Source organism: Thiohalomonas denitrificans, assembly GCF_900102855.1.
GTDB classification, from domain to species: Bacteria; Pseudomonadota; Gammaproteobacteria; order Thiohalomonadales; family Thiohalomonadaceae; genus Thiohalomonas; species Thiohalomonas denitrificans.
In genome coordinates, this window is record NZ_FMWD01000005.1 from 45,203 (window position 1) to 102,873 (window position 57,671).

Consider the following 57,671-nt stretch of genomic DNA (forward strand, 5'->3'; position numbering starts at 1 on the left):
CCCGGCATGGGCATGGGTCCCGGCATGGGCATGGGCCCCGGCATGGGCATGGGCCCCGGTATGATGGGCCCGGGCTACGGCGGACAGATGGGCCCAGGTTACGGCGGGCAGATGGGCCCGGGTTACGGCGGACAGATGGGCCCAGGTTACGGCGGGCAGATGGGACCGGGCTACGGCGGGCAGATGGGTCCCGGTATGATGGGTCCCGGTATGATGGGTCCCGGTATGATGGGTCCCGGTATGATGGGTCCCGGTATGATGGGTCCCGGTATGATGGGTCCCGGCATGATGGGGCCCGGCATGATGGGGCCCGGCATGATGGGGCCCGGCATGATGGGGCCCGGCATGATGGGCCCGGGCTACGGTCGGCAGATGGGTCCCGGTATGATGGGCCCGGGCTACGGCGGACAGATGGGCCCGGGTTACGGCGGACAGATGGGCCCGGGTTACGGCGGACAGATGGGCCCGGGCTACGGTCGGCAGATGGGTCCCGGCATGATGGGGCCGGGTATGGCCCCGGAAACGGCAGCACCAAGCGAGGAAGATACGGGCACTACAGATAACCGCATGAAGAGTCCCGGCATGAAGGGGCCGGGTATGGCCCCGGAAACGACAGCGCCAAGCGAGGAAGACACGGGCACTACAGATAACCGGTAGTGTCTCTAGACATCCCGGTAGGCCGGTCCCTTGGGGGCCGGCCTACTGCAAGCGTCGGGAGAGGAGAAGGCATGTGGTGGGATAATATGCACGGTTACGGCGGCGGTTTCTGGCCGGGCTGGCTTTTGATGGTGCTGTTCTGGATCTTGGTGATCCTCGGCATTGTCGCCGTCATCAAATTTCTGTTGGCGGGGACCAGTCGTAACGCCGCCATCGACATCCTCAAAGAGCGCTACGCACGCGGAGAGATCAGCAAGGACGACTTCGAAAAGATGAGACGTGAACTGGAGTAGGTCGCCTGCCGAACGGGCAGCCACGCGCATAGCTCGAAAAATTTTTCGATCCGTACTGGCATTTCCGGGAATGGCTGCTATTTTTAATAGTGCCTAACCATCAAAGCTGGACCTTGCCGGGTGGTCTCCCCAGACCACCCTTTTTTTTCTATGCGACGGGGCTTTCCTGTCGGACTATCTTCCGGAATCGCTTTTTAAATCTGAAGTACCTGCGAGCCGCTGATCGGGATCGCATGACTGAGGCACTAAAGCGCTTGGTCAGCCCCCGGTGCAAAAATGGTGGGACGCAAAAAAGTCATTTGCCAGGCAATCAGAAGCCGTTGCGACCTGAAGAAAAGAGAAAGCCTGGCAGCTCCGCTGCCTTAGGAAGTTAGTCCCGGAAGGACGCATCCCTTAGGCCGGTGGCTTTGCGCCCTTGCCTTTCGACAAGGTTGCTTTTAACAGGCTTACCGTGAGGATAGGCGGCATTTCAGCAGCCACCATCCGTGGGAATACGGAAATGCCGTTTCCGTGCTAACGAGCTTCAAAGTATTGCCCTGAATCGAGCTTCAAGGCCGACCGTTCGGCAAAGGGAGTGGTTAGCAGCCTGTCGGACTTAGGATGTTCTTACTCGGCAACTGCTCCCTGCGTTGCTCTACCTCCTGCATCCATGCAGTCGTGCGCCGGTGGGAGAGCGGCCCAAATTTCCCCGATTTCTCGTTGCGTAGACCCACTCGGCTTTGGCTCCTCGAGAATAGGTTCCAGACATTCTCTAATGCCGCCGTCCATGGCGGCATGCGTCGCTCTATCGAGTGCATCCCTGCACTCGTATGCGCCTCGAAATCATGAAAATTTGGTCTCACTCTCCCACCTTGCTCGCTACGGGCACCTAAGTCCGACAGGCTGGGGAACCTCTGAAAATTCTTTTTTTTCGTCACTCCCGCGAAAGCGGGAGCCCAGTATAAACAACAGCTGGATTCCCGCTTTTGCGGGAATGACGAATTTATAGAAGTGCCCGCTATACTTCACGGGCAGGAGACGGAAAAGGAAGTACCATGCCACTCAGGCGTCGCGATTTCCTCACAGTCGCAACACTGGCTGCTGCATTACCGGAACTTGGCGGTTACCGCAGGGCGACAGGGGCTGAAATAGTGGATGGCGACTGGGAGACCATCCGGGCCCAGTTCCGGCTTGATCCGACTTACGTCAATATGGCTGGCCTGCTTTTGACATCCCACCCGGAGCCTGTTCATAACGCCATCCGCGAATATCGAATCGCTCTGGACGAAAGTCCCGCCCTCTATGCCATGGAAAACCGCTGGGATCTGGAGCGCAGGGCGCGCCGGGCCGCTGCACGTTTCATCGGTGCCCGGTACCAGGAGGTGGCGCTGACGGACAGCACCACGATGGGACTATCCCAAATCTACAACGGTATTCGGGTTCGTTCCGATCAGGAGCTGCTCACCACCGAAGAAGACTACTACGCGACCCAGCAGGCCCTGCGATATACAAGCCGCCGCACAGGTGCATCCCTTCGCATCGTGCCGATGCCGTCCGCGGAAGCCTCCGCAGTGAGCACAGAACGCATCGTCGACAGACTGATTGCTGAAGTGCGTCCCGAAACACGGGTGCTCGGTCTGACCTGGGTGCACTCGAAGACAGGACTGAAACTGCCGGTTCGGCAAATTGCCGAAGAGTTGGCAGTCATCAATCGTCGTCGGGATGAGACCGACCGGGTCTTGTTGGTTCTTGACGGTGTGCACGGTTTCGGTGTGGAGGATTTCCAGGTGAGCGACCTCGGCTGTGATTTTTTCGCCGCAGGCGCCCACAAATGGCTGTTCGGACCCAGGGGTACGGGAATCATCTGGGGCCGGCCGGAGCGAACCGCAGAGGTGGACATCACCATTCCGACGTTTACCCCTGACGGAACCTGGGGCGGTCACATGACCCCCGGCGGGTTCAAACCCTTCGAGCACCAATGGGCACTGCCGGCCGCATTCCGATTCCAGGAGAACATTGGTCGCGATGCCATCGCTGCACGCATCCACGAACTCAACCGTCAAATGCGGGAAGGCCTGTCAACGATCCCGCAGGTCCGACTGCACACCCCAATGAAGCCTGATCTTGCATCCGGCATCACCTGTTTCGATATCGAAGGCATGAGACCGGAACAGGTAGTCGAAGCGTTGCTGGAGCGGAATTTCGTGACCAGTGAAACGCCCTATAAGCCGTCCTCGGCACGGGTGACTCCGGGACTGTTCAACACCCCCGAAGAGGTGGACCGGACGTTGGCCGCCATTGATGCGATAGCAAAACGAGCCTGAGCAAGTCCACGCCCCATAAGCTGCCGCATCTCGCTTTCATGGATCGGCCGCCGCATGTTAGTTGACTAATTAGTCATTTGGTAGCAATATTTCTGATAAATCCTCTACCAATTGATTAAATAGTCATGCCACGTCGCTCATTCGCCGAACCCGAAACCTTCCAGCGCGTCCTGCGCCAGATACTCCAGGCGGCAGCCAAGCGCGGGATCGACGAGAGCGAGCTGGCGGTACGGGCCGGTGCGGCGCCGGAGACCCTTTCACGCATGAAAACTCGCGGCAATGGTGACTTCGGCCTGGTAACCAGGCTTGCCCAGGTTGCCGGGCTGCGCATCACTGCCGTTCCGGACAACGATGCACTCGAGTCGCTGCAGCGAGGGGACTTCTTCTGATGGATTATCACGCCGTCATCTGGACGCGCCGACCGGAAGGTCCGGTCAAGATGGGAGACCTGGTGGTGACGCCTCGGGAGACCCGATTCAGCTATACCGAGGAGTATCTCGAGCTCGGGCCTGCTGCAGCCGGCCTGGCGCTCCTTTCCTCGCAGCGCCTCTACGGCCGCAACCCCGTCATATTCCAGGCCCGGGACGCCATGCCGCTCCATCCCCGCCTCATGGCGCTGATTCCCGGAGAAGGGCGGCGCAATATCCAGCGCCGTATCTACTCACGCATCCTGGAGAAACGACCCAATCCACCGGCCACCGGGTTCGAGATGGATTGGGAGTTGTTGCTACTCACAGGCCACGACGGTATCGGCCATCTCGACCTGTTCCGGGATGACCGTGCAGCCGAAGCCTCCTACACCCGCGCTGCGACCATGGCGCCGACGCCCGGGAATCGCTCCAGGTTCTGGAAGACCATTCGGGACGATGTCGCCCTCGATGTGGAACTCATGGATGCCGAGGCTGTGGCCGAACTGCTGGGGCCCACGCCGTCCGCCGGCGGCATGATCCCCAAGCTGCTGGTTGCCATACCGGACGCGCCGGAATGGGATGGCACATTCGCCCGACCCGGTACTCCGGAAGTGGAGGGGCGGCGCTTCGTCGAGGTGGTGCTCAAGATCGAGCCCTCGGAGTACCGGGGCGTCGCCGAACTCGAAGCCGAGTGCCTCGAACTCCACCGGGAGGCGGGATTCGAGGTACCGAGGTCGTGGCGGGCCACACTGGATGGCCTGGAATTACTCGCCGTCGAACGCCTCGATTTCACTGCCGAAGGGCTCCCGATCCCCATGGAGAGTCTGTTTTCGGTGTTCGCCACCGGGCGTAGGGATTTCAACTCCAATCAGGATACCGACCTGGCCGAGGTCGGTTCATGGCTCGAGAAACTCGCCTCCGTGGTAAACATGGACGTGCGAGCGGTGCAACGGGAGATGTATCGACGCTTGTGTATGGCGGTGTGTACCGGCAACGGCGACATGCACCTGCAAAACCTCTCGTTTCTGGGTGGGCCGGAAGAGGTCCGCCTCTCGCCGATCTATGACCCGGCGCCCATGCGGGCTTGGCCACAACATGATGTCCGACTCGCGGTACCTCTCGATTTCGACGACACAATCGGGGGCTTCGGCGAGAACCTGATCGAGCTGGGAACGAAATACGGGCTGACGCGAAAGCAGGCCGGCGAGATGCTCAGGTGGTCGCTTGAGGTGACCGATGATTATGCAGAGCGGGTGCAAAGTCTGAGTGCCGTACCGGAAGAGCGCCGCCACCGACTGGCCGCCACGGTTCAGCGGGAACGGGAGCACCTGCGGATCGCATTGGATGGTGCTTGATCCCTCCATACTACGTGACTTTACATAATATACATTATGCGAATTGCTTATTGGAGTAACAGCCGGAAATCGTAGCCCCTTGAGGGCCTCAGGCTTCCGCCGCATGGGGTTCCGGGTAGTCAAGCCCCTGCGGTATTTCTTCAGTCACCAGGTTGTTGGTTCTGGCGAAATCCAGCAGAAACTTCAGCAGCATCGGCTCTTGCTGTTCCAGACTGGTATCCACCAGCACGCAGTTGGCACCGTCGATGGTGATCACGCGAACTTTGGGATGGAACCGGATACGGCCTCCCGAACCGGTTCGGCCTGCGACCGATGCAAGGCGCTGCGCCCAATCGCCAGGTCGGAATCGCTGCCCGTCCTTGGTGAAGTTCCTGATAATGATCTGCACTGAAAGACTCATAGGTTCCTGGATGTGATTGCAAAAACAGAATGGTCTTGTTTGAGACCAAGCTAATTCTATATACTTATAACATATACTAATGGACACCAACAATTATGCCCGAATCCCTACTGCGTCACCTGAAGCCCAGCGGTGCCTATGAACTGCTCCAAAGCGAACCAAGGGCCGTACTCATCGACATTCGATCCGGTATGGAGTTTCTCTTTGTCGGCCATCCGGTCGGTGCCATTCACATTCCCTGGATCGACGAACCAGACTGGGATATCAACCCCAACTTCGTCAAACAGGTAAAGGCCCTGATGCTAGGAGGGGTAATCTGTGAAGCGGACAGTATGTGCGCCCCCGTGATTCTCATCTGCCGAAGTGGCAAACGTTCGCTCGAGGCAGGCAAGGCGCTGGTCCAGGCGGGGCTCCCTCAGGTCTACAACGTGCTGGACGGTTTTGAAGGGGAACTCGATGAGCACCATCACCGGAGCAGTCTGGGTGGCTGGCGTTTTGAGAACCTGCCGTGGGAGCAGTGTTAACTCTCCCGGCAGCCTTGAACAGCTAAAGGCCCGCCCGCTTTGCCTGGGCGGGCCTTTAGTGCCTTACGGGGTCAATGCTTCCGCTGAAACTCGTCGGCTTTCTTCTCGGCATCATCCCTGGCAATGCCATAGCGCTCCTGAAGATAGCCGACCAGACGGTCACGTTTACCTTCGATGCGATCGAGATCGTCGTCGGTCAGCTTGCCCCACTGCTCCTTTGCGCGACCTTTCCATTGTTTCCAGTTGCCCTCGATCTGGTTCCAGTCCATGGCTGCCTCCATTGGTATTTCCTTCTTGAGTTCTAGACCCCAACCCCTGGTATCGGCCATCCGTTCAATTACGCAATACTCGGGACGTGCCCCGCTAATGGGCCACGACAAAGCGCGCTGCGATGCTTGGGAATCGTGCGCCGGCCCGGGCCGGATGCCTGTAGGTTGGCCTTCACGCCGTCATCGGTTCGCGACGGGCTAAAGCCCGACCTACATCGCGGCGCAGGATTGGTCCATTAGCGGGGCTCCCTTCGGGCCGGTTCACAAGCCTCCTCGGCTGCGTTGCAGTCGCTTGAATTGGCTTACGGCCAGTCCTGCGCTCCTGCGCCTTGCCAAGGGCGCTTGTGAGAACGGCTGAGCGTTACACTATTTTCCACATGGACCACTAGACTCGTTTAAGCAGGCTTCGGGCACACACCCGCCCGGTCAACAAAAGGGAGTTGGGGCGATATGACGGACGTTGTCTGGCTGGCGGCCATCGTGATTGCTGCCATTGGCCCGATGGTGCAGTCCACCTTTTCACGTAATCCGGCCATGAGTCCGGTCAAATACGTGGCATTTACCTTTGTATGGCCCTTCGTGGTCTTGAGCAGCCTGCCACTGCTCTGGAGTGACGAGTTGTCCCCGGCGATCCTGGCAGTTACTGCCTTGGTGTTCATTTCGATGGTGATTTGTACCGGCGTATTCATCCTACGCCGGAGGTGAACCGTGCCTCTAGGAGCCTGTCGGACTTAACGCTGATCTACTGCGGAAAAGCCGGATTTGGCCAGATTTTCCGATCTTTCTCGTTAAATAGACCCACTATTCGCCTCGAAAGATCGAAAAATCTGTCTCAAACCGGCTTTCCCTCGCTAAGATCGGTCAAGTCCGACAGGGCTCCTGGGCGAACCGTTCAGGTGTCGCGATCAATAGTCGTTTTCAAAAAGTGGGTCGAACAGGAGATGCAGGGATCGTAATTTCTGACCCCCGCCTCCAGATGCGACTGCAATGCGCCATCATCGAGTGCCAGGGATTCCAGCACACTCTGACGCAGATCGTCTTCCATGTGCGCCTGATTCTGGCTGGTGGGTGGCGTAATCACCGCCTTGACCACCTTGCCTTCCGCATTGAACCGGTATCGGTGCCAGAGGATCCCCCGCGGCGCTTCCGTACAACCAGCCCCCTCCCCCTCTCTCGGTACGATATCCACATAGGGCTTTGGCAGGGGTTGGCTGAGGTAGGCCTCGAGAATGCGGGTGGCCTCTTCGATGGCGACATGAATCTCCACCGACCTCGCCACGGCACTGTGGAACGGATTGTTGCTCGGAAAACGGATGCCGGTCTTCTCCAGAAGGCGGGCGGTTGCATCCGGCAGTCTGTCCAGGTTGTTGTTGAGTCGCGGCAACGGTCCGACCCAATAGGGTTTGCCGTCCAGATGAGCGTGAAGTGCCGTAGAGTGCGGGACCTGAAATTCACGGTAGTGTTGCTCGAAGTCTGCGACCTCGATTTCCAGCCCTGTACTGGCGAAAATATTACCCTGCGCCATGGGGTATTCGCTGCTGTGGCGGAGACTGACCCAGGGTGCATCCCGGTGAATATCGGGATAGTCGAACGTGGCAGTCCATTTAATCAGTTCGGCAGCATCATCCCGAGCGGCACGGAAACGCTCCAGCATGGCGCGTGCTTCCGAGTGCGAGGGCGCCCGATAGAAACCGCCCGGCCGTGCACCCACCGGGTTGACGGCCCGGCCACCGAACATCTTCACCAGATCATTGCCAAGGCCCTGGAGATGCAAACCACGGCGGACCTCGGCCGGATAAGACTTGGCCAGCGACATGGCATCCGGGAATCCGAAAAAATCGGGTGCCGCCAACAAATGAATGTGCAGCGCATGGCTCTCGATCCACTCACCACAGTAGTAGAGACGGCGAAGGGCATGGATCTCCGGGGTCAACACTGCGCCAAAGGCAGCTTCAATGGCCTGAGAGGCGCTGAGCTGATAGGCCACCGGACAGATACCACAAATGCGTGCGGTGATGTCCGGGATTTCCCGCCAGTCCCGCTGCTGCAGAAAGGTCTCGAAAAAGCGCGGCGGCTCGAAGATACGCAGCCTCAGATCCTCGACTTGACCGTCACGGATTTTGACGTGGAGCGCTCCCTCCCCCTCGACCCTCGACAGAACGGGGACTTCGATCTTCCGTTCACTCACGACCGCATCCCTCCATGTTTATGGGGTTGCGGTGGCAGCGGTGCATCCGGAGCCCCTTTTTCCCATCTCAAGGAAGCCCCGCGGAAGGGTTCGGCCCAGCTGTAGATCAGCCGTAACCGGCTCACCACATCGGCCGGTGTGAGCCCGGCGCCATTGAAGCGGCGGCCGAGGGCGTCGATATTGCCACCGCCCTGAGGTCCGAAGCAGCCATAGCAGTCCCGCTCCTGATGGGGACAGAGAGCACCGCAGCCGGTACGCGTAATCGGCCCCATGCAGGGCTGATCCTGCGAGACCAGCACGCAGACATTACCGTCGCGTTTGCATTGCAGGCACACCGCCTCGCTGGGCAGGTTCGGTTTGACCCCCGACAGCACGCTGTTGATCACATATTTGAGTTGCCCCTGGTCCGGGGGACAGCCGGGCACCTCCCAGTCCACCACGATATGCTCATGAAACGCCGTGGACTGCGGCAACGCATCGATGTGCTCGGGCTCGGTATAGAAGTCATTGAGGTAGTACGTCAGATCCCCCCAGTTTCGCAGTGCCTGGAGTCCACCGGACTGCCCACAGGCGCCGATGGAAACCACAAGGTCGCTGATGTCGCGAATATGTTTGATTCGCTCTATCTCATGCGGAGTGGAAACCGAACCTTCGACGAAAGAGACGGCATAGGGGCCCGGGTCCATACGGCTGGTAGCCTCGGCAAAGAACGCAATGTCCACCCGGTCGGCCAGCTGCAGCAGCTCCTCCTCGAGACTCAGTATCTGCACCTGACAACCGTCACAGGAAGAGAACTTGTGAACGGATATCTTCGGTTTGTCCATGATTCAGTATCCCTTGACCTTCATCAGTTCACGGACCCGGCTATACGGAAAAACGGGACCATCCTTACAGATGAAATCGGGGCCGTACTGGCAATGCCCGCAGTGTCCCAGACCGCACTGCATACTCCGCTCCATCGACAGATAAATATCATCGATGGGCCGCCCCCGCCTCAACAACTCCTCGGCCACGGCACGCATCATCGGTTCAGGGCCGCACATCATGACCATTCCCTCGATGGCCTCAGGCTCGACCTGGTCGAGCAGTTCGGTGACCAGTCCGAGGTGCCATTTCCAGTTCGGGCCCGACTCCTGGGAAGCGAACAGGCACTGCGTGTCTTTCGCATCGCACCAGGCATCGAATCGATTGCCGTAGATCAGATCCCGTGGCTGGCGAACACCATGCATTACCGTGACCTTTCCGTACTGGTCACGGCGTTCATGGGCATAGCCCACCACCGAGGCTGTCGGAGCACAGCCGATACCGCCGGTAACCACCAGCAGATTCCGGTCTTTCGCCTTTTGCATCGGCCAGCCGGTACCGAAAGGACCGCGCAACCCTACCTTGTCGCCCTTGCCAAGCCGGACCAGGCCCTCGGTCACACGCCCAACTGCGCGAATGGTGTGGTCGATGAGCTCCGGTTCGGCAGGATCCGATGAAATAGAAATGGGGACCTCCCCTACCCGTCCCAAATACAGCATGTTGAACTGGCCAGGCTCAAAGCGATAGGCATCCCGCTCATGCGGCTCCGTCAGGCGCAGGCGCAATGTGACGATATCGGGTGCCTCCTCCATCTGATCCACCACCTCGGCGACCATCGGCAAATAGGGATTATTGCTCAGTAGTGCACTCACGATGCCTTCTCCCCCGGTTGCGCCCTGATGGCGGCGATCTCTTCGGTCAGATCAATCCCGGTGGGACACCAGGTGATGCAGCGGCCGCAACCGACACATCCCGAGGTTTCGAACTGTTCCCACCACGCCCCCACCTTGTGCGTGAGCCACTGCCGGTAACGTTGACGTACCTCGGGCCGAAGGTGTCTGCCGTGAGTACTTCCGTGTTCGAGGGTAAAACAGGCATCCCACTGGCGAACGTGATCGCTGCCGGTACCGTCCATAGAGGGCACTTCCACTTCACGGTGGCAAAAACAGGTGGGACACACCATCACGCAATTGGCACAGGAGAGGCAGCGCTCGGCGACATCATCCCAGCGTGGATGCTCGAGATTACTGAAAAGGAGTTGATAGATTCCATCGTTGTCGATGTAGCGGACCTGGGATTGGGCACACGCCTCGATGGCCTCTTCGGCGCGCTCCTTGGCACCCTTGGGTGGTACCAGGTCCAGCTTGGCGGCGATGGCCTCACCGGCCGCACTGCCGATCTCCACGACAAACCCCTCGTCCAGCTCTGTCAATGAGAGGTCGAAACCATCCGCAGCCTTGGGGCCGGCGTTTTGGGAGCTGCAGAAGCAGGTGGCGACGCAGCGGGTGCAGTTGACTGCCACCACGAACAGGTTTTCCCGTCGGTCGGCGTAGTATGGGTCCGTATGGGGCGAGTGTTTCCCTTTTAGAAAAGTCCGGTCCTGGACCTTCATCCCCGCGATGTCACAGGCCCTTGCCCCGATAACTGCGGTTCTGGGGGATTCGGACAGACCGGACTGGAAGGTCCCATCGGCAGAAAAGGACCACAGTTTTTCCTGCGCAGCGAAGGTGAAACGCTTGAGCGATTCATGGCCGTTGACGAAGTCGAAGAACCGGACGTTGCCGCTCTCTTCCAACCGGTACCGTCCCGGCTCCTGGACGCTCGCCAGTCCCACCGGCAGCTGTGCCGCAGAATCGACCCGATCGAACACCACTGCCCCGGCCCGCACAGTCGGCCCAAAAACCCGATAGCCCGAGTCAGCAAGCTGGCTGATCAGCTCATCCAGGCCTTCCTTCGACATGAATGCCACATCCATAGGCTCTCCAACTCGTTAGGTAAACGCGGGAAGTTATGCAAGCTCCCCTAAGCAAAGCAGCAGCACAGCGAATTTCAACTGGTCCCGCTATAGTGCAGAATGCCAATATTGTCCGAGCTTGAGAACCAGATTACACCGCACAATGGCGACCGGACCGAAGACTGCCAGGACAGATATCTCTTCGACAGGATGGCAAACATGATCGAACCGGAGTTTTCCCTCGAGAAGGGCCTCATTCATCTCAATCACGCCGCCGTTTCACCCTGGCCCCGACGTACCGTCGAGGCAGTGAAGGCGTTCGCCGAGGAAAATGGAATCCGGGGTTCACTCGGCTATCCGCGTTGGCTGAAAACCGAAGAGCAACTGCGGGAGCAACTGCGCAAGCTGATCCATGCACCGGCCATCGAGGACATCGCGCTGGTTAAAAACACCTCCGAAGCCCTTTCCTTTGTGGCTTATGGTCTCGACTGGCAGGCCGGAGACTCCGTCGTTATCACCGATCAGGAATTCCCCTCCAATCGTGTAGTTTGGGAATCACTGCAGGACCAGGGTGTTTCCGTTCGAAAGGCCAGGCTCAACCAGCACGTCTCTCCCGAAGAGGCGATCATGGCCGAAACGGACGACTCCACCCGGCTGGTGGCGATCAGTTCCGTCCAGTACGCCAGCGGACTCAAGATGGATCTGGCCCGAATCGGCCGCTTCTGCCGGAAGCGGAAAATCCTGTTCTGTGTCGACGCAATTCAGAGCGTCGGCGCGCTGCCGATGGATGTTCAGGCGATCCATGCCGATTTTCTGGCCGCGGATGGGCACAAGTGGATGCTGGGCCCCGAAGGGCTCGGGGTATTCTATTGCCGTTCGGAAATTCGACCCTGCCTGAAGCTGACGCAATATGGCTGGCACATGCTCGAAGCTCTTGGCGAATTTGATCGCCAGGAGTGGAAAGCCGCGGAAAGTGCCCGCCGTTTCGAATGCGGCAGTCCCAACATGCTCGGTGTTCACGGTCTGCACGCCAGCCTTTCACTGCTCCTCGATATCGGTATCCCGGTCGTGGAAGAGGCCATTCGCCAACGTGTGGATAGGCTGGTGACCGGTCTTCAGGCGATACCGGATATCGAAATCCTATCGGACCTCCGCCCGGATCGACGTTCCGGCATCCTCACCTTCCACCACCATCGGTTGTCCGATGCAACCGTTCACGAGGCCCTGAGCCGGCGAGGCGTCTTTTGTGCGCGGCGCGGTGGGGGCATACGTCTTTCCCCGCATTTTTATACGCCTCTGGAGGCCATCGACCGGACTTTGAAATGGGTCACCGAATGCTGATGGCCGCGGCCTCTTCGCCCCTGCGCCATTGTGAGCTTCCGTAGCAGGTGTTAGCATCAGCCCATCCAGCATTCCGGCTTCCCAATCCTTGCCGGCCCCCTTGACCACCCGATTTCTTCAGAGATGAGCAAGAGCATACAGCACGTCAATGCCCAGGAATTGAGGCGCTTCATTCCCCTTACGGAACTGACGCATGAAAACCTCATCGACGTGTCGAAGAAAGCCGTTATCGAGAAGCTTTCCAAGGGGCGAGCCCTTTTCAAGGCAGGTGATACGATAAACCAGTCGTTCTACCTGCTATCGGGAGAGGTAAAGATCGTCAGCGCCGGATCCGAAAAGGTGGTAGCGGCGAATACACCCCAGGCGCGCTATCCACTGGACCACCACAACCCTCGTTTGGCCACGGTAACCGCCCGCACCGACGTCCACTTCTGCCGGATAGACAACGACCTCCTGGATATTCTGCTCACGTGGGATCAGAATGCCGGATATATGGTCAACGAGATCGATGCCGAACAAAGCGCTGAGAAAGGCGTCTCTGCCGATAAGGATGATCGTGACTGGATGACTCAGATGTTGCGTTCCAGCATCTTCCATCGCATTCCACCATCCAATATCCAGGCCATATTCATGCACATGGAGCCGATGCCCGTCCGTGCAGGTGAGGTAATTATCCAGCAGGGTGATGAGGGGGATTATTATTACCACCTCACGTCCGGCCGCGCCGTGGTTACCCACACGGGAAAAAGCGGCAAGGTCATCAAGCTGGCGAACCTGGGGCCGGGCCAGGGATTCGGGGAAGAGGCGCTGATCTCCAACTCAAGGCGCAACGCCAATATCACGATGTTGACCGACGGCTCGCTGATGCGGCTGGCCAAGGAGCACTTTGAAAAGCTGCTCAAATCACCGGTCCTGCAGACGGTCGACTACCAGAAGGCCCGGGCCATGGTGAAGGACGGCGCACTGTTGCTGGACGTCCGTCTCGACAGCGAGCACCGGAACGCGAGCATTCGGAACAGCCTCAATATCCCTCTCTATCTGCTACGCATCAAGGCGAAGAGCCTCGACCCGGACAAAACCTACATCGTCTATTGTGATACCGGCCGGCGCAGTTCCTCCGCCGCCTATCTTCTCAGTGAAAGAGGCTTCGATGCCTACGTGCTGGACGGTGGTCTGATGGCCATAAAACAGCAGGCCTGAACCACGCTAACCGGCGCTGGGAAACAGGCGGTGGTAGTTTTCCGTGGTCTGGCGTGCCAGGGTCTCCAAATCCACACCACGCTCCTGGGCGATCCGCTCGGCGACGTGCAGCACGTACGCGGGATAGTTCGGCTTCCCGCGCTTCGGTACCGGGGCCAGATAAGGCGAATCGGTTTCGATCAGCAGTCGGTTATCCGGCACCTGCTTCGCTACCTCCCTTAGTTCCCGTGCACTGTTGAAGGTGATGATGCCGGAAAAGGAGATGTGGAAACCGAGCTCGATGGCCCGCCGGGCCGTTTCCCAATCCTCCACAAAGCAGTGCATGATGCCACCCACTTCGTCGGCCTTCTCCTCTTCCATGATCCTAAGAGTGTCTTCGCGCGCCTCGCGGGAGTGGATAATGAGCGGTTTGCCTGCACGACGTGCCGCACGAATGTGGGTACGGAAGCGGTTTCGTTGCCACTCCAGATCACCTTCACTGCGAAAATAATCCAGCCCGGTCTCCCCGATAGCCACCACTTCCGGGTCGTCGGACAGCCTCAGCAGCTCATCCTCGTCCGGTGCATCCTCCTCTTCATTGGGGTGCACACCCACCGACGCCGAGACATTCGAATAACGACGGGCGATCTCGAGGACATCGGGAAGGCTCTCCCGGTTGATAGCGACGCACAGGAGGGAGGCGACGCCATTTTCCGCCGCTGCTTCGAGGACCCCATCCATGCTGCCACCGAAGGGTTCGAGGTCAAGACGATCAAGATGACAGTGAGAATCGACGAGTTTTGCTTGCATAGAATTCGTTGGGATTTTTTCTGCACCGCAATTATGGATGAGCCCGGACGAGGCTGCGGAAAAGCCCGGGTGGGCTTTTCATTACGGATTAGCTTGGGTGCAAAACCAAAATGATTCCTTCGCCACGGGTACAACAGCCGGAGTGGTTACATGGTATGGGTCTGGCGTTCCGATTTCAGGGCACCTGCAAGGTAGGTTTCGACCTTGCTGCGCACCGTGCCCTTGTCCTGTTCACTGAACTGCACGCCAATGCCGGTGGTACGGTTGCCTTGGGAACCCTTCGGCGTGACCCAGACAATCCTGCCGGCGATAGGCAGTTTTTCCGCCTCGTCCATCAGGGTCAGGAGCATAAATACCTCGTCCCCGAGCTGATAATCCTTGTCAGTAGGGACAAACAGGCCACCGTTTTTCACAAACGGCATATAAGCGGCATACAGCGCACTTTTATCTTTGATGGCCAGCGAAAGAATGCCTTGTCGGCCTGCGCCAGGGATCATGTCCGCCTCTTCTCGACAGCAACTGAATGGTTTGTTCTACCGGCACAAGGCACGGAAATAGCGTGCCCAGGTTATCACGATCTCTTCCAGCACCAGCTGCGCGTTCACCTGATGCTGAACTTGCCGCACTCCCTGCTGGGTGCGATCCAGCAGCCGGTAGAGTGCTCCTAAGTCTACCTGCTCAGCGAGGGGTTGCAAACGCCCACGCAGGTCGGGATTGGAGAGCCGGGCGGAGTGCGGAGCCGACCGCAACCGGATCAGGTCGGTCAGACAGCTCGATAGCCAGCGAAGCACCGGTTCCGCGCCCCCCTTGAACCACTGCTCTGCTACGGCAAGGGGCAGTTCCCGTTGTTCACTGAGGGCCTGCAAGGCCTCGATGACGGACTCGCGTACCATCAACTGCTCGCCGCTGGCCAATTCCAGCGCCGCCAGAGGCGCCCCTCCGCTCATTGCCAGCAAGTCCGCGGCGGCGCCCGGCTCCTCCACGCGGTTCTGGAGCCATTCACCGGCCTGCTCAGGTGTTGCCGGCGGCAGCGGGACCTGTTGGCACCGGCTGCGAATCGTGGGCAAGAGGGCCGACGGTCTGGAACTGCAGAGCAGCAGGAGCATATCCGCAGTGGGCTCCTCCAGGGTTTTCAGCAAGGCGTTGGCGGCATTGACGTTGAGTCTATCCGCCGGGGATACAATGGCCACTCGCCGGTTGCCGTACTGCCCCTTCAAACCCTGAAACGCCACGACCCCCCGGACCCGATCCACGGTTATGGACTTGCCCTCCTCCAGCGGCTCCAGCATCAGGAAGTCCGGATGGCTGCCCGCCGCATAAAGAGTACAGCCGCGGCACCGGCCGCAAGCCGTGCCCTCCTCTTCGGGCTGTTCGCACAGCAGGGCCTGGGCCAGTGCGGCGGCCAGCGAACGCTTGCCGATTCCCTGCGGTCCAGTCAGCAACAGGGCATGTGGCAGACGATCAGCACGGTGGCGCCGCACCAGTTCGTGCCAGATAGCCGCCTGCCACGGGTAGGGTTTCAGGGGTTCATCACTCACGCAGCGAACCCTGCCAGGTAGTCGCCGAGAATGGTATCGATTCCCTTCTGGACCTCATCGAGCGTACCGGAGGCATCAATGATCCGGAACCGTTCAGGATCAGCCGAGGCACGGTGCCGATAGCCCTCGCGCACCCGTTCGAAAAAGGCAACCGCTTCACGTTCGAAACGATCGGGCTCACTCCGGGCACCGGCACGCGCCAGGCCGACCTCGACCGGCACGTCGAGGTAGAGGGTCAGATCGGGCTGAAGTCCCGCCTGGACAAAGGCTTCCAGTGTGGCGATGCGCTCTTCGGGAACCCCGCGACCGGCACCCTGATAGGCATAGGTGGCATCGGTAAAGCGATCGCAGAGCACCCAGCGTCCCGCATCAAGTGCGGGAAGGATCCGTTCATGCAGGTGCTGGGCCCGGGCAGCGAACATCAGCAGTAATTCGGTGTCGGTACCCATGTCGGAATTACGGTGATCGAGCAACAGATCACGGATGGACTCCCCAAGAGGCGTGCCGCCGGGCTCACGGGTCACTACCACGTCGACACCGGACTCCTCCAGCCGCTGACGGATATAGGCCAGATTGGTACTCTTGCCGCTGCCTTCGGAACCTTCCAGGGTAATGAAACGGCCTCGCATCGGGTGCCCTCATGAAATCATCCGGGGATGGTACCGGGCACCACCGAACGCGGCAAATTCAGTGAGGCTACGAGATTCGAAGTTTCGGGACGCGAGTCCTCGTTCCTCGAATCTTGTACCTCGTCCCTTAGCCGCCGAACGGCCCCTCGAAGGCCGTACGCAACCTTTTCAGCGCAGCGGGGGTCTCTACTTCCATCACCTGCTCCTGGACCCATTTGTTATCGGCACCCATTACGGACTCGACGTAGCTTCCAAACAGGCGCAGAAGTGGATAGCTCGGCTCGCCATCGATGACCTTGTATTGGGAGTAGTCGGCCAGGCGCGCATTGAGCCTCCCAACGAATTCTTCCCGATAGTCCGCCGGGCCGAGCTCCTCGACCCGGTTTTCATTCATGGTATCGACTAGCTTCAGTGCCAGGGCATTTGTGAAGCGCTGACGCTCGGCATCATCAGAAACGCGTTCGGCGACCCAGTGATCGGTGATGACGATGAAAAAGGCGAGAAACTCGCCGATGGTATCCAGAAGCTGTTCATTGGAACGGAAGTTGAAACCGTCGCTGTACATCTTGTTGACGCTGTCCTGGGCGATTCGCCAGCCGTTGAATGCGACCACGCCGGCAATCTCCTCAATGGACTTCTCACGCTTTTTGTTGTGCCATTTGCTCTTGACGCGCACGGGGAATCTCCTGGTTGGTGGCCGCACACAGGCAGCCGGAATGCAAAAGCTAGCGCTACCGCCATCGATAGTTTAGTATTTTACTCAACATTTATCTGGAGGCAACCTCTCCAGGCGATATGGAGTCCATCATGGTAACCGCCAGCGACGAGATGCTGCACGCCCTTGTAGCGACCGTGCAGCACAATTGTGACATCTCCGATGCCCTCTATGCCCGTGAATACACGATCTGCATCTACTTGCTGAAAATGCGCGAGCTATTCCGCTGGGAGCAGGCCTATGGTTACGCGGATCCCCTTCCCAAAGAGGAGTTGGGCGCCTGGGTAATGGCCCGGGAAGCCCACTGGGAGACCCTCGAAGGCCAGGAGTACGCGCCTGTATCGATAGACGGGGAGGAGTTTGACCCCTTTGCGGACCAAGAGATCAACAACAGGCTTTCCGAACTCGGCATGGTCTATTCCGGCGGCATCGGCACCTGGCGGAAACCGCACTTTTTTCTCGCCGACCTGGAGCGCCGCGAGACCCTCGACGAACGCACGATTTACATCGCCGGTCGTGAACGGGCCAGAGACATCACCGCGCCGCCGGCCATGACCCGGGAAGGCAGCGTTTTCGTCCGCCGGGAGTCACTGCGGCGCACGATTTGGGAAAAAGTCGAGGAGTGGCAGTGGCGCAAGGACTATGAGCACCCGATGGCGCATCTGATTCAGGCCTATCGACTGGACGATAATGTCGAAAAGGGACTAGATCGACTCACGGATGATGAAATCGAAACGCTGATTCTCCACGAGCTTGGCGAAATCGAAGCCGGGAAACGCCTGGGGAGGGAATGGGAGGAGATGCTGGCCGAAAGCGGCCGCACCCGCTTCGAACTGATTGCCCGGTCGGTGCGGGACCACCTGGCGGATACCCTGGTCACCCTTCCCCGTCTGCTGGAGCGGGACAACCCCGCCGCCCTGCACTTTTACATGGCCAATCTGTCCGGCATCCGCCGTGAACTTTTCCCCTCTCTGCGCAATGCCAATGCCACCTGGTTGAACAAGGGGCGCATCGAACCGCTTCTGGATGTGATCGAAAAGGGCCAGTCCCACTGGGAAGCCGTGGCGCGCCAGCTTCTCGCGAACTACCGGAAGCAGCCGGAGCCGGAGGCCATGGCCATCGAAGAGGTCGCGTTGTAAGTTTCACCACGGGGAACACGGGGAAGACAATCCACGAAGGCGAGCCCACGGGCCATGACGGCTTCGCCGTGTTTGGCCACGGGGTGGCCTCCTACCGGCGTAGAACCTTCGCCGGTGCAGGAAGCCGGCCCTCCGGCCGAAAATGGCCTGCAGGCCATCCCTGTGTTCCCGGCAGGACCAAGACGCCTCCAGACCGGGAACGCTTCCCGGTGCCTGTCCAATAAATCCCCCGTGTTCCCCGTGGTCAATCCTTCTTTCGCGCCTTACGATCCAGCTCCGCCAGATGGGCCAGTTTCTCGCCGATCTTGATCTCCAGACCGCGGGGCGCTGGCTGGTAATAGTGCCGCTCGGGAAGTTCCTCGGGAAAGTAGTGCTCGCCTGCAGCATAGGCGTCCGGCTCATCATGGGCATAGCGGTATTTACGTCCGTAGCCCAGTTCCTTCATGAGCTTGGTGGGGGCGTTGCGCAGATGGATCGGCACCTCCAGCGAGCCGTGCTGCTTCACATCTTCCATAGCCGTGTTGAAGGCCTTGTAGACCGCATTGCTCTTGGGGGCGGCGGCCAGATACAGGATGGCCTGGGCGATCGCCAGTTCCCCTTCCGGGCTGCCCAGACGCTCCTGAACGTCCCAGGCATTCAGGGCAATCTCCATGGCGCGGGGATCGGCGTTGCCGATCTCCTCCGAGGCCATCCGCACCACGCGACGGGCGATATAGAGCGGGTCACAGCCCCCATCCAGCATGCGCGCAAACCAGTACAGCGCCCCGTCAGGCGATGAACCACGAACCGACTTGTGCAGGGCGGAAATCTGGTCGTAAAACGCCTCGCCGCCCTTGTCGAAACGGCGCACACCACCGGCCAACACCTCCTTGAGGACCGCTTCGCTGATGACTTCCCGGCCGGCCTCCGGCTCGGCGAGATCCGCGGCGATCTCCAGCAGATTCAACGCCCGCCGGGCATCGCCGTCCGCCACTTCCGCCAGATAGTCCCGGAGCGCCGGCTCCAGAGCGAGGTGGCGCGCTCCGAGTCCCCTTTCGGGCTCATCCAGGGCACGGTCGACAATCGTCCGAATTTCCGCCGTCCCGAGCGCCTTCAGCACATAGACACGGGCCCGGGAGAGGAGCGCGTTGTTGAGTTCGAACGAGGGGTTTTCGGTAGTGGCGCCGATAAAGGTGACGGTACCATCCTCGACGTAGGGCAGAAAGGCATCCTGCTGGGCCTTGTTGAAGCGGTGCACCTCGTCAACGAACAGCACGGCTCCCCTTCCCTCCTTTGCCTGGAACTCCCGGGCCTTCTCTACCGCAGCACGAATGTCCTTGACCCCGGAGAGCACGGCCGAGAGCGAGAGGAAAAGTGCCCGGGCGCGGCCGGCCGCCATGCGCGCCAGGGTGGTCTTACCGGTTCCCGGCGGCCCCCAGAGGATCATGGAGTGCAGATTGCCCGATTCGATGGCGGTACGCAGCGGCTTGCCCGGCCCAAGCAGATGAGCCTGCCCAAAGAACTCATCGGGGCTACGCGGGCGCATCCGATCCGCCAGCGGTCTCAGCGGTTCCGTTTCGGGACCGCTTGCATGTTCGTGGAATAGATCATTCATTGGCTAGCCGACTTTTTTAACCACAGAGGGCACAGAGAGCACAGAGAATTGAATTTCATTGAAAAAGAACTGAGAACCTGGCTAAGGCCGATAACAGTTGTTTCTCTGTGACCTCGGTGTTCTCTGTGGTTAGTAGCCCTCGCCGACGACGTCGACGCCCTCCGGCGGCTGGAAATCGAAAGCGGCGGGCTTGATGCCCGGATTGCGTTCCACGGTGTTGAAGTAGAGCCGGGTGATCTGGCCGAGTCCGTCGACCATTTCCATGGCCCGCAGCAGCTCAGGCTCCAGGGCGAGACGGATCGACTCGAAGGTGGCATCGCCGCCCTTGGGGCGCAGTTCCAGCCAGGTGAATCCCTCGTGATTTCCCAGTTCCTTGATCTCGAAGCCTTCGTCCAGTGGCCGGGTCCCAGACAGCAGCATCGCCGGGGTATCGCCCAGGGTGTCGCCCTGCTCGCGCACGGAGACCTGTTCCAGGTCGTGATCATACATCCAGAACCGTTCGCCATCGGCCACATAGGTCTGCCGGTAGGGCTTCAGGTATTCCAGTCGGAAGCGGCCCGGCCGCTTTATCAACATCTCCCCCTGGCTCTCTTCGATAATGCTGCCGTCGGCCTCCACCAGGGTCTGGACAAACTCCGCCCGCATGGTGTCGAGGCCGCTCAGAAAGGATTCCAGATTTTGCTGTCCCTGTCCGGCCTGGGCCAGGGCGGCAAAGCTCAGCAGGGGTATCGCAAGCAAGAGCTTCATTGAGCGTCGCATGGTTTATGTCTCTGGGTTAAAGGACCAAGGGCTATTTGTCAGGCGGGGGTGGCGCGAGCACCTCACGGGAGCCATTGGACTGCAATGGCCCGACGATGCCCGCCCGCTCCATATCCTCTACCATCCGGGCAGCACGGTTGTACCCGATCTTCAGCCGCCGCTGAACACCGGATATCGAGGCACGACGGGTCTCGGCAACGATCTGAACCGCCTCGTCATAGAGCGGGTCGGCTTCATCGTCACCGCCGCCACTACTCTTTTCACCCGGAAGCAGCATGTCGGCGCTGCCGCTGTTACCTTCAAGGATCTCATCCAGGTAATTCGGCTCGCCTCGCTTTTTCAGGTCCTCGACCACATTGTGGACCTCGTGATCATCGACGAAGGCCCCGTGCACGCGCGTCGGCACCGCCTGCCCCGGTGGCAGATAGAGCATATCACCGTGTCCCAGCAGGGCCTCAGCGCCCATCTGGTCCAGAATGGTCCGCGAATCGATGCGCGACGAAACCTGGAACGCGATGCGCGTGGGGATATTGGCCTTGATAAGACCGGTCAAGACATCCACCGATGGCCGCTGGGTTGCCAGTATCAGGTGGATCCCGGCGGCCCGGGCCTTCTGGGCCAGGCGGGCGATCAACTCCTCCACCTTCTTACCTACGACCATCATCATGTCGGCCAGTTCGTCGACCACGACGACGATGTACGGCAGAGGTTCAAGGTCGGGACGCTGCTCCTCCAGTTCCGGCGCATCCGGCACCAGGGGCTGCCAGATCGGATCCTTGATGGGCTGTCTGGCCTCTATCGCCTCACGGACTTTGCGGTTGTAGCCGTTGATATTCCGCACCCCGAGGGACGCCATCAATTTGTAGCGACGCTCCATCTCCGCCACACACCAGCGCAGTGCGTTGGAGGCATCCTTCATGTCGGTGACCACCGGGGCCAGCAGATGCGGGATCCCCTCGTACACCGAAAGCTCCAGCATCTTCGGGTCGACCATAATCATTCGTACGTCGCGCGGACTCGCGTTGTAGAGCAGCGAGAGGATCATGGCATTAATCGCCACTGATTTACCCGAGCCGGTAGTGCCTGCCACCAGCAGATGGGGCATCTTGGCCAGATCGGCCACCGCCACCTGGCCGTTGATATCCTTGCCCAAGGCGAGGGTCAGGGGCGAACCGGGCTTGTCATAATTAGGAGACTTGAAGCATTCGGCGAGCTGAACGATTTCCCGGTTTTCGTTGGGGATCTCCAGGCCGACCGTGGTTTTGCCCGGAATCACCTCAACCACGCGCACGCTGATGGCGGAGAGCGAACGCGCCAGATCCTTGGAAAGGTTGCTGATCTGACTGACTTTTACGCCCGGTGCGGGCTGCAACTCGAAGCGGGTAATCACCGGACCGGGGTGGACAGCCTCCACCACCACTTCGATACCGAAATCCTGCAACTTCATCTCCACCAGCCGCGACATCGCCTCAAGCGATTCCCTGGAGATGCTGTGCTTGGGGCCGGTCACCTCATCCAACAGCGCCAGTGACGGCAGCGCTGCATTGGCATTCGGCTCGAACAGCGGAACCTGCCGCTCCTTCTGTTCCCGCTCGCTCGGTTTCGGTTTCGGTTTCGGGAGCGAACCGATGGTGGGGGCAATGCGTTCCGATTGGCGTTTCTGAGCCGTTTCGCGGACCTGTTCGCGTTCACGGCGCGCCTTTCGGGCGGCGATGCGATCGGGAATCGAGGCCACCTGCTCAACGATCCGGTTGACGATCCGAAGCGTCAATGCACCGGTCGCATCCATCACCCTGAGCCAGGAGATACCGGTAAAAAGGGTTGCCCCGCTGAGAAACAGAGCCAGCAGAAACAGCGTGGCCCCCAGAAAACTGACGACACCGGCCAATCCCCGGCCGACCACATCGCCCAGCACTCCGCCCGCCGTCAAAGGTACCGAAGCCGGATCAAATTCAAAATGCAGAAATGCCAGCCCGGCTCCCGATGCCAGGCTGACGACGAATCCAAGCCCCCGCAGCCCGAGTTGCGCGGCTGAAGCCTGTTCCTTGATTCCGTTCCCGCCACGTAACAGCAGCCATCCCGCATAACCCACCATGATCGGGAACAGAAAGGCCATGTAGCCGAACAGATAAAGGAAGACATCAGCGATCCAGGCACCGGCCTGCCCGCCCCAGTTCGCGACCGGTCCCTCTCCCCCACTATGCGACCAACCGGGGTCCGTCGGGTGATAACTGCTCAGCGAAATCAGCAGATACGCCGCCAGCGCAGTCGTCAGATACAGCGCACCCTCACGCAGTCCGCGGTGCAGGTGGGTTCCGAGACCGAAGCCGCTTTCGTTTTTTGAGGTTGCCTGAGCCAAGAATTAATCTCTAACTTTAATTTAGTATTGCAAGTTATTGTAAACCCGTACTAAACACAAACCAAGAACACGCAAACGGTGGTCTGTAACGCTTCAGCTTATCAGGTCGTAACGACGTCGCCCGGAACCTCGTTTCACTAACAGGAATTATTCACCGCAGATGCCGGCAAAGATCCGTTGTTGCGTCTTTACGGCAATTCGCAGTATTGGCCGAGCGGCCCCGGGTTCCTACCACATCAGGTCTTCAGCGCCGGATGGATCACCTCGCCATCGTGCAGATTAATGCCGGCCGCGAGTGATGGGTCATCCTCCCAGCCGGGCCGGACGAGCCGCTCAGCAAACGGGAGCAATGCTGCAGAAAGCGCTTGTGAAGCGGAGCGCGGCACAGCGCCGGGCATGTTGGTCACACCAAAGTGCACGACCCCTTCCCAGATGAAGGTAGGGTCGGCATAGGTGGTGGGACGTGTGGTTTCGATACATCCGCCCTGATCGACCGAGATGTCGATGACGGCGCTACCTGTCGCCATCTGCCGAACGACCTCCCCGGAGACCAGATGCGGCGCCCGGGCACCGGGGATCAATACCGCCCCGATCAGCAGGTCCGCCGCTACCACTGCGCTTTCCAGTTCATGCTCGTACGGATAAAGGGCCGTAACATTCGGCCCCAGGTTGCGCATGGCCTCCAGCTTTTCGCGTTTCTTGTCGAACACGGTCACCTCGGCGCCCAGTGCGGCGGCAACCCGTGCAGCACTACCTCCGGCAACCCCGGCCCCGAGCACCACGACCCGCCCCCGCTCCGCGGCAGGCAATCCACCGAGCAGCAGGCCTTTACCGCCCTGGGGCGCATGCAACAGGTGAGCACCGATCTGCGAAGCGACCCGCCCTGCGATGTCGCTCATGGGCGCCAGCAAGGGTAGACCACCTTCAGCCTCGACCGTCTCGAAGCCGATGGCCGTCAGTCCGATATCGAGTAGATCGGCCATGAGTTTCGGCTCGGCGGCAAGGTGCAGGTAACAGAACAGTAGATGATCCCGGCGCAGCAGCTTCAGCTCCTCCTGCTGGGGCTCCTTGACCTTGATGATCATCTCCGCCCGCCGGTAGACGGCAGCAGCGTCGGGCAACAGGCCCACACCGGCGGCACGGTACTGTTCGTCGTCGTAACCACTGGCGGTGCCCGCCCCCATCTGGATGAAAACCTCGTTTCCGCGGCGCACCAGTTCCGCTGCGGCGGCGGGTACCAGGCCGACACGACCCTCCAGTGTCTTCACTTCCGTGGGGATACCGATGCGCATAGCGTCTCCTTTACCCTGTGTACCACTTTTCGTACCATAGCCTGCCTTCGCACCTGCTTTTTTGCACCAGCTGACCCCATCGTCCTTCAGTCAGAAATGCAGGTTTAAAAAAGTGCACGGAGCACCCACATAGTTCACACCCATGAAACGGGTGCGGTCACGCCAGAGCCTGTTCCGGGCTGTTCGGCCAGGCGTCATGACCGGGCGCTAGCAGTCGGTACCCGTTTGCGAATGGCAACTATAAATATGATCGAATTGCGTTCGGAGTCTAACACATGAGTGAAGTCAAGCACTGTCGCCTTCTCATCCTCGGTTCCGGCCCAGCTGGCTATACCGCCGCCGTTTACGCCGCCCGTGCCAACCTCAATCCAGTGCTGATTACCGGCATGCAGCAGGGCGGTCAATTGATGACGACAACCGAAGTCGACAACTGGCCGGGCGACAATGAGGGCGTGCAGGGTCCGGCTCTCATGGACCGCATGCGACAGCACGCCGAACGATTCGGTACCGAGCTGCTCTTCGACCACATCAACGAAGTGGATATCACCAACCGCCCCTTCCGCTTGAAGGGCGACGCTGCCGAATACACCTGCGATGCGCTGATTATCGCCACGGGGGCATCGGCGCAATATCTCGGCCTGGAGTCCGAAGAGGCCTTCAAAGGTCGCGGGGTCTCGGCCTGTGCCACCTGCGATGGCTTTTTCTACAAAAACCAGGATGTGGTCGTTGTCGGCGGGGGCAATTCGGCCGTGGAAGAGGCGCTATATCTTTCCAACATCGCCAACCATGTCACCGTGGTGCATCGGCGCGACAAGTTCCGCTCCGAGAAGATCCTCTCGGACCAACTGCTCGAAAAGGCGAAAAGCGGCAATGTCACCATCGAGTGGAATCACGCCATTCAGGAAGTCCTCGGAGACAATAGCGGCGTCACCGGCGTTCGCATCAAAAACACCGGGACCGGAGCCATCAAGGACCTCAAGGCCCACGGTATGTTCGTCGCCATCGGTCACAAGCCCAATACCGCGATGTTCGAGGGGCAGCTCGAGATGGATTATGGCTACATCAAGGTGAAAGGCAGCACGGAAGGGAATGCCACTGCCACCAGCATCCCGGGTGTATTCGCTGCCGGCGACGTAGCCGACCACATCTACCGTCAGGCCATCACCTCCGCCGGCACCGGTTGCATGGCGGCACTGGATGCCGAGCGGTATCTGGAAGGGCTCGAATAGGCGGTCGTGTCCGGTAGCTGCGAACATCACCTGCAGCTTCCCACCTTGAGAAATCGTTCCAGTCAGGCTGGTTCACCGCTCCTGCGCCACACCGGCAGGAGCGGCGGAAGCCGGGCAAATCACCTCAGCACCTGGGGTTACTGGTGCCTGGTACATCGCGGCACTACACTGCCTGGGTAGACCTCCTACCGGGACCATTGATGCAGGTTTCTGTCGTCACCAGCCTGTCCGGGATCGAAGGCGAGGCATGGGATCGCCTCGCGGAGCCGACAGGCAACCCGTTTCTCCGTTATGCATTCCTTGAGGGGCTGGAACGATTCGACTGCCTCGGTGAACGCTGGGGCTGGCTGCCCCACCACCTGCTTGTTCATGAACAAGGAGAGTTGATCGGTGCAGCTCCCCTTTACCTCAAAACCAACTCCTACGGTGAATTCGTCTTCGACTGGTCATGGGCCGACGCATGGGAGCGGGCCGGAGGGCGGTATTATCCGAAACTGGTTTCCGGCATTCCCTATACTCCGGTGACCGGTCCCCGACTCCTGACCGCCGCAGGGGCCGATACCGCAGCTGTTCGTCAGACCCTCGCCACAGGCGGACTGGAGGTGGCGAGAAAGCTGGGGGTCTCCTCGCTGCACTGGCTTTTCCCGACAGAGGAAGAGCTCGATAGCCTCGTCGGTGGAGAAGTGATGCGCCGCCTCGGCACCCAGTTCCACTGGTTCAACCGCGGCTACCGCGACTTCGAAGACTTCCTCGATCGGTTCACCGCACAAAAACGCAAAAAGATAAAACGGGAACGAAAACGAGTCGTAGAGGCCGGAATCGAGCTTGAGGTGCTCTCGGGGCATGAGGCAACGGGTGAACACTGGCGCGCCTTTCACCGCTTTTATCGCACCACGTTTGAGCGACACAGCGGCTATCCGACCCTCACCGAGGCCTTTTTTCGTCATCTGAGCGAGTCCATGCCCGATGCGATCCTCCTCGTGCTCGCCCGCAAAGGTGGTGAATACGTGGCTGGCGCCTTCAACCTGCGCGGCCGCGACGCTTTGTTCGGCCGCCACTGGGGCTGTGCAGAAGCGTTTCACAGTCTTCATTTCGAGGCCTGCTACTATACCGGCATCGAGTACTGCATACGGGAGGGGTTGGCACGATTCGAGCCGGGTGCCCAGGGCGAACACAAGGTCTCCCGCGGCTTCGAACCCGTGCCGACCTGGTCCACCCACTGGCTGGCCGATGCCGGGTTCAGCGCTGCCGTTCGCCGTTATGTAGAGAATGAAGAGGGAGTGATGCGCGACTATATGGACGAACTTGCGGGGCACTTGCCGTTCAAACAGAAGACGGCAGCGAAATGAGAGAGACCGGCGCCCCGTTTCTGCTGGAGCCGGGGCGACCCGGATTTCCCGATCCGGAGCTGGCCCTGGAGGATCCCGATGGTCTTCTTGCCATCGGAGGCGATCTCTCACCGCAGCGTCTGCTGGCCGGCTATCGGATGGGTATCTTCCCCTGGTACAGCGAGGAGCAGCCGATTCTGTGGTGGACCCCCGACCCGCGAGCGGTGCTGTTCCCCACGGACCTCAAGGTCTCCCGCAGCCTTCGCAAGGCGCTGCGCAAGCGCCCCTTCGAGGTAACCCTGGATCGTGCCTTTGGAGCCGTCATCGAGGGCTGTGCAGCCCCGCGTGGCGACGGCATGGGTACCTGGATCACCCCCGAAATGGATGCCGCCTACTATCGCCTGCATAAAATGGGCTTCGCCCATTCGGTGGAGAGCTGGGAGGCGGATGAGCTGGTCGGAGGGCTTTACGGCATTGCCATCGGACGGGTATTTTTTGGCGAATCAATGTTCACCCGTCGCACCAATGCGTCAAAGATCGCCTTCGTGCACCTGGTCCGTCAATTACAGGCCTGGGGGTTCGGATTGATCGATTGTCAGGTGGCTTCGGAACACCTGGCCAGCCTGGGTGCGGTCGATATCCCGCGCCGGGAGTTTATGAGGCTGCTGGATGATTATTGTGAGCGTCCCGGGGTTCCTTCCCCCTGGCACTTCGATACGGACCCAATGGAGATCCTCTGGTGATGAATGATCTGATGCACTTCATTCCGCCGGATATGGCCTTCTATGCCACGCCGCCGCATGAGTGCAGCTATTTCCCCGAACGGCGAGCGATCACCCTGTTCGCCGATCCACACGTGCCCATGAGCAACCAGCTCTACGGCGTTCTGGCCCCGCTCGGCTTTCGCCGCAGCGGAGAGTATGTCTACCGTCCACGCTGCTCCCACTGCGACGCCTGCCAACCGGCACGCATCCCGGTTGCGGATGCCCGGCTCAACCGCAGTCAGCGGCGTACCTGGAAAAGCAACCAGGATCTCCGGGTCACACGCCGTCCCGCCGGATACCACGAAGAGCACTACCGGCTCTATCGGGACTACATCCACGCCCGACACACCGAAGGCGGCATGGACGTGGACAGCGTCGAACAGTACATGGCCTTTCTCACCAGTAGCTGGGCTAACACCGATTTCGTGGAGTTCCGCAGTCTTGACCGTCTGCTCGCGATTGCGGTCGTGGACCAATTCGACGCAGGGCTGTCGGCGGTCTACACCTTCTTCGACCCCCGGGAGCACAAGCGGGGACTCGGTACCTTTGCCGTACTCTGGCAGATCGAAGAGGCACGGCGAATCGGGCTCGACTATGTTTATCTAGGCTACTACATCGCCGAATCACCCAAGATGGCTTACAAGCGCAATTATCGCCCCCTCGAGATTTTAGTGAACGGTGACTGGAAGCCGATAGAAGCCTGAGGGATCCTTATAGGGCACTTCTATTAATCCAATACGGTTCTGCTCGCGGCCGTTTTGTCCGCTGGCAAGGCGCAGCGAGTGATGTGTGGTTGTTCCACATGAACGAGTTGCAACGCAGTCCAGCGGGCAAAATGGTCCCGAGCCCGAAGGGTTGGGCCCAAAATCGCCGATCCCGGCGTTGCGGACTCGATCCATGGCGCCCGCCCTTCGGGCCGGCCTGCGGCCGTCCAAATCCGCTCCCGGCGATTTTGGACCCAACAGAATCCGCGTTGGATTAAGAGAAGTGCCCTATACTTGCTCTTTGATTCCTGCGGCGAGATCGGGCACTATAAGCCGCCTTTGAAACGTAGGCTTAAACGCCTACCTCATTTCCAACTAAAAACGAAGACTGCATGGCGAAAGAAGAGAGCATCGAGATGGAAGGGGTGGTCATCGAGACCCTTCCGAACACCATGTTCCGCGTCGAACTGGAGAATGGTCACGTGGTCACGGCCCATATCTCCGGCAAAATGCGTAAGCACTACATCCGCATCCTGACCGGCGACAAGGTCACGGTTCAGGTGACCCCCTACGATCTGTCGAAGGGGCGTATCACTTTCCGCACCCGTTAAGAAATTAGGCCCGGCATAGCGCCGTTGAAGGAAAAAGTGCCCGACCGGGTGACCGGCCGGCGCTTTCGCGTGCGCACCTGTCCCGTAAGTGAATAGGCAGTATTTCCCCGCGCGCCCGCCGCTACCTGAAACGAAAAACGCCCAACCGGCATTCCGGTCAGGCGTTTCGTGTGCTGTACTGGGGGATGGCGTTAATGCACCACCGCCTCCTCCTTACCTTCAAACTCGAAAGTAAGCTCGTCATCCTGCTCGGTGACCGTGACGTGACCGCCCCCCTCCAGTCGCCCGAACAGTAACTCCTCCGCCAGAGACTTCTTGATGTGCTCCTTGATGATCCGGGCCATCGGCCGGGCTCCCATGGTCGGGTCGTAGCCCCGCTTGGCCAGCCAGGCCTTTGCCCTCTCGTCGACATCGAGGGTGACGCCCTTCTCTTCCAGCTGCGCCTCCAGCTCCATGATGAATTTCTCCACCACGTGCTTGATGGTATCCGCCTCCAGAGACTTGAACTGGATGATGCCATCGAGCCGGTTACGGAACTCCGGCGAAAACATCTTTTTCACTGTCTCCATGCTGTCCGAGGAATGGTCCTGGGGTGCAAAACCAATCGAGGGCTTCGCCAGTTGCTCGGCGCCGGCGTTGGTGGTCATAACGATGATCACATTGCGGAAGTCGGCCTTGCGGCCATTGTTGTCGGTCAGGGTGCCGTGGTCCATCACCTGCAGCAGCAGATTGAACACCTCTGGATGTGCCTTCTCGATCTCGTCAAGCAGCAGCACCGCATGCGGATGCTTGGTGACCGCTTCGGTCAACAGCCCGCCCTGGTCGAAGCCGACGTATCCCGGCGGCGCACCGATAAGGCGCGATACCGTATGCCGCTCCATGTATTCCGACATGTCGAAGCGAATCAGTTCGATGCCGAGCACCCGTGCCAACTGACGTGTCACCTCGGTCTTGCCCACCCCGGTCGGTCCTGCAAACAGGAACGAGCCAATCGGCCGCTGATCCTGACCCAATCCCGAGCGCGCCATCTTGATGGCCGTCGACAGCGTGCTGATCGCCTCGTCCTGACCGTAGATCATCAGCTTCAGATCCCGTTCCAGGGTACGCAGGCTCTCCTTGTCCGAGCTGGAGACCGTCTTCGGCGGGATGCGGGCCATCTTTGCGATCACCCCCTCGATATCCTTCACGCCCACCGTTTTCTTGCGTTTCGACACCGGCAGCAACCGCTGCTGGGCGCCGGCCTCGTCGATGACGTCGATGGCCTTGTCGGGGAGATGACGCTCCTGGATGTAGCGGGCCGAGAGGTCCGCAGCTGTCTTCAGTGCCTGCTTTGTGTAACGCACACTGTGGTGTGACTCAAAGCGCGTTTTCAGTCCCTCCAGGATCTGGAAGGTCTCCTCCGCGGTCGGCTCCGGCACATCGATTTTCTGGAAGCGACGAGCCAGGGCGTGATCCTTTTCAAAAATGCCGCGGTACTCCTGATAGGTGGTAGAGCCGATGCACTTGAGCTCACCGGAGGCCAGCACCGGCTTGATCAGATTGGAGGCATCCATCGCCCCTCCCGAAGCCGCACCGGCACCGATAATGGTATGGATCTCGTCGATGAACAGAATCGCGCCCTTTTCCCGCTTGAGCTGCGCGAGCACCGCCTTCAGGCGTTTCTCGAAATCACCCCGGTATTTGGTACCGGCGAGGAGCGCTCCCATATCCAGGGAGTGAACAATGGCGTCTTTCAGCACCTCAGGAACTTCACCGTCCACCACCCGTTTTGCCAGCCCTTCCGCCAGCGCGGTCTTCCCCACGCCGGCTTCACCGACAAACAGGGGATTGTTCTTCCGGCGCCGGCAAAGTACCTGCATGGTCCGCTCCAGCTCGTGCTTGCGACCGATAAGCGGATCGATGCGTCCCTTGCGCGCCATTTCGTTCAGATTGGTGGCGTAGGATTCGAGGGGGCTGCGAGAGGACTCCTGTTCCGCCTCGGCCGCACCCAGCTCGTCCTCGTCCGGCTCCTCTTCCCCCGGATTCTTGGCGATACCGTGGGAAATGTAATCGACGATATCCAGGCGCGTAATCTGCTGTTTATTAAGGAAAAATACAGCCTGGGATTCCTTTTCACTGAAAATGGCGGCCAGTACGTTGGCGCCTGTGGCCTCCTTCTTTTCGGAGGACTGGACCTGGAAAACCGCCCGCTGGAGAACGCGCTGGAATCCCAGCGTGGGCTGGGTTTCACGGTCACTATTCTCGGGCAGCAATGGGACCGTCTCGTCCAGAAAGGCGGAGAGCTCGCGGCGCAGCGTGTCCATGTCGGAACCACAAGCCCGGAGCACCTCTACGGCTGACGGGTTGTCCAGCAATGCAAGCAGCAGGTGCTCCACCGTCATATATTCGTGACGTTTGGCCCGCGCTTCCTTGAAAGCCAGATTCAGGGTGAACTCGAGCTCTTTACTTAGCATGATTACCTCGTGGGCTAGGCAGCTTCCATTGTGCAAAGGAGCGGATGCTCGTGCTTGCGTGCATGTTCGCAGACCTGAACCACTTTCGTTTCGGCGACGTCCCGAGCGAAAGTCCCGCAAACCGCTTTACCTTCAGTATGTACCGCAAGCATCACCCGCGTCGCTTTATGGCGATCCATGCCGAAAAACTGTTCCAGTACATGGATGACGAAGTCCATTGGAGTATAGTCATCGTTCAGTAAAATGACTTTGTACATGGGTGGCCGTCTTAGTTCCGGCTTACTCTCTTCGACCGCCAGACTTTCATCGTGTTCGTGTTGGGTCTTGTCCTTTTTCGACATGACCTGTACCCCAAAAGCTTTGCAAGAATTTGTTGGTCAACCCAAGACATCGGCCCTGGAACCCCTTTCCAACGCCCGGTTGGACAAACGCTCAAAAATGTTAGAGATTTCACGCATCTTCAAGGTTCCCCTGAACCATGCAGTTGCCCGAAGCTCTTGGGCATAAGTGTACTATGCCCAGCCACGGGTAAAACCATGAATTTCATGCGTGATGGATGGGGCCGGTCTGCCGATTACCCGTCGGAAACAGAAAAGGGGGCGAAAACCCTCGCCCCCCTGATCTCCGGCGGCTCAGTCCGGCTCACATATTGTCGATAATGGCGTCGCCAAATCCCGAACAGCTCAACAGCGTCGCGCCCTCCATCAGCCGTTCGAAGTCGTAGGTCACGGTCTTGGCGGCGATGGCACCTGCCATACCCTTGACGATGAGATCGGCGGCTTCACTCCAGCCCAGATGGCGCAGCATCATTTCGGCTGAAAGGATCAGGGAGCCCGGGTTCACCTGATCCTTGCCGGCATACTTGGGGGCGGTACCGTGGGTCGCCTCGAACATCGCCACGCTATCGGAAAGGTTGGCCCCCGGGGCGATACCGATACCACCCACCTGTGCCGCCAGTGCGTCGGAGACGTAGTCTCCGTTGAGGTTCAGGGTGGCAATCACATCGTATTCGGCCGGGCGCAGGAGGATTTGCTGCAGGAATGCATCGGCAATGGCATCCTTGATGACGATCGCTTTCCCGCTTCTGGGGTTTTTCAGGGTCATCCAGGGACCGCCATCCAGCAGCTCGGCGCCGAACTCGTCGGCTGCCAATTCATAGCCCCAGTTTTTGAAGGCGCCCTCGGTAAACTTCATGATATTGCCCTTGTGCACCAGCGTTACCGAGTCGCGATCGTTGTCAATGGCATACTGAATGGCCTTGCGTACCAGGCGCCTGGTACCCTCTTCCGAGACTGGCTTGACCCCAATCCCCGAACTCTCCGGGAAGCGGATTTTGGTTACGCCCATTTCGTTCCGGAAGAAGTCGATCACCTTCCTGACTTCGGGGGTACCGGCAGCCCATTCGATACCGGCGTAGATGTCTTCGGAATTCTCGCGGAAGATGACCATGTCGGTCTTCTCCGGCTCCTTGAGGGGACTGGGGGTGCCGTCGTAATAACGCACCGGGCGCAGGCACACATAGAGGTCCAGGTCCTGACGCAGGGTGACGTTCAGGGAGCGAATACCGCCACCGACCGGTGTGGTCAGCGGACCCTTGATGGCCACGGAAAAATCCTTGATCGCCTGCAGCGTCTCGGCGGGAAGCCAGGTGTTCTCGCCGTAGCGTTCGTTGGCCTTCTCGCCGGCATAGATTTCCATCCAGGCAATGGAGCGTTCACCACCGAAGGCTTTATCCACGGCAGCATCCACCACCTTACGCATTACCGGCGTGATATCGACTCCGGTGCCGTCGCCTTCAATAAAGGGCACAATGGGGTGCTTGGAAACGTTCAGCGAAAAATCGGTGTTAACGGTGATTTTCTCGCCGTTCTCGGGCACCTGGATTTGATCGTAGGCCATGCTCACTCCACTTCCGGAAGCCAAAAAGAAGTCGCGGATTCTAGCATTCCGCCCGCTATTTTCGGTAGTTTCCCGAATACAGCGCCGCATACCGGCCCCGGAAAAGTGAATAATTAACTTTAAATAAGAATTTCAAGATATTGAATTAATTAATATTTTATACATATCGTTGGCCCGTAGAAACACCACGCGGTCTGAAGGCCGACAACAACGCATGGCCCACTAGCCCGACCTGTCACGGTATTCGATTTCCATGACGAAACTCATCCTGTTCAACAAACCCTATGGCGTCCTCACCCAGTTTCGGGATCGTGAGGGCCGCGCCACCCTGGCAGACTACATTTCGATCAAGGGCGTCTATCCGGCCGGACGGCTGGATCGGGACAGCGAGGGTCTGCTGCTGCTGACCGATTCCGGTTCCCTGCAGCACCGGATTGCCGATCCGCGTCATAAACTTTCCAAGACCTATTGGGTCCAGGTGGAAAAGGAACCCGGCAAGGAGGTGTTGCAGCAGCTGGCCACAGGGGTAGAGTTGAAGGATGGCCGAACCCGGCCGGCGAAGGTGGAGCGAATGGCCGAACCGGAGCTCTGGCCGCGGGATCCACCGGTGCGTGAGCGCAAGTCGATACCCACCGCCTGGCTGCAGCTGACCCTGACCGAGGGCCGGAATCGACAGGTCCGGCGCATGACCGCCGCGGTGGGTCACCCGACTCTGCGTCTGGTCCGTGTAGCCATCGGCCCGTTTGGACTGGAAGGGCTTGCGCCCGGCGAGTGGCGCGAGGTTGACCCCGAACAGTATCGGGGTATAGTTCCGCGGAAACCGACCCAGCGGCCGGTTCCTCGACACCGACGAGGAGACAGCCATGAGCACCGAAAACCCGCACGTCACCGTCGCCGCGATCATTGAACACGATGATCGGTTTTTGCTCGTGGAGGAGCAGCCTGCAGAGACGGTGGTGCTGAACCAGCCTGCCGGGCACGTGGAGCCGGGAGAGTCGATTCTCGACGCCGTCATCCGCGAAACCTTCGAAGAGACGGGGCGTCACTTCACGCCCGATGCCCTGGTCGGCATCTATACATGGACGAATCCGCGTACGGGTGCCTGCTTTGTCCGCTTCGCCATCCACGGACGCGCCTCGGATGCCGACGAGTCCCGGGAACTGGATAAAGATATTATCGATACACTCTGGCTCAATCGGGTCGAGGTCTGGTCTCAACGCCACAAATTGCGCAGCCCCATGGTGCTGCGGGTCATCGACGATTATCTTGCCGGTCACCGCCATCCGTTAAGCATATTGACCGATATCACCTAACCAATGCCCCATCCCAAACACGTCATCGTCGGCCTCTCCGGCGGGGTAGACTCCTCTGTTGCCGCACTTCTTCTCCAGAAACAGGGCTACCGGGTGGAGGGCCTGTTCATGAAAAACTGGGAGGAGGACGACACCTCCGATCACTGTACAGCGGCAGAAGACCTCGCCGATGCCCAGGCGGTGGCCGATGCCCTCGGTATTCGCTTGCACGCCATCAATTTTTCTGCCGAGTACTGGGACCGCGTTTTCACCCATTTCCTCGACGAATTCCGCGCCGGGCGAACGCCCAATCCCGACGTCCTCTGCAATACCGAGATCAAATTCAAGGCGTTCCTCGAACACGCCATCGATCTGGGTGCCGATGCCATCGCCACTGGACACTATGCGCGGGTACGCGAGCGAAACGGAAGTTTCCAGCTTCTCAAGGGACTGGATGCGGACAAAGACCAGAGCTATTTCCTGCACGGCCTTAATCAGTACCAGCTCTCGCGGGCGCTCTTTCCGCTGGGTGAACTCGACAAGGGCGAGGTACGGAAGATCGCGCAAGCAGCCGGACTGGTTACCTTCGCCAAACGCGACAGCACCGGTATCTGTTTCATCGGGGAGCGTGATTTTCGCACCTTTCTGAAGCGTTACCTGCCCGCCCAGCCCGGCGACATGCGGACCCCCGAGGGGGAGACGATCGGACGCCACGAGGGGCTCATGTACTATACGCTGGGACAGCGGCAGGGACTCGGCATCGGCGGCGTGCCCGGCTATCCGGAGGCGCCCTGGTTCGTCGTCGACAAGGACCTGGAGAACAACATCCTTGTGGTCGCCCAGGGACATAATCACCCGCGGCTGCTCAGCAGCGCACTGATCACCGGACCGGTCCACTGGATCAGCGGCGAGACGCCAGTCATGCCGCTGCCCTGCTCTGCCAGAGTCCGCTACCGGCAGTCCGATCAGTCCTGTATGGTGGAGAGCCATTCCGGGAATAGCGTCCGCGCCAGCTTCGATGTCCCCCAGCGGGCGGTAACCCCCGGTCAGTCGGTGGTATTCTATGCGGGCGAAATCTGCCTGGGCGGCGCAGTGATCGAGACAGCGTTCACCGAATCCAGACCCCGGGATTGAGTCGGGCCCTCGCCACCCTTATCTTCCTATCGGACTCGTCCGCGGAACTTTCATGAACAAAAGCGTTACCGACAAAACCCTGGCGCTCGCCGGCATCTTTCAGGCGGTCTACCTGGTCGATCAGGTGGCCCGGCGCGGATCCGCTGATCCGGCTGCATTCGAGACCTCCATCCGTAGCCTGTTCGCGACCACGCCAAAAAGTGCCGAGGATGTATACGGCAGCAGCCGCCAGCTACAAACCGGGCTGGAATGCCTGCAGTCTCAACTCGGTTCCGGAGATACGCCGAGAAACCTGGAATTGACCCGCTACGCCATCGGGATTCTTCACCTCGAACGGAAACTCAGCAAGAAACCGCGAAACCTCGACAATATCGGCAAAGGGATTGATCGCGCCCGACGACAGGCAGAGCACTTCTCCCTCACTCACGAGAACGTCGTCGCGAGTCTGGCCGATACCTACGTGAACAGCGTCAGTATCCTCACGCCGCGAATCATGGTGGCCGGTGAACATGGACATCTGAACCAGAGCGCCAATGCCAACCGAGTGCGCGCCCTGCTGCTCTCGGCTATCCGTTCAGCCGTGCTCTGGAAGCAGAGCGGTGGTGGCCGCCTTCAACTGCTGTTCCGTCGCAAGGCGTTTCTCGATGAGGCGCAGCGACTGCTCGGATAGGCGATAGTCCTGCTGCGATTGGCACCACGGAGTATCGCGGCCGGGAGCGGCCCTCCTACCGAGAGCAGCGGAGCCAATCCCCGGGTAGAAGGCGCGCCCTCGCGGCGATTGGTGTCACGGACCTCCCGCCGGGGCGGCCTCCTACGCCCGGGCCCAGAACAGGGCCGCACATCCGACGATTTCGATGCCGCTGTGTGGAAACCGCTCCTCAAGGATTGCCTTCAACTGCTCCAGATCATCATCGCGATTGCTGAAGATGCGCTTGCGGTTATAGAGATTCATCAGACGTCGGGCCACCGGAGTACGCGTAACACCCGTGTGCAGGAGGGTCGAACCAAACAGGGTACCGCCCGGATTGAGGTGCTTCCGCAGGTGATCGAACACCACCGCTTTCTCCTGCATCGTCCCCGGAAGACAGTGGAGAACATAATTCAGGCTGATGGAATCATAGCGATCTCCGTTCAGCTCGATGGGTTCGAGGGCGTTGCGCCAAAAAACCTCGGGCTTGTAGCGGGCGATGCGCTGAGAGGTACGGGCGAGGCTACAAGGGTTGAGATCGAGCAGTCCGATGCGCGGTGTGTCGGATGGAAAGCGGCAGACGTCCAGAAAATAGCCGGTACCGACACCCACATCCAGATGGTTATCCGTCACATGCCGGTCAAAGTGGGCCACCAGCCTCTCTGTCGGGCACTTCCAGACGAAGCGGTTGGATACCCCGAGCATGTACCAGTCGTACACAGCAAGGGTAAAACGGGTATAAACCGAATGCCCCGAGGCCCCCTCGGGGTACATACTGCTGGCTTCCATCGACATGTTCGAATACCAAGGGAACGGGTATCATGGGGCAATCAGAAAGAGTGATCAAATTCTCTGCGTGATTTTGCCCGGTGGAACTCTTGGAACGGGTATGCTCCACAACCAATGGTGACACTATTTCAAGACGTCCCCTGGAGGAAAGGTAAAGCATATGGCCCGGACAGTTTGCCGCCGAAAGCCCGAAGTTGAATGTCGCGACTGCGAACTTTTCGGCATCTGCCAGGTTGCTGGCCTCGGGTCTATCGACGATTCGCTGCTGGATGACGTGGTGTCACGGCAGTGCCCCGTAGCCAAGGGCGAGACGCTTCTGATCCCCGGCACGCCCTTTCGCGGCGTCTTCGCGGTGAAATCGGGAGCATTCAGGACGACAAACAGTGTCGGGCAGAGCGATCGCGTAATCGGCTTTCATTTTCTGGGTGAACTGATTGGTCTCGAAACCATCAATGGCGGCCAGTACCTGTATACCGTCAAGGCCCTCGAAGATAGCAGTGTCTGCGAACTCGATTTCGCCCACCTGCACCGACTGGGCCCGCGTCTGGTCCAGTTTCAGGAGCAACTGATCCAGGCGATGAGCCGGCGAATGCGCCACGACCAGCAGATATGTACTCTGCTCAGGGCGCAAAACTCCGAGCGGCGACTGGCTGCATTCCTCTATAGTGTCGCCAACCGACTCGATGCCAGCCGCAAACCGGCAGCCGAATTCCGCTTGCCGATGCGACGCGAGGACATCGCCAGTTATCTCGGCCTGGCGGTGGAGACAATCAGCCGGCTTCTGACCCAGTTCAACCAGCGCGGCATCGCCGATTTGCGGGGCCGAAACGCCCGCATTCTCGATTTCGACGCCCTGCGGACACTGGCCGGATTCAACCCTCCGGCAAAAACAGCCTCAAGAGGCTGAAAGCTGAAACCGGGATCACCATCAAGCCGCACTGAATCCCTGCAGGGCGGCTTCGTTCAGGTCTGGCAGACTCGATTGCGTCCCATCCGCTTGGCTTCATAAAGGGCACGGTCCGCGGCGCTGACGATTTGCTGTTCGGTACAGCACGCCTCCGATACGCTGGAGAGACCGATACTTGCTGAAATACCGAAGGTTGCGCCAGCTGTTTCCACCGAAACGGCCGCGATGTCATTTCGTATCCGTTCCGCTAACGCGAGTGCCCCGGTGGCGTCTGTCCGGGATACGATAATTGCGAACTCCTCACCCCCGTAACGGGCCACACAGTCGCTCTGCCGCAACGACAACCGAATGGTCTCGGCCACCTTGCGTAAGGCTTCATCCCCCGCCGGATGACCGTAGGTGTCATTGACCGTCTTGAAATGATCGAGGTCCAGCAGTATCAGGGCAAAAGGATCTCCGTAGCGAGACCAGCGGTTCAATTCCTCGTTCAGGCAATGCAGAAAACCCCGGTAGTTTTTCACCTCGGTCAGCTCGTCCCGCATCGACTGATCGAGAAGCTCCTTCTGAGCCTTTTTCAGCTCGTGTGCCATGGTGTTGAAGGCATCTGCGAGCTGTCCCAACTCATCGTCGGAATCAATCGTGACGTGGCTCGTCAGGTCCCCCTTCCCGATTCTTTGCGCACCTTGATGCAGAGCGGAAATCGGCAAGAGGATGGAACGTGCGAATGCAAATCCCGTCAACGCAGTCATCAGCAGGGCGAGGGTGATAGCCCCCAGTAGAAACATCGGGGCCATTTCCCCAAGTTTGCCGGCCTGGAGCAGGCGGTTATAGGTTATCCGTGAGTACGAGTCTTCCAGTGCCTCCAGGAGGCTGACGGCTCGCAGAAACTGGTCATTGACGTTTACAAGCGCTGCGCCGCTCTCCCCCTGCCGTTCCGACAGACTGCTTCCGAGAAGCACCGTTCCCTGAGACCAAGCCTCCTGCCAGGCTTTCTGTGCTGCCAGCAGGAGCTCCTGTTCGTCGCTATACCCATCTATCCGGGAGATCAGGTGTGCAAATTTCTCATCCACCCGATTGCGAGATATTGCAAGGGTACGCTGGAACGTGGCGGTGCCGGTCGTGTACTGCTCATTTAAAGAAAACACCGCCCGCAGTACGCTCCTTTCAAGATCTACGATCGATTCCCGTAGTGGCGGCCCATTCTGTAATATTTCATCCACTGTACCGATCACGGTCGGACGGATGATTCCAACGGCAACCACCACAACCAGGACAATAGGCAGGAATATCGCACCCATCCCTATGGCGAACCGCCGTGCCAATGTCATTCGTGAAAAAAAGCCCCCCACATCCCCTCCGCAGTCGCGCGCGTAACAATCAACCTACTTCTTGAGTATTTCTAAAAGACATCAATGAAGATACCACGTGACGATTCGATGATTTCAAAATTACTTGCGCATTGACCCAAATCAATGGGTTTTTTTCCTTGGCTCGTGTATTCTGCCGGACCGTCGGAAGTTCACACTTTCAAAAAATCATCTGAAAACCCGCACCTCTCCGCCCATCAATCAAGAATGCACCTATGGAAGAGATCCTGGAAATCCGTGACGGCTGCAGTACGCCTGAACAGTTGCTGAAAAGCCTCGCCTTCGCCCGCTACCTGAAGATCTACAAGCAGGAGTTCATAGACGATTTGCGCCAGCGCAGGGATCGCCAGCAACCCGAGGCGCAGCAGAAGATCGCCGCGATCAAGGACATCCAGCCGCGTGACTTTCTCGACATCCTGGGTACGGAGCGTTTCCCGGACCCGCTCTCGGAAGAACGGGCGCGTTCGCTGGTGCGCTTTCTCGACGGCGCATTCCACCACTTCCGCGGCACCGCCTACTCACGGCTGGTGCGGTTACAGAACGATGTGGTCTCCACCGGCACCGAAACCCCGGAGACCGTCAAGGACAAGGTGACCGACAAGGCGCTACACCTCTCGGACCTCATCAACGAGTCCCGTCGCCGCCTGTTGCTGCGGGTCGGCCTGGAGCGTGGCGTGCGCCGCACGCCGGGCACCGATGCCGCCCCCAATGTCACCGCCGGGGAGATCTCGGGTCACTACTTCAATCTCCCGGCGGGCTATGTCGCCCTCGCCCACGTGCCGCTCACCATTGCCGCCGATATCCGCACCGGTGTCGATTACGCCACACCGTCCAACCGACGGGCAAAGCCCTTTTACGAGCTCAAGCACAACCCGCTGGATGAAGCCAATTTTGTCCCCAGCCACTGGGTCGCCGTGCCGCTGCAGGTGGGTGCATGGCTCATCGTTGCCTACATCCACAAGTCGCGCGGCTGCATCGAGATGGAGCCGGGGCTACTCAATATCTTTCCGTTTGCGCCGATCGAAGACATCGAAAACCATCGCCGCCCTGACGGCATTTTCATTTTCGGTGACCCGAACGCTGCCGACCACGACCTGGGCTACTGGTGGGATGAGCGCCACCAGGTGCTGGTGGGCATGGTGCCCAACCGCGACGAACTGAAATACTTCGGGTATTGCAAAAAACCGATTCTGACGCTGCACAACGTTCTTGCGATCCGCGCCGGCGAGATGCCGCTGCACTGCGGCTGTACCCGTTATGTGGTGCGCTTCGATGAGCACGATGAACCCTATATCGCGGATATGCTGATCAAGGCCGACGACATGGGCCGGGTACGCCTTGAACGCGGTCCCGACAACCGCACCCGGCCCATCTTCTATGGCACCGAAACCGGCGCCTTCGCCTGCCTGGACGGCTTTTCGGAACAGGCCAAGCTGCAAATGGCCGGACGTGAAGTGGGCTACAACAAGGACACCGGCTCCAACGCACGCCAGATCGTACCGGTTACCGATGAGGCGGAGATCGGCCGTGGCGACGTACTCGACATGCTGCTCTACGTAAACAATTTCACGCTCATCGAACAGGGTGCCTCCACGCTTCACGCCACGATGGATACCGAGGAAGCCATCCAGCACTTCCGCCTCGGCGAACGGGTCGCCTCCGGAAGCACCGGCACCCACCGCGGCGACAAGGAAAGCAGCTACTGGGCCAACCCCTTTCCGCTTCTGGTCGACGATGACGGCACTGTTTTGCATCCCGAGCTGCACGACAAATTCCAGGAGAACGAGCAGGCCTTCATCGCCGACCTCAACGTGGCGATCTCCCACGGGGAGATGCGCATCGGTGTGGCATATAGCCAGCTCATGGCCGGCGTCTACAAGAACAACAGCGATGAAGATATCACCCGCTGTGGCTACCGCGACCGTGACGATGTAGAGCAGCAGGGACCCGTGCGTCTGGCCGAAGACCTCATTGATACCATCAAGGAACTCGCCCGCGCCAAGCGGGAGCGCCTCGGCGCAACCGACGAGGTCAGTATCACCGTGGCCCTGGTGGGCGACAGCCGTACCGGCAAGTCCGAAACCGCCGAGAAGATGGAAGGGATCCTGGGGCTGCAACTGGTGTGATGCTCACCGACAACGGTGGATGTCGTCGCCCATAGGCTGAGCCGACCGCAATACGCAAGGCGAGACCAATGGCTACCGAACAGGTCTATGGATACTGTCCACTCTGCATATCGCGCTGTGGCTGCATCTCTACCGTTACCGACGGGCGACTGACAGCCGTCGAGCCCAACCCGGACCACCCGACCGGTCGGCACTTGTGCATCAAGGGGCGCGCGGCCCCGGAGCTGGTCTACAGCCCCGGCCGGCTGTTGCACCCTTTGCGCCGGACCCGTCCCAAGGGGGCCTCCGATCCCGGCTGGCAGCCGGTCAGTTGGGACGAGGCACTGAGTGAGATCGCCGAACGGATGCAGGCCATCCAGGCGAGTCACGGCAGCGAAGGGGTGGCATTCGGCGTCACCACCCCGAGCGGGACCTCGATTGCCGACGCCTTCGGCTGGATCCACCGCCTCGCCCACGCCTTCGGTTCACCGAACGTGATGTTCGCGACCGAAAACTGCAACTGGCACAAGGATCAGGCGCCCGCCGAGACCTTCGGCTCCGGGATCGGCGTTCCGGATTTCGAGAACGCCGGCTGCATTCTGCTCTGGGGCTTCAACCCGGCCGTCACCTGGCCCGCTTACGCCGATGCCATTCTCCAGGCAAAGCGGCGCGGAGCACGTCTGGTCGTCGTGGACCCCCGGCGGGCCGGACTCGCCGGCCGGGCGGATAGCCACCTGCAACCGCGTCCGGGTACGGACGGGGTTCTCGCCCTTGGTCTCGCCGGTCTGATGATGGAACGGGGCTGGTTCGATCGCGACTTCATTCGCAACTGGAGCAATGGTCCGTTTCTGGTGCGGCCCGACGGGCAGATGCTGACCGAAGCGGATCTGTACGGCAAAGCGGATCAACACAGCAATAACCATGATCGGCGGGTCGTCTGGGATGAAGAGCTGCAACGTCCCCTGTTCTACGACCCGGCCACCCCCGCCTTCAACGAACCCGCAAGGCGCCCGGCCCTGTTCGGCGCATATACCCTGCAGACACCGACCGGCCCCCTCACCTGCAGGCCGGCCTTCGATCGCTATGCGCAGGAGTGCCGCGCCTATACACCCGATCGCGTGGCCGAAGAGACCGGCGTACTGCCTGAGCAACTGGAGAACACCGCCCGCCTTCTATTTGAGGCCCGACCGCTCGCCTACTACCACTGGACCGGCGTCTGCCAACAACTCGAAGCCACCCAAATCGGACGCGCCATCGGCCTGCTCTATGCCCTGACCGGGTCGCTCGACGCCCCCGGTGGCAATGTGCGCTTTCCGCGGCCGGCCCTGAATGACATCTCCGGCCACGAACTGTTAAGCCCGGCCCAGGCACGGAAGAGTCTCGGCCGTGCCGAACGGCCACTCGGTCCTCCCGCAAAAGGCTGGATCACCACCCATGACTTGGCACGGGCGGTGCTCGCAGGTGCCCCCTATCCGGTGCGCGGACTGATCAACTTCGGAGCCAACTTCCGCCTCACCAAGCCGGCCACCCCCGGGCTCGAGGCGATGCTGAAGGAGCTCGACCTGTTCGTACATGTCGACCTGTTCGAGAACCCCACTGCACTGTTTGCAGACTTCCTCCTGCCGGCGGCCTCACCCTGGGAGCGTTCCGGACTGGCGGCGGGCTTTCAGCTCGGCGAACAGGGTGAGGCGCTGCTGCAACTGCGCCCGGCAGTGGTTCCGCCAAGGGGTGAATCACGCAGCGACAGTGACATCGTTTTCGATCTGGCCGAGCGGCTGGGACTCTCGGATCGGTTCTTCGGGGGAGACAGGGAGGCGGGATTGCGACACGTGCTCGTACCGGGCGGTGTAGGTGCCGAAACACTTCGTGCTCACCCGCAGGGGGTGCCGGCCGCCGGGTCCACCCACTACCGTAAATACCGGCAAAAGGGCTTCGAGACGCCGAGCGGCCGAATCGAAATCTACTCCGAGCGACTGCTGGACGCCGGCCATGCCCCGCTGCCACAATTCAGCGCTACCGAACAGCGGGACGCCGGCTATCCGCTTGCGCTAACCACGGCCAAGTGGCCCCAGTTCTGCCACAGCCAGTATCGCGGACTGCCCTCCTTGCGCCGTCGCCTGCCGGACCCGCTCGTACAGCTACATCCGGATACCGCGGCAGCGCGCAGCATCTTCGACGGGCAGTGGGTGCTCCTTCAAACCCCCGTGGGCCGCATGCAGGCCAAGGCCCAGCTCGACAGCGGCATCCGCCCCGACACCGTTTGCGCCCAGTATGGCTGGTGGGAGGCGTGCCCGGAACTCGGACTGCCCGGACACGCCCTCGGCGGGGTGAACAACAGCAGCTACAACGCCCTGATCTCCGGCGAACGTTTTGACCCGATCAGCGGTTCCAACGGGCTGCGCACCCAGTCCTGCGAAGTGCTACCCCTGGCTCCCGAGCAGGAAGCTCACTCACGCCAGTAGTTATTCGCCGCCGAGATGGTCTGGAAATTGATCGCCACAACCTGCGAGACTGCAATCAGACTATCCGGGTCATGCGCATAGGCACCGCGCAATACCTGGCGGACATTGGCGTCGGTCTGCGTGGTCCCGACGGCCTTCTGTGACAGCTTCACCGCCAGCGCAAACCCCTCTTCAGGGGTTGCTGTGACCAGGGTCATCAGGCCCCCCTCATCTGCCTTGGTATCTTCCTGGTTCTCTTCCTGGGCCTGAACCGTGGCCGCCATGCCGAAGGTGAGTGCCATCGCCAGTAACGGGACCAGAATCAGCCGCACCCCTGCCGATCTCGAGCGGTAACGCATTAAAGACCTGTCCATCGGTCGTCTTCCTCCTTGTGCTGGTGTTCCAATCGGGCTTACTACCTACTACCTCTAAGCTAGCAGAGCAGCTGATTCGGGGCCTGAACCCAATCAACTATGGAACGCGGATAGAATGCTCACCAGCTCAATGCAGTGCCCGCACCTTGAAGCGCCGCCCCTTGATCTTTCCATCCGAGAGGAGCCGCAGGGCCTTCTTGCGAATGCTGCGTTCAATGGCCACGTAGGCCACGTGATCGAAGATGTCCATCTTGCCCACCTTGTCTGCAGGCACCGCATTGTCTGCGGTAAGCGCACCGAGAATATCGCCGGGACGCACCTTCTGCTTGCGCCCACCGTCGATGCAGAGGGTGACCATGGGTGAAGGCAGGGTGAAGCCTTCGGGCAGATCGAGTCCCCGCACCTGCCCCAACTGCGCTTTGCTGTTTTGATACTCCTCGATAGCATTGACGCGGTAGGCCTCGGAGGGAATGAACAGGCTCAGTGCCACCCCCTTGCTACCGGCCCGTCCGGTGCGGCCGATGCGATGGACATAGATCTCCGGATCCCGGGGCAGCTCGTAGTTGATCACCGCCTCGAGGCCCTTGATATCGAGACCGCGCGCGGCCACATCGGTGGCCACCAGCACCGGCACACTCTTGTTCGAAAAACGCACCAGCACCAGATCGCGCTCCTTCTGGTCCAGGTCGCCGTGCAGCGCCAGCGCCTGAATCCCCCGCTGCCGGAGTTCTTCGGTCACCTCCTGACACTGCTGGCGCGTGTGGCAGAAGACGACCGTCGAGACCGGTCGGTGTTCCGCCAGCAACGCAGCAAGGGTCTTGGTGCGCTTGCCCTTGTCGACTTCGTAGAAGCGCTGCCTGATCTTCAGTTCACTGTGCTGCGACTCGACACTCACCTCCACCGGAACGCGCTGAAAGGCGCGGCTCAGCTCCCGGATGATCGCCGGATAGGTCGCCGAGAAGAACAGTGTCTGGCGCTGTGACGGTGTGGCAGAAAGGATGACCTCCATATCGTCGTAAAATCCCATGTCGAGCATGCGGTCCGCCTCATCGAGCACCACCGTCCTGACGCTCTCCAGTGTCAGGGTGCCCTTTTGCAGATGCTTGAGGACCCGCCCCGGCGTGCCCACTACGACATGGGCGCCATGCTCCAGCGAACCGACCTGCGGCCCCAAAGGGGTGCCACCGCACAGTGTCACAATCTTGGTATTGGCACTGGCGCGCGCAAGTCGGCGCAGTTCCCTGGCCACCTGATCGGCCAGCTCACGGGTAGGACAGAGCACCAGCGCCTGCACCGCAAAGCGCTGCCGGTCAAGCCTGTTCAACAGGCCGAGGCCGAAGGCGACCGTCTTGCCGCTACCGGTCTTCGCCCTGGCAATGAGATCGCTGCCGGCCAGTACATGGGGAAGCCCCTCGGCCTGGATCGGGGTCATTTGCTGATAGCCCAGCGAGTCGAGATTGCCGAGAACGGCAGGATCCAGCTGGAGGCAGAAGAAATTAGTATTCACATGATGCTCTTGGCATTCTGGGGAACCGACACGGCGCCCGGGGAGCGGTATGATAACAGCAGACGCGACCGGCCGTCGGCGAGCAATGTCCTCAGAAGGGCCTGGCTGTTTATCCCGCCACCGGCCAGCGTATCCGGAATACAGACCCACGCGGGATGTTTTCCAGGAGTTCGACCTCGCCGCCGTATCGGCGCACCAGTTTACGCACCAGGGCAAGCCCGATACCACTACTCGCCTCGGAACCGGTGGCCAGCGTATTGAAAATCTTGAACACCGATTCACGGGCACTGACGGGGATACCGGGACCATCGTCCATGATGTCGACGTACCACCATTTCCTGTCGGATCGGGCACGGATGTCAATGCGGGCTGCGTCCCGGTCATGGTGCTGAAGTGCATTGACCAGAAGGTTCCGAAAGATCTGTTCGAGGTGAACCGGCAAAGCGGTGAAGGACGGCAGCGGCTCATGGATTTCGATCCGGAAACCCGGAGGCACATCGAGACTGCCGCGTATACGGGCGAGTAGAGGGGCCAGCGCTACAGCCTCTACCGATTCTGTTTCCCGACCCAGGCGGGCGTAGCCCAGCAGCCCATTGATGAGTCCATCCATCTGCATGACCCGTGAGCGCAGTAGCTGCAGCCGGTCACGGTTCTCGGCATCCAGGCTATCACCCGCATCCTCCTCCAGGCAGTAGGCAAGGTTCGCCACCGCGCGCAGAGGAGCCTTCAAGTCGTGGGAAGCCGCATAGGCGAACTCCTCCAATTCGGCATTGGTACGCTGCAACTCATTGGCATGGTTGCGCAGCATCGCTTCGGTGCGTTTGAATTCACTGATATCCGAAAAAATACCTACATAATGGGTCACCAGGCCCATCCGTCCTCGTACCGCACTGATCGATAGCCATTGGGGATACACTTCACCGCTGCGGCGCCGGTTCCAGATCTCTCCCTGCCAATGGCCGGCATCCTCGATTTGTCGCCACATGTGGCGGTAAAACGCCAGCGGATAACGACCTGACTGGAGCACCCGCGGATTCTGTCCCACAACATCCTCCGGGGCATAACCGGTGATACGAGTAAAAGCGGGATTGACCCGGATGATCCGCGGGGTAGTGTCGGTAATGGTGATGGCCTCATGACTGCTCTCGAACATCGCCGTCATCTGCGCCTGCTCGTCCAGCAGACGCGCCAGCTCCTCCACCGTACGGTTGAGGCTGATAGCCAGGTAGCCGATTTCATCGTTCGAGGAAAAGGCCACACGGGCGGCGTGATCGCCGGCGGCGAAACGGCGAATCATCTGCGCCATGGCCAGAATAGGTCGGGTTACCCCCCGGCGCATATACAAGAACACCAGCAGTAATAACAGGAACTGTCCGGTAGTCAGGGAATAAAACACGATATCGAGAAAAGAGCCGTATCGCTCAGCCCCGGCCACCCGCGCCTTGACTGCACGATCGGCCGCCCTCACCAGAGATGCCGTGTGAGTATCTACATAGGCCTCTGCCTGCATGCGCCTCGCGTTTTCCACTTCGAGGCCGGTGAGCGTCTCGGCAGCACTGCGGTACTGCTCCCACTGCTCCCGGAGCGCAGCCAGGCTTTTGCCGATTTCCGAATCCGGTTCCATGATGAGTCCGAGATGCCAGTCAACCGGCTGCTCCTCGAGGCTCCTCAATCCTTGCTCATATCGGACGATATTCTCCTCCACGAAGTCCTTCGATACTGACGGGTGCACGGCCTCATGGGCGATGGCCTCGGCCAGGTGTCGCAACTTACCCTGCTGGTCGATCGCCTGTGCCGCGAGCGCAAGGCTACCCGGTCGAAAGAACTGGTACAGCGAGAGACTCGCTACATTCGCGGAGATCAGGAGAAGAAAGATGAAACCAAGCTTCAGAGACAAAACTCTGCCTCCACCCGCGCCTTTGACACCGGTCGGAAGCTCCTCGGGATGCTGCACAGTACTCATTTCATGTCTGGAACCATTCTATAAATCAGGCGTTGAGCGCGTATAATGGCACGCCACGGAACGGAATTCAGCCCAAATAAACGGGACCACCGACAGCACAACCCTGCGACCGTGCATCCAAATTCCTCTACCATATGGGCCCTTTTCACTGAGACCCGGCGATGCATCATTTTACTCCCGGCCAGCGCTGGATCAGCGATACCGAACTGCAGATGGGGCTCGGCACTGTGCTTTCGGTCGAGCCGCGCACGGTCACGCTCCTCTTCCTCGCCACCGAGGAGGTCCGCACCTATGCCCGGCAAACGGCTCCGCTGAGCCGTGCGGCGTTTGCTCCCGGCGACCGGGTACAGAGTCACGAAGGCTGGTCGCTGGAGGTGCACTCGGTGATCGAGCGCGACGGGCTGCTCACCTATCGCGGCCGGCGCGAAAACGGCGACGAAGCCGAGTTGCCGGAGGGAGAGCTCGATAACCTGATGCAGTTGAACCGCCCGGCCGACCGGCTCTTTACCGGCCAGATCGACCCGGACAGGTGGTTTGTCCTGCGCCAGCGCACGCGCGACAAGGCCGCCGAACTGGCCTCCTCCGATCTCCACGGACTCACCGGCGCTCGCACCAGCCTTATCCCCCACCAGCTCTACATCGCCCATGAGATAGCCGACCGCTACGCACCGCGGGTGCTGCTGGCGGACGAGGTGGGGCTCGGCAAGACCATAGAGGCGGGACTGATCCTGCACTACCAGCTACTCAGCGAACGCGCCCGACGCGTGCTGATTGTGGTGCCGGAGAACCTCCAGCATCAGTGGCTGGTGGAGATGCGGCGCCGGTTCAATCTGCGTTTCAGTCTGTTCGATGAAGGCCGCTGCCGTGCCGCGGAGGAGAGCGAAAACGGCGTCAATCCGTTTCAGACCGAACAGCTCGTTCTGTGTGACCTCTCTTTTCTGGCCGAACAGCCGACCCGTTTCGAGCAGGCGCTGGAGGCCGACTGGGACCTGTTGGTGGTTGACGAGGCCCACCACCTGCAGTGGTCCCCAAATGCCGTCAGCCGCGAATACCGCTGCATCGAGCAACTCGCAAAACGCACCACCGGTGCACTGCTGCTCACCGCTACCCCCGAGCAACTGGGAAAGGAGGGCCACTTCGCCCGCCTGCGCCTACTCGACCCCGATCGCTTCCCGGACTTCGACCGCTTTGTTGCCGAGGAACAGGACTACGAGCCGATTGCCGCGGCAGTCGGTGAACTGCTGGCGGGCACCCCCTTGAGCGAAGTGGCCGAGGCCACCCTGCGCGGCACGGTCAATGAAGGCGACAATCAACCTCTACTCGACGCACTAACGTCCGGCGATATCGGGACTTCAGGCAGCGCACGCGAGGAACTGGTCGAGCACCTGCTGGACCGCCACGGCACCGGGCGGGTGCTGTTTCGTAATACCCGCGCTGCGGTCAAAGGCTTTCCCGCAAGGCAGCTCCACGCCATCCCGTTACCGCTGCCCGAAGCCTATGCCGAGACCTTCTCAGCCGTTCAGACCACGGGCTCCCGCGAAACGCCGTTGCTGCTCTGCCCGGAGCGGCTGTATCAGAGTGAAGGGGCTGCAACCCCCTGGACCCGCATCGATCCGCGGGTCCAATGGCTCATTGCCACCCTCAAGCAGCTGCGGTCGGAAAAGGTGGTCGTCATCACCGCCACAATGGAAACCGCCGGCGACTTGGCTGAGGCGCTGCGGATTACCGCCGGCATCCAGGCGGCCCTGTTCCATGAAGGCATGAGCCTTCTGGAGCGGGACCGCTCCGCCGCCTTCTTCGCCGACCGGGAGTATGGCAGTCCGATACTGATCTGCTCCGAGATCGGCTCGGAAGGACGCAACCTCCAGTTTGCACACCATCTGGTCCTGTTCGACCTGCCGCTCAATCCCGACCTGCTGGAGCAGCGCATTGGCCGGCTGGATCGCATCGGCCAGAGCGAGACCATCCACATTCATGTCCCCTACCTCGAGGAGACCCCCCAGTCGGTCCTTTTCCACTGGTACCACGAGGGGCTCGGCGCCTTCGAGCATACCTGCCCCACCGGACACAGCGTATTCGTTCAGGTCGAACCCGCGCTGCAGGAGGCACTGCACAATGTCGATGCCGACACCGAAAGCCTCCCTGCCCTCATCGCCGCCACGCGGCAACTGAACGAGCGCCTGCTGGACACCCTGCACCGCGGTCGTGACCGCCTGCTCGAATACAGCTCGTGCCGACCGCAACGGGCCGAGGCGCTGACCCGACGGGCACGCACCGACGCCGCCGCCAGCGAGGCCGAACTGCTGAACTACCTGGAGGAGCTGTTCGACGCCTTCGGTGTCGAGCTGGAGGAGCACAGCGAAAATGCCTTTATCATCCGGCCCGGTGCACAGATGCAGGAGCCATTCCCCGGTCTGCCGGAAGACGGCCTTACCTTCACCTGTCATCGCGCCACGGCTCTCGCCAACGAAGACATGGAGTTCTTCACCTGGGAACACCCGCTGGTCCTGCGGGGCATGGAGATGGTGCTGAGCAGCGAACGCGGCAATACCGCAATCACCGCTGTAAAACACCCCAAGATCACGCCGGGCACCCTGCTGCTGGAAGGCATCTACCTGCTGGAGAGCGCATCCAGTCGGGCGGTGCAATCCGGCCGTTATTTGCCCCCCTCCAGGATACGGGTCGTGGTCGACCCCCAGAGAGTCGACCACGCCTCCGAACTATCGGAGTCATCGCTGAACACCAATAGCACTGCGGTGGAGAGCGAAACCGCCCGGGAGATCGTGAATGCCTATCGGCAACCGCTGCGGGACCTGCTCCGGCACAGTGAAACGGCGGCACGCCGACGCATCCCTGAGCTCCTGGAGCAGGCCGGGCATCGCATTCACCAGATTCTGGATCGGGAAATCGACCGCATGCACGCCCTGCGACAGGTCAACCCGAATGTGCGTGAAGAGGAGTTGCATTATCTGGAGCGCCAGCGGGAAGCGGCGGAAAAGGCCATCGCATCGGCGGTTCTGCGCCTCGATGCGCAGCGGGTGATCGTGGCTACCTGAGAGGGGTACGCATCGGGCCAGGCAAAGGGCTCGGTGCGACTGCCTGTGCCCGGATGCGAGTACTCGGTTCCGCTACGCTATACATAGGCCCAGGCCGATAGCACCCATGCCCGCCACCATCGACAACCTAAGCCCCCAATGTCCCCTGCCGCCTGCGTTTGGTGAGAGCCATCTGGCGGATGAGGCCCGCTGCATCGAACAGCTCCTCGATGCCGCCTCCTTTTCCCCGGAGGTCAGTCAGCGGATCGAAGCGCGGGCGGCGGCACTGGTCCGGACAGTCCGTAAGAGTCGCCGACCTCAGCTCCCGCTGGATGCTTTCCTGGGCGAATACGGGCTCGACAGTGAAGAGGGGGTGCTGCTGATGTGCCTCGCCGAGGGGCTGCTGCGTATCCCCGATCCGGCGACAGCCGACCGGCTGATCCGTGACAAGCTGGTTCCCGCCCACTGGGACGCCCACATCGGTCGGAGCCCCTCACCCCTGGTCAATGCCTCCACGTGGGGCCTGCTGCTCACCGGACGCCTGGTTGCGCTGAGTCGGGATGGGGGGGAACCCAGCCCGGGTCGGGTCCTTTCCCGAATGCTGGCGCGCAGCAGCGAGCCGATGTTACGTGGTGCGCTGAACGGGGCCATGCACCTGCTGGCACGCCAGTTCGTGATGGGGCGCAGTATCGATGAGGCGCTGCACCGCTCCGCCGAGGGCGACGCCGCCCGCTACCGCTATTCCTACGACATGCTCGGCGAGGCGGCACTCACGCGCGATGACGCGGCCAATTACCGCGACGCCTACGCCAATGCCATCGTCGCGGTGGGCGGCACGACGAGCGGTGAACTGCTTGCCCGGCCCGGCATCTCCATCAAGCTCTCCGCCTTGCATCCACGCTACGAATACGCCCAGCGCTGCCGGACGGTACCGGAACTGGCCGGCGTGCTGGCGGAGCTGGCCGCGCTTGCCCACGAGCACGGCGTGCCGCTCACCATCGATGCCGAGGAGGCGCACCGGCTGGAGCTCTCGCTCGAAGTATTCCAACGGACGCTGGCCGATCCCCGCCTGGTGGGCTCCGAGAGTCTGGGTCTCGCGGTGCAGGCCTACCAGAAGCGCGCCCCCGCGGTGCTGGAGTGGTTGAGTACCCTCGCCAGGACGCTGCGGCACCGGATCCCGGTGCGGCTGGTCAAGGGCGCCTACTGGGATTATGAGATCAAACAGGCCCAGCAGCTCGGCCTGCCCGGCTACCCGGTCTACACACGTAAGGCCCATAGCGACGTCGCCTACCTGGCCTGCGCCCGGCACCTGTTTGCCTCCGACCGGCTTTACCCGCAGTTCGCAACCCACAACGCCCATACCGTGGCGGCGATCCTGTATCTGGCCGACGGGCGTCCGTTCGAGTTCCAGCGCCTGCACGGCATGGGCGAGGCGCTCTACAACGACCTGGTCCGCGACGGCGTGGCCGCGTGCCGCGTCTATGCACCGGTGGGCAGCCACCAGGAACTGCTGCCCTACCTGGTGCGTCGGCTGCTGGAGAACGGTGCCAACACTTCGTTCGTGCACCGCATCGCCGATCCCGATATCCCGGTCGAAAGGCTGGCTGCCGACCCGGCACAGCGGATACATACCCGCGGCACCTCCCCCAACCCTGCCATCCCGCTGCCCGATGCACTGTACGGCGCCGAGCGGCGCAACAGCCGGGGCCTGGCCCTCGACAACTGCCGGGATCAGACCGCCCTATACGCGGCACTCCATGGACAACTGCAGCACGACTGGAACGCCGCGCCGATGATTGGCGGCGAGATGATCAGCGGCCGGGTGCGCCCCGTCACCAGTCCCCATGATCGCCAGTGCCGGGTAGGGCAGGTTTGGGAGGCCGATGCGCAAATAGCGCGGCGCGCCATGGAGAGTGCCAGGTCCGGCGCCAGGGCCTGGTCGGCCACGCCGGTGGCCGAACGCTCCGAGGCGCTACGCCGTGCCGCGGACCTGATGGAGTCGAACTATCCGACTCTCATCGCCCTGTGTATACGTGAGGGCGGGCGCACACTCCCCGACGCCCTGGCCGACGTACGCGAGGCGGTGGACTTTCTGCGCTATTACGCCACGCTGGCGGAGCACGACCTCGCCCCCCGCACCCTGCCCGGCCCCACTGGCGAAGAGAATCGTCTGCTCTACGAAGGACGGGGTGTGATCGCCTGCATCAGCCCGTGGAACTTCCCGGTGGCGATCTTCACCGGCCAAATCGCCGCCGCCCTCGTTGCCGGTAATGCGGTGGTGGCCAAACCGGCCCACCAGACACCGCTGGTGGGCATGCAGATCTGCCGGCTGCTGCACCAGGCCGGGGTGCCCCCCGCCGTGCTTCATTACCTCCCCGGCCCCAGCGCTGCGGTGGCCCCCACCCTGCTCTCGCACCCGGCCCTGGCGGGCGTCCTGTTCACCGGCTCCACCGCCAGCGCCCGGCACATCCAGCGCACCCTCGCCGCCCGCGACGGGCCACTGCTCCCGCTAATTGCCGAGACCGGCGGGGTCAACGCCATGGTGGTGGATAGCTCAGCGCTACCCGAGCAGGTGGTGGTGGATGTACTGCGCTCCGCCTTCAACAGTGCCGGTCAACGCTGCTCGGCACTGCGCCTGCTGTGTCTTCAGGAGGAGTGTGCCGAGCGGGTACTGGGCCTGCTCTCGGGCGCACTGGCCGAGCTCCATATCGGCGATCCGCTCGAACCGGACACGGACATCGGGCCGGTCATCGACGAGGCCGCCCGGGATACCCTGGACCGACACATTCGGAGGATGGAGAAGCAGCAGCGCCTGGTCGCTTGCGCGGCACTCCCACCAGCGGCCGCAAAAGGCTGCTACGTCGCACCCTGCATATTCGAACTGGACGATGCGGGCGTACTGCGGGAGGAGGTCTTCGGCCCGATACTGCACGTGGTGCGCTATCGCGGCGGCGATCTGGAAGCACTGCTGGACACCATCAATGCCAGCGGCCACGGCCTGACCTTCGGGATCCACAGCCGCGTCGATGCCACCGTCCGGCGGGTCGCGGAGCGCATCGGTGCGGGCAACGTCTACATCAACCGTGACATCATCGGCGCGACGGTGGGGGTGCAGCCGTTCGGTGGGCGGGGACTCTCCGGCACCGGCCCCAAGGCCGGCGGCCCGGATTACCTGCGTCCCCTGGTGCAGGAAAAATCGATTGCCACCAACACCGCCGCAGTCGGCGGCAATACCGGTTTACTGGCAGGCAGCGATGAGGAGTAAGGCGCGACGTATTCATGGCATCCCCAATATTAATGAGTTGCGCCCCGCCCCACCGTTAGCTGATCGGTGCTCTAGACTGTTGTCCGAGGGTCCCGCACCCTCGAACGTCAAGCGATTCTCAAGGAGGAGACCATCGTGCTAACCCGATATTTCGCCCTAGTCGCAGGCCTCGTTTACCTCCTGGTCGGCATCATCGGCTTTTTTCCGGCAGCCCTGCAGCCTCCGCCACCCGGCGCTCCGGAACTTACCGTCGACAATCTCTATGGTTACCTGTTCGGGATCTTTCCCGTCAATGTGCTGCACTCACTGGTGCATCTGGCGCTTGGGATCTGGGGTGTCGTTGCCTACCGCTCCTTTCCCGGTGCGCGCACCTACGCGCGCGGCCTAGCCTGGATCTACGGGATTCTGGCGATAATCGGGGTTTTCCCCGCATTGAGTACACTTTTCGGTCTGGTCCCGCTCTTCGGCCATGTCATCTGGTTGCATGCAATCACTGCACTGCTGGCAGCCTACATCGGCTACATGACACCGGATCCGGAACGCATGGGTCCCCGTTGAGACTCGTCACTGCGGGAGCAAGGGGATGCGGTCGGTTCAGAGCCAGCCCGCGCCCGCCTGCTCCCGTCCGATGAACCTGCGGCGCGACCCTATGGGCTGGGTCGCGCCTGTTCCGGTTGGGCTAAAACCGCTCCCAGTGGCCCATATAGCGCCACTCCCCCGCCGGCAGCTTCGCCATCGGCAGCCGGCCGATGCGGATCCGCTTCATCGCCACCAGCTTCAGCCCCACCTGTTCGCACATATGGCGGATCTGGCCCGGCCGGGGATCCTTGAGGGCAAAACGCAGTCGGGTTTCGTTCTGCCAACTGACCTTGATACGTGGCAATACCCGGCCTTCAAATTCAAGTCCGTGCTGAAGCCGTTCGAGCCCGCCCGGCGCCAGCGCACCGGCCACCTCGACGATGTACTCCTGCTCGAACCGGTCGGCGTCTTCGGTGAGCTTTCGCACCACGCGCCGGTCCTGGGTAAATACGGCCAGGCCACCGGCACCTGGCTGCAGTGGCAACATCAGGGAGAGGCGTGCGAAGTGGCACTTGAGTACGCGCCGTTCGCTTGGGTCATCCGGCGAGTGCGAAGCGTGTGAAATCAGCTGCAGCGCGCTTTCCGGATCGATCTCCGGCGGCTGGTTCAGCAGAAGCGTCACCGGCTCAAGGGGCACGGCCTTCGCCTGCGGGTCCACCTCGATTTTCTCGTCGGCGACCCTGAAGTGCGGCTCTTCCACCACCGCCCCATCCACCCGCACCCAAGCGCCCTTGATGTAGAGCTCGGCCTCGCGGCGAGAACACGGCAGCAGACGGGCAACGCGCTTGGAGAGGCGGAGACTTTCAGTCATGACAGGGCATCCTGGTTGGCAAGCGACCATTGTAACCGGTGCAGATTCGAAGGTATCCGAAACCGTGGCTATTTTCCCTCCCCCGAAGTCGCATCCGAAACCGCATTCTCCCGACGGGCCAGCAGAACAAAAGGCAGTGCCAGAAGCGACACGCCCGCCCCCAACACATACGAGATCGCATAGCTCCAAACGTCGGCTGCCCGACCGAGGGCCGGCTGCAGCACCACGCCGCCGCTGGAGCTGAGCAGATTGTCGAAAGAGAGCACCGTCGCCCTCTCCCCGGACGGGATCAAACCGTTGATGAAGGCCTGCCGGACCGGATAGCTGATCGCGTCCACAACCGCCCACAGCGCCAGCAACACCAACGCCATCCAGAACACCGAGGTAAAGCCGATCAGCGCCAATGCCCCCGCCCCCGTGAGGTAGGTGAAAAAGACCAGCGTGGTCCTGCGTCCGAACGCCCGCCGCACATACGGCACCAGGAAACCGCCCACAATCTGCGCACCGGCAAAGATCGCAGCCGCCAGCCCGGCGATGGCGTAGGACTCTTCCCGGCCGTAGAGGGCGAGCAGGTAGGGTTGCATGGCATAGAAGGCGTAATAACCGACACCGGCCACAAACACTTCCGCCAGCATCAGCCAGCGCACCGGGGGGGTTCGAAATCCATGGGTCAATGAAGAGCTGAAAACCCCGCGCACCTCACCTGACACAGAGGCGCCGCTTCGCCTGGTAAAGCCATAATCATGCATCAGGGCATAGGCCACCAGAAAGGTCAGGCCCAGCATGAGCGCACGTAAAACGTAAGGCACCCCAAGATGGGTCAGCTGAGCCACCACACCGCCGCTCACGGTCCCAATCAGCATGGCAATACCCCCGGCGATCTGCCCTTTGGCGAAGGCTGCATCGAGCGTCCCCCGATAGTCAGCAAACTTCAGGGCATCGACGAGCCACGCTTCGGTGGCGCCACTGAAGAAGGTAAAGCCAAGTCCAAGAACGACCGAAGTGATCGCCCACGCCCAGAACGGGCCTTCGATCTCCCAGAGCAGGAGATACAAGGCGGTCGACACGAACAGGGTAAGTGCCCCGAGCAGATATGAGATGCGTCGGCCAAACGCATCGGCAACGACACCAGTGGGCACCTCGAACAGTACCTGACCGACAGTAAAGAATGCGTTGGCGGCAAAAGCCTCGGTGATACTTAGTCCCGCATCCAGTAGGAACAACGTATTGATGCCCCAGATGAACGAAAAGGAAAAGGTCGAGAGCACGGTGAGCGTGAGATAGGTATTGAGGATCTGCCGGGCCGTGACTCTCATTTGCTCCAGTATAGAGTGCTCGACCCTTCGTCCTTCAGTCCATTCGAGGAGGAGAAGGCCAGCCAACGTACCTGGGGCAGCCGCCGGATTGCCACCCTCTAGCGTCCAGCCAGATACCATTCGGCTTGCAGTGTTTCGCCATTCGTTTCCGGAAGATTCCCTACGGCTACAATGAGAGTAGTTTCGCTGCGAATTAGCGACGCATGCCGCCGCCGACTGGGAAGCGCGCGAAGTTTTCTGGATCGTAAAGCACGACATTAAAGGGACAGGCATGCCCGCCTTCGGCCACTGAGCTTACACATCCAGTTACGACTTAAGGAGAACTAAAGGTGTCCTATTTACGCTTCGCCGCGATGATCGCCACCTCCACGTTGGCCATGTTTGGCCTGATGTACTTGAACAGTTACGCGCTTGAACACCTCTTCTGGAGCGAGACACGTGCTTACATGGCGTTTGTGATGGGTGCGACCATGGCGATCATCATGCTCGGCTATATGCTGGGGATGTACCGAAACACGAAGGTCAATATCGCTATCTTCGCCGGCAGTGCCATTGTTTTTTCGCTTGCACTTTGGCTGGTGCGCAGCCAGGCAACAGT

The 57,671-nt window shown here is 60.6% G+C and carries 50 protein-coding genes, 1 pseudogene and 1 riboswitch (1 of these 52 cut by a window edge); of the genes and pseudogenes, 26 read left to right on the forward strand and 25 right to left on the reverse strand.

Features of this window, described 5'->3' with window-relative positions; genetic code table 11:
• The 5 genes and pseudogenes from BLP65_RS16915 to BLP65_RS08810 all read left to right on the forward strand — a co-directional run.
• Positions 1-657: pseudogene (locus BLP65_RS16915) on the forward strand (hypothetical protein); the annotation flags it as partial.
• 71 nt (positions 658-728) lie between these two features.
• Positions 729-950, forward strand: a complete 222-nt coding sequence (locus BLP65_RS08795) for an SHOCT domain-containing protein (RefSeq protein ID WP_092995599.1) — start codon at positions 729-731, stop codon at positions 948-950.
• A 344-nt stretch (positions 951-1,294) separates the two neighbouring features.
• A riboswitch (cyclic di-GMP riboswitch) is annotated at positions 1,295-1,396 on the reverse strand.
• Positions 1,397-1,984: 588 nt separating this feature from the next.
• Positions 1,985-3,253, forward strand: coding sequence for an aminotransferase class V-fold PLP-dependent enzyme (locus tag BLP65_RS08800; protein ID WP_092995602.1), 1,269 nt, complete (start codon positions 1,985-1,987; stop codon positions 3,251-3,253).
• A gap of 125 nt (positions 3,254-3,378) precedes the next feature.
• Positions 3,379-3,642, forward strand: a complete 264-nt coding sequence (locus BLP65_RS08805; protein WP_092995605.1) for a hypothetical protein — start codon at positions 3,379-3,381, stop codon at positions 3,640-3,642.
• Complete coding sequence (locus BLP65_RS08810; RefSeq protein ID WP_092995608.1) at positions 3,642-5,018, forward strand: type II toxin-antitoxin system HipA family toxin; 1,377 nt, start codon at positions 3,642-3,644, stop codon at positions 5,016-5,018. The genes BLP65_RS08805 and BLP65_RS08810 overlap by 1 nt, the downstream gene beginning before the upstream one ends.
• An 88-nt stretch (positions 5,019-5,106) precedes the next feature.
• On the opposite strand, the gene BLP65_RS08815 is transcribed toward BLP65_RS08810, so the two are convergent.
• Positions 5,107-5,418: a DUF3579 domain-containing protein gene (locus BLP65_RS08815; protein WP_092995611.1), complete on the reverse strand. Its 312-nt coding sequence runs from the start codon at positions 5,416-5,418 to the stop codon at positions 5,107-5,109.
• 95 nt (positions 5,419-5,513) lie between these two features.
• Here BLP65_RS08815 and BLP65_RS08820 point away from each other — a divergent pair, with 95 nt between their 5' ends.
• A complete protein-coding gene (locus tag BLP65_RS08820; protein ID WP_092995614.1) occupies positions 5,514-5,942 on the forward strand; it encodes a rhodanese-like domain-containing protein in 429 nt (142 codons plus the stop codon).
• Between the two features lie 71 nt (positions 5,943-6,013).
• On the opposite strand, the gene BLP65_RS08825 is transcribed toward BLP65_RS08820, so the two are convergent.
• On the reverse strand, positions 6,014-6,211 hold the full coding sequence (locus BLP65_RS08825) for a CsbD family protein (protein WP_092996269.1): 198 nt from the start codon (positions 6,209-6,211) through the stop codon (positions 6,014-6,016).
• Positions 6,212-6,661: 450 nt separating this feature from the next.
• Here BLP65_RS08825 and BLP65_RS08830 point away from each other — a divergent pair, with 450 nt between their 5' ends.
• On the forward strand, positions 6,662-6,916 hold the full coding sequence (locus BLP65_RS08830; protein ID WP_092995617.1) for a hypothetical protein: 255 nt from the start codon (positions 6,662-6,664) through the stop codon (positions 6,914-6,916).
• A 187-nt stretch (positions 6,917-7,103) separates the two neighbouring features.
• Here the strand turns inward: BLP65_RS08830 and BLP65_RS08835 are convergent, their stop codons facing one another.
• The 4 genes from BLP65_RS08835 to BLP65_RS08850 are packed head-to-tail and all read right to left on the reverse strand — an operon-like array spanning position 7,104 to position 11,163.
• Positions 7,104-8,399, reverse strand: a complete 1,296-nt coding sequence (locus BLP65_RS08835; protein WP_092995620.1) for a Ni/Fe hydrogenase subunit alpha — start codon at positions 8,397-8,399, stop codon at positions 7,104-7,106.
• Positions 8,396-9,223 (reverse strand): NADH-quinone oxidoreductase subunit B family protein, encoded by an 828-nt coding sequence (locus BLP65_RS08840; RefSeq protein WP_092995623.1) that lies wholly within the window; start codon positions 9,221-9,223, stop codon positions 8,396-8,398. The genes BLP65_RS08835 and BLP65_RS08840 overlap by 4 nt, the downstream gene beginning before the upstream one ends.
• Before the next feature lie 3 nt (positions 9,224-9,226).
• Positions 9,227-10,075 carry an FAD/NAD(P)-binding protein gene (locus BLP65_RS08845; protein WP_217631950.1) on the reverse strand — a complete coding sequence of 283 codons (849 nt, stop codon included), beginning with the start codon at positions 10,073-10,075 and terminating at the stop codon, positions 9,227-9,229.
• A complete protein-coding gene (locus tag BLP65_RS08850; RefSeq protein WP_175452502.1) occupies positions 10,072-11,163 on the reverse strand; it encodes a 4Fe-4S dicluster domain-containing protein in 1,092 nt (363 codons plus the stop codon). The genes BLP65_RS08845 and BLP65_RS08850 overlap by 4 nt, the downstream gene beginning before the upstream one ends.
• A 213-nt stretch (positions 11,164-11,376) precedes the next feature.
• On the opposite strand from BLP65_RS08850, the gene BLP65_RS08855 reads away from it, so the two are divergent.
• Together BLP65_RS08855 and BLP65_RS08860 are read left to right on the forward strand one after the other, a co-directional pair.
• A complete protein-coding gene (locus BLP65_RS08855) occupies positions 11,377-12,498 on the forward strand; it encodes an aminotransferase class V-fold PLP-dependent enzyme (protein ID WP_175452503.1) in 1,122 nt (373 codons plus the stop codon).
• Between the two features lie 123 nt (positions 12,499-12,621).
• Positions 12,622-13,698: a cyclic nucleotide-binding domain-containing protein gene (locus tag BLP65_RS08860; RefSeq protein ID WP_092995629.1), complete on the forward strand. Its 1,077-nt coding sequence runs from the start codon at positions 12,622-12,624 to the stop codon at positions 13,696-13,698.
• A 6-nt stretch (positions 13,699-13,704) separates the two neighbouring features.
• Here the strand turns inward: BLP65_RS08860 and BLP65_RS08865 are convergent, their stop codons facing one another.
• From BLP65_RS08865 to BLP65_RS08885, 5 genes are all read right to left on the reverse strand, one after another.
• A complete protein-coding gene (locus BLP65_RS08865; RefSeq protein ID WP_092995632.1) occupies positions 13,705-14,487 on the reverse strand; it encodes a TatD family hydrolase in 783 nt (260 codons plus the stop codon).
• 146 nt (positions 14,488-14,633) lie between these two features.
• Positions 14,634-14,984, reverse strand: coding sequence for a PilZ domain-containing protein (locus tag BLP65_RS08870; protein ID WP_092995635.1), 351 nt, complete (start codon positions 14,982-14,984; stop codon positions 14,634-14,636).
• A 36-nt stretch (positions 14,985-15,020) separates the two neighbouring features.
• On the reverse strand, positions 15,021-16,025 hold the full coding sequence (locus BLP65_RS08875; protein WP_092995638.1) for a DNA polymerase III subunit delta': 1,005 nt from the start codon (positions 16,023-16,025) through the stop codon (positions 15,021-15,023).
• Positions 16,022-16,654, reverse strand: a complete 633-nt coding sequence (gene tmk / locus BLP65_RS08880; protein ID WP_092995641.1) for a dTMP kinase — start codon at positions 16,652-16,654, stop codon at positions 16,022-16,024. The genes BLP65_RS08875 and tmk overlap by 4 nt, the downstream gene beginning before the upstream one ends.
• A gap of 127 nt (positions 16,655-16,781) precedes the next feature.
• Positions 16,782-17,330, reverse strand: a complete 549-nt coding sequence (locus tag BLP65_RS08885) for a hypothetical protein (protein ID WP_092995644.1) — start codon at positions 17,328-17,330, stop codon at positions 16,782-16,784.
• Between the two features lie 131 nt (positions 17,331-17,461).
• Here BLP65_RS08885 and BLP65_RS08890 point away from each other — a divergent pair, with 131 nt between their 5' ends.
• On the forward strand, positions 17,462-18,508 hold the full coding sequence (locus BLP65_RS08890) for an Sfum_1244 family protein (protein ID WP_217631951.1): 1,047 nt from the start codon (positions 17,462-17,464) through the stop codon (positions 18,506-18,508).
• 244 nt (positions 18,509-18,752) lie between these two features.
• Here the strand turns inward: BLP65_RS08890 and BLP65_RS08895 are convergent, their stop codons facing one another.
• The 4 genes from BLP65_RS08895 to ald all read right to left on the reverse strand — a co-directional run bounded on the left by BLP65_RS08895 (position 18,753) and on the right by ald (position 24,512).
• Positions 18,753-20,102: a replication-associated recombination protein A gene (locus BLP65_RS08895; RefSeq protein ID WP_092995647.1), complete on the reverse strand. Its 1,350-nt coding sequence runs from the start codon at positions 20,100-20,102 to the stop codon at positions 18,753-18,755.
• A gap of 129 nt (positions 20,103-20,231) precedes the next feature.
• Positions 20,232-20,861, reverse strand: a complete 630-nt coding sequence (gene lolA / locus BLP65_RS08900; RefSeq protein ID WP_092995650.1) for an outer membrane lipoprotein periplasmic chaperone LolA — start codon at positions 20,859-20,861, stop codon at positions 20,232-20,234.
• A 31-nt stretch (positions 20,862-20,892) separates the two neighbouring features.
• A complete protein-coding gene (locus BLP65_RS08905) occupies positions 20,893-23,220 on the reverse strand; it encodes a DNA translocase FtsK (protein ID WP_092995653.1) in 2,328 nt (775 codons plus the stop codon).
• A gap of 236 nt (positions 23,221-23,456) precedes the next feature.
• Positions 23,457-24,512 carry an alanine dehydrogenase gene (ald, locus tag BLP65_RS08910; RefSeq protein ID WP_092995656.1) on the reverse strand — a complete coding sequence of 352 codons (1,056 nt, stop codon included), beginning with the start codon at positions 24,510-24,512 and terminating at the stop codon, positions 23,457-23,459.
• A gap of 275 nt (positions 24,513-24,787) precedes the next feature.
• On the opposite strand from ald, the gene trxB reads away from it, so the two are divergent.
• From trxB to infA, 5 genes are all read left to right on the forward strand, one after another.
• Positions 24,788-25,741, forward strand: a complete 954-nt coding sequence (gene trxB / locus BLP65_RS08915) for a thioredoxin-disulfide reductase (RefSeq protein ID WP_092995659.1) — start codon at positions 24,788-24,790, stop codon at positions 25,739-25,741.
• A gap of 200 nt (positions 25,742-25,941) precedes the next feature.
• Complete coding sequence (locus BLP65_RS08920) at positions 25,942-27,090, forward strand: GNAT family N-acetyltransferase (protein WP_092995662.1); 1,149 nt, start codon at positions 25,942-25,944, stop codon at positions 27,088-27,090.
• Positions 27,087-27,812, forward strand: coding sequence for a leucyl/phenylalanyl-tRNA--protein transferase (aat, locus tag BLP65_RS08925; protein ID WP_092995665.1), 726 nt, complete (start codon positions 27,087-27,089; stop codon positions 27,810-27,812). The genes BLP65_RS08920 and aat overlap by 4 nt, the downstream gene beginning before the upstream one ends.
• Positions 27,812-28,537 (forward strand): arginyltransferase, encoded by a 726-nt coding sequence (locus tag BLP65_RS08930; protein ID WP_245688293.1) that lies wholly within the window; start codon positions 27,812-27,814, stop codon positions 28,535-28,537. The genes aat and BLP65_RS08930 overlap by 1 nt, the downstream gene beginning before the upstream one ends.
• Before the next feature lie 392 nt (positions 28,538-28,929).
• The gene (infA, locus tag BLP65_RS08935; protein WP_092995669.1) at positions 28,930-29,148 is read left to right on the forward strand and encodes a translation initiation factor IF-1; all 219 of its coding nucleotides are present in this window, start codon (positions 28,930-28,932) and stop codon (positions 29,146-29,148) included.
• A gap of 191 nt (positions 29,149-29,339) precedes the next feature.
• On the opposite strand, the gene clpA is transcribed toward infA, so the two are convergent.
• The 3 genes from clpA to icd form a co-directional block, all read right to left on the reverse strand.
• A complete protein-coding gene (gene clpA / locus BLP65_RS08940) occupies positions 29,340-31,601 on the reverse strand; it encodes an ATP-dependent Clp protease ATP-binding subunit ClpA (RefSeq protein WP_092995672.1) in 2,262 nt (753 codons plus the stop codon).
• A gap of 14 nt (positions 31,602-31,615) precedes the next feature.
• Positions 31,616-31,942: an ATP-dependent Clp protease adapter ClpS gene (gene clpS, locus BLP65_RS08945; RefSeq protein WP_092995675.1), complete on the reverse strand. Its 327-nt coding sequence runs from the start codon at positions 31,940-31,942 to the stop codon at positions 31,616-31,618.
• 301 nt (positions 31,943-32,243) lie between these two features.
• Positions 32,244-33,500 carry an NADP-dependent isocitrate dehydrogenase gene (gene icd, locus BLP65_RS08950; protein ID WP_092995678.1) on the reverse strand — a complete coding sequence of 419 codons (1,257 nt, stop codon included), beginning with the start codon at positions 33,498-33,500 and terminating at the stop codon, positions 32,244-32,246.
• A 253-nt stretch (positions 33,501-33,753) separates the two neighbouring features.
• On the opposite strand from icd, the gene BLP65_RS08955 reads away from it, so the two are divergent.
• Genes BLP65_RS08955 through hflD form a run of 4 tightly spaced genes read left to right on the forward strand, consistent with a single transcriptional unit; the run spans position 33,754 to position 36,596 of the window.
• Entirely contained in the window at positions 33,754-34,407 is a 654-nt protein-coding gene (locus BLP65_RS08955) for a pseudouridine synthase (RefSeq protein WP_092995681.1), read from the forward strand.
• Positions 34,364-34,813: an NUDIX hydrolase gene (locus tag BLP65_RS08960; protein ID WP_092995684.1), complete on the forward strand. Its 450-nt coding sequence runs from the start codon at positions 34,364-34,366 to the stop codon at positions 34,811-34,813. Before BLP65_RS08955 ends, BLP65_RS08960 begins: the two co-directional genes overlap by 44 nt.
• Before the next feature lie 3 nt (positions 34,814-34,816).
• On the forward strand, positions 34,817-35,926 hold the full coding sequence (mnmA, locus tag BLP65_RS08965; RefSeq protein ID WP_092995687.1) for a tRNA 2-thiouridine(34) synthase MnmA: 1,110 nt from the start codon (positions 34,817-34,819) through the stop codon (positions 35,924-35,926).
• A 52-nt stretch (positions 35,927-35,978) separates the two neighbouring features.
• On the forward strand, positions 35,979-36,596 hold the full coding sequence (hflD, locus tag BLP65_RS08970) for a high frequency lysogenization protein HflD (protein WP_092995690.1): 618 nt from the start codon (positions 35,979-35,981) through the stop codon (positions 36,594-36,596).
• Between the two features lie 141 nt (positions 36,597-36,737).
• Here hflD and BLP65_RS08975 read toward each other — a convergent pair whose 3' ends face one another.
• Positions 36,738-37,409: a class I SAM-dependent methyltransferase gene (locus BLP65_RS08975; protein WP_217631952.1), complete on the reverse strand. Its 672-nt coding sequence runs from the start codon at positions 37,407-37,409 to the stop codon at positions 36,738-36,740.
• Positions 37,410-37,563: 154 nt separating this feature from the next.
• Here BLP65_RS08975 and BLP65_RS08980 point away from each other — a divergent pair, with 154 nt between their 5' ends.
• Positions 37,564-38,310 (forward strand): helix-turn-helix domain-containing protein, encoded by a 747-nt coding sequence (locus tag BLP65_RS08980; RefSeq protein WP_092995693.1) that lies wholly within the window; start codon positions 37,564-37,566, stop codon positions 38,308-38,310.
• Between the two features lie 56 nt (positions 38,311-38,366).
• On the opposite strand, the gene BLP65_RS08985 is transcribed toward BLP65_RS08980, so the two are convergent.
• The gene (locus BLP65_RS08985) at positions 38,367-39,455 is read right to left on the reverse strand and encodes a GGDEF domain-containing protein (RefSeq protein WP_175452504.1); all 1,089 of its coding nucleotides are present in this window, start codon (positions 39,453-39,455) and stop codon (positions 38,367-38,369) included.
• Between the two features lie 437 nt (positions 39,456-39,892).
• On the opposite strand from BLP65_RS08985, the gene BLP65_RS08990 reads away from it, so the two are divergent.
• Positions 39,893-41,803, forward strand: coding sequence for a hypothetical protein (locus tag BLP65_RS08990; RefSeq protein ID WP_092995700.1), 1,911 nt, complete (start codon positions 39,893-39,895; stop codon positions 41,801-41,803).
• A gap of 68 nt (positions 41,804-41,871) precedes the next feature.
• On the forward strand, positions 41,872-44,244 hold the full coding sequence (locus BLP65_RS08995; protein WP_092995703.1) for a molybdopterin-containing oxidoreductase family protein: 2,373 nt from the start codon (positions 41,872-41,874) through the stop codon (positions 44,242-44,244).
• On the opposite strand, the gene BLP65_RS09000 is transcribed toward BLP65_RS08995, so the two are convergent.
• The 3 genes from BLP65_RS09000 to BLP65_RS09010 form a co-directional block, all read right to left on the reverse strand.
• Positions 44,229-44,597 (reverse strand): hexameric tyrosine-coordinated heme protein, encoded by a 369-nt coding sequence (locus tag BLP65_RS09000; RefSeq protein WP_217631953.1) that lies wholly within the window; start codon positions 44,595-44,597, stop codon positions 44,229-44,231. The genes BLP65_RS08995 and BLP65_RS09000 overlap by 16 nt on opposite strands.
• 127 nt (positions 44,598-44,724) lie before the next feature.
• Positions 44,725-46,104 (reverse strand): ATP-dependent RNA helicase DbpA, encoded by a 1,380-nt coding sequence (dbpA, locus tag BLP65_RS09005; protein WP_092995706.1) that lies wholly within the window; start codon positions 46,102-46,104, stop codon positions 44,725-44,727.
• Positions 46,105-46,213: 109 nt separating this feature from the next.
• A complete protein-coding gene (locus BLP65_RS09010; protein WP_175452505.1) occupies positions 46,214-48,001 on the reverse strand; it encodes a sensor histidine kinase in 1,788 nt (595 codons plus the stop codon).
• Positions 48,002-48,228: 227 nt separating this feature from the next.
• On the opposite strand from BLP65_RS09010, the gene rapA reads away from it, so the two are divergent.
• The 3 genes from rapA (at position 48,229) to BLP65_RS09025 (ending at position 54,925) form a co-directional block, all read left to right on the forward strand.
• Positions 48,229-51,123 carry an RNA polymerase-associated protein RapA gene (gene rapA / locus BLP65_RS09015; RefSeq protein WP_092995712.1) on the forward strand — a complete coding sequence of 965 codons (2,895 nt, stop codon included), beginning with the start codon at positions 48,229-48,231 and terminating at the stop codon, positions 51,121-51,123.
• A 106-nt stretch (positions 51,124-51,229) separates the two neighbouring features.
• Positions 51,230-54,367: a bifunctional proline dehydrogenase/L-glutamate gamma-semialdehyde dehydrogenase PutA gene (putA, locus tag BLP65_RS09020; RefSeq protein WP_092995715.1), complete on the forward strand. Its 3,138-nt coding sequence runs from the start codon at positions 51,230-51,232 to the stop codon at positions 54,365-54,367.
• 135 nt (positions 54,368-54,502) lie between these two features.
• Positions 54,503-54,925 (forward strand): DUF4383 domain-containing protein, encoded by a 423-nt coding sequence (locus BLP65_RS09025; protein WP_092995718.1) that lies wholly within the window; start codon positions 54,503-54,505, stop codon positions 54,923-54,925.
• Positions 54,926-55,046: 121 nt separating this feature from the next.
• Here BLP65_RS09025 and BLP65_RS09030 read toward each other — a convergent pair whose 3' ends face one another.
• A complete protein-coding gene (locus tag BLP65_RS09030; protein WP_092995722.1) occupies positions 55,047-55,757 on the reverse strand; it encodes an rRNA pseudouridine synthase in 711 nt (236 codons plus the stop codon).
• A gap of 68 nt (positions 55,758-55,825) precedes the next feature.
• The gene (locus tag BLP65_RS09035) at positions 55,826-57,073 is read right to left on the reverse strand and encodes an MFS transporter (RefSeq protein ID WP_092995725.1); all 1,248 of its coding nucleotides are present in this window, start codon (positions 57,071-57,073) and stop codon (positions 55,826-55,828) included.
• A gap of 329 nt (positions 57,074-57,402) precedes the next feature.
• On the opposite strand from BLP65_RS09035, the gene BLP65_RS09040 reads away from it, so the two are divergent.
• Positions 57,403-57,671: the 5' portion of a DUF305 domain-containing protein gene (locus tag BLP65_RS09040; protein WP_092995728.1), read on the forward strand. It continues 637 nt past the right edge of the window; 269 of the gene's 906 nt are visible here — the first part of the coding sequence; the start codon lies at positions 57,403-57,405; its stop codon lies beyond the right edge, outside the window.

Bases quoted from the DNA above. Each gene is read 5' to 3' on its own strand.
- BLP65_RS08795 (WP_092995599.1), top strand. From the start codon at position 729: ATGTGGTGGGATAATATGCACGGTTACGGCGGCGGTTTCTGGCCGGGC.
- BLP65_RS08800 (WP_092995602.1), top strand. From the start codon at position 1,985: ATGCCACTCAGGCGTCGCGATTTCCTCACAGTCGCAACACTGGCTGCT.
- BLP65_RS08805 (WP_092995605.1), top strand. From the start codon at position 3,379: ATGCCACGTCGCTCATTCGCCGAACCCGAAACCTTCCAGCGCGTCCTG.
- BLP65_RS08810 (WP_092995608.1), top strand. From the start codon at position 3,642: ATGGATTATCACGCCGTCATCTGGACGCGCCGACCGGAAGGTCCGGTC.
- BLP65_RS08815 (WP_092995611.1), bottom strand. From the start codon at position 5,418: ATGAGTCTTTCAGTGCAGATCATTATCAGGAACTTCACCAAGGACGGG.
- BLP65_RS08820 (WP_092995614.1), top strand. From the start codon at position 5,514: ATGCCCGAATCCCTACTGCGTCACCTGAAGCCCAGCGGTGCCTATGAA.
- BLP65_RS08825 (WP_092996269.1), bottom strand. From the start codon at position 6,211: ATGGACTGGAACCAGATCGAGGGCAACTGGAAACAATGGAAAGGTCGC.
- BLP65_RS08830 (WP_092995617.1), top strand. From the start codon at position 6,662: ATGACGGACGTTGTCTGGCTGGCGGCCATCGTGATTGCTGCCATTGGC.
- BLP65_RS08840 (WP_092995623.1), bottom strand. From the start codon at position 9,223: ATGGACAAACCGAAGATATCCGTTCACAAGTTCTCTTCCTGTGACGGT.
- BLP65_RS08850 (WP_175452502.1), bottom strand. From the start codon at position 11,163: ATGTCGAAGGAAGGCCTGGATGAGCTGATCAGCCAGCTTGCTGACTCG.
- BLP65_RS08855 (WP_175452503.1), top strand. From the start codon at position 11,377: ATGATCGAACCGGAGTTTTCCCTCGAGAAGGGCCTCATTCATCTCAAT.
- BLP65_RS08860 (WP_092995629.1), top strand. From the start codon at position 12,622: ATGAGCAAGAGCATACAGCACGTCAATGCCCAGGAATTGAGGCGCTTC.
- BLP65_RS08865 (WP_092995632.1), bottom strand. From the start codon at position 14,487: ATGCAAGCAAAACTCGTCGATTCTCACTGTCATCTTGATCGTCTTGAC.
- BLP65_RS08870 (WP_092995635.1), bottom strand. From the start codon at position 14,984: ATGATCCCTGGCGCAGGCCGACAAGGCATTCTTTCGCTGGCCATCAAA.
- tmk (WP_092995641.1), bottom strand. From the start codon at position 16,654: ATGCGAGGCCGTTTCATTACCCTGGAAGGTTCCGAAGGCAGCGGCAAG.
- BLP65_RS08890 (WP_217631951.1), top strand. From the start codon at position 17,462: ATGGTAACCGCCAGCGACGAGATGCTGCACGCCCTTGTAGCGACCGTG.
- BLP65_RS08895 (WP_092995647.1), bottom strand. From the start codon at position 20,102: ATGAATGATCTATTCCACGAACATGCAAGCGGTCCCGAAACGGAACCG.
- lolA (WP_092995650.1), bottom strand. From the start codon at position 20,861: ATGCGACGCTCAATGAAGCTCTTGCTTGCGATACCCCTGCTGAGCTTT.
- ald (WP_092995656.1), bottom strand. From the start codon at position 24,512: ATGCGCATCGGTATCCCCACGGAAGTGAAGACACTGGAGGGTCGTGTC.
- trxB (WP_092995659.1), top strand. From the start codon at position 24,788: ATGAGTGAAGTCAAGCACTGTCGCCTTCTCATCCTCGGTTCCGGCCCA.
- BLP65_RS08920 (WP_092995662.1), top strand. From the start codon at position 25,942: ATGCAGGTTTCTGTCGTCACCAGCCTGTCCGGGATCGAAGGCGAGGCA.
- aat (WP_092995665.1), top strand. From the start codon at position 27,087: ATGAGAGAGACCGGCGCCCCGTTTCTGCTGGAGCCGGGGCGACCCGGA.
- BLP65_RS08930 (WP_245688293.1), top strand. From the start codon at position 27,812: ATGAATGATCTGATGCACTTCATTCCGCCGGATATGGCCTTCTATGCC.
- infA (WP_092995669.1), top strand. From the start codon at position 28,930: ATGGCGAAAGAAGAGAGCATCGAGATGGAAGGGGTGGTCATCGAGACC.
- clpA (WP_092995672.1), bottom strand. From the start codon at position 31,601: ATGCTAAGTAAAGAGCTCGAGTTCACCCTGAATCTGGCTTTCAAGGAA.
- clpS (WP_092995675.1), bottom strand. From the start codon at position 31,942: ATGTCGAAAAAGGACAAGACCCAACACGAACACGATGAAAGTCTGGCG.
- icd (WP_092995678.1), bottom strand. From the start codon at position 33,500: ATGGCCTACGATCAAATCCAGGTGCCCGAGAACGGCGAGAAAATCACC.
- BLP65_RS08955 (WP_092995681.1), top strand. From the start codon at position 33,754: ATGACGAAACTCATCCTGTTCAACAAACCCTATGGCGTCCTCACCCAG.
- BLP65_RS08960 (WP_092995684.1), top strand. From the start codon at position 34,364: ATGAGCACCGAAAACCCGCACGTCACCGTCGCCGCGATCATTGAACAC.
- mnmA (WP_092995687.1), top strand. From the start codon at position 34,817: ATGCCCCATCCCAAACACGTCATCGTCGGCCTCTCCGGCGGGGTAGAC.
- hflD (WP_092995690.1), top strand. From the start codon at position 35,979: ATGAACAAAAGCGTTACCGACAAAACCCTGGCGCTCGCCGGCATCTTT.
- BLP65_RS08975 (WP_217631952.1), bottom strand. From the start codon at position 37,409: ATGTCGATGGAAGCCAGCAGTATGTACCCCGAGGGGGCCTCGGGGCAT.
- BLP65_RS08980 (WP_092995693.1), top strand. From the start codon at position 37,564: ATGGCCCGGACAGTTTGCCGCCGAAAGCCCGAAGTTGAATGTCGCGAC.
- BLP65_RS08990 (WP_092995700.1), top strand. From the start codon at position 39,893: ATGGAAGAGATCCTGGAAATCCGTGACGGCTGCAGTACGCCTGAACAG.
- BLP65_RS08995 (WP_092995703.1), top strand. From the start codon at position 41,872: ATGGCTACCGAACAGGTCTATGGATACTGTCCACTCTGCATATCGCGC.
- BLP65_RS09000 (WP_217631953.1), bottom strand. From the start codon at position 44,597: ATGGACAGGTCTTTAATGCGTTACCGCTCGAGATCGGCAGGGGTGCGG.
- rapA (WP_092995712.1), top strand. From the start codon at position 48,229: ATGCATCATTTTACTCCCGGCCAGCGCTGGATCAGCGATACCGAACTG.
- putA (WP_092995715.1), top strand. From the start codon at position 51,230: ATGCCCGCCACCATCGACAACCTAAGCCCCCAATGTCCCCTGCCGCCT.
- BLP65_RS09030 (WP_092995722.1), bottom strand. From the start codon at position 55,757: ATGACTGAAAGTCTCCGCCTCTCCAAGCGCGTTGCCCGTCTGCTGCCG.
- BLP65_RS09035 (WP_092995725.1), bottom strand. From the start codon at position 57,073: ATGAGAGTCACGGCCCGGCAGATCCTCAATACCTATCTCACGCTCACC.